This is a genomic window from Photobacterium gaetbulicola, from assembly GCF_003025515.1.
Taxonomy (GTDB): Bacteria; Pseudomonadota; Gammaproteobacteria; order Enterobacterales; family Vibrionaceae; genus Photobacterium; species Photobacterium gaetbulicola.
The window spans coordinates 1-40,861 of sequence record NZ_PYME01000041.1 but is presented as its reverse complement, the minus strand read 5'-3'; the positions used below and the strand labels follow the sequence as shown (position 1 = coordinate 40,861).

Annotated in this window: 39 protein-coding genes, 1 rRNA gene and 1 pseudogene; 30 read left to right on the top strand and 11 right to left on the bottom strand. The window is 51.9% G+C overall.

Annotated features, from left to right (window positions below; all coding sequences use genetic code 11):
• Window positions 1-88: pseudogene (locus C9J03_RS27225) on the top strand (group II intron maturase-specific domain-containing protein); the annotation flags it as partial.
• 249 nt (window positions 89-337) lie between these two features.
• Window positions 338-967, top strand: a complete 630-nt coding sequence (gene motX / locus C9J03_RS24490) for a flagellar protein MotX (RefSeq protein WP_044622047.1) — start codon at window positions 338-340, stop codon at window positions 965-967.
• Between the two features lie 92 nt (window positions 968-1,059).
• On the opposite strand, the gene hmpA is transcribed toward motX, so the two are convergent.
• Entirely contained in the window at window positions 1,060-2,244 is a 1,185-nt protein-coding gene (gene hmpA, locus C9J03_RS24485; protein WP_044622046.1) for an NO-inducible flavohemoprotein, read from the bottom strand.
• A gap of 103 nt (window positions 2,245-2,347) precedes the next feature.
• On the opposite strand from hmpA, the gene nsrR reads away from it, so the two are divergent.
• The 6 genes from nsrR (at window position 2,348) to rplI (ending at window position 7,860) form a co-directional block, all read left to right on the top strand.
• Window positions 2,348-2,779 (top strand): nitric oxide-sensing transcriptional repressor NsrR, encoded by a 432-nt coding sequence (gene nsrR, locus C9J03_RS24480; RefSeq protein WP_039459111.1) that lies wholly within the window; start codon window positions 2,348-2,350, stop codon window positions 2,777-2,779.
• Window positions 2,780-2,896: 117 nt separating this feature from the next.
• A complete protein-coding gene (rnr, locus tag C9J03_RS24475; RefSeq protein WP_044622045.1) occupies window positions 2,897-5,452 on the top strand; it encodes a ribonuclease R in 2,556 nt (851 codons plus the stop codon).
• Window positions 5,453-5,455: 3 nt separating this feature from the next.
• On the top strand, window positions 5,456-6,190 hold the full coding sequence (gene rlmB / locus C9J03_RS24470; RefSeq protein WP_039459114.1) for a 23S rRNA (guanosine(2251)-2'-O)-methyltransferase RlmB: 735 nt from the start codon (window positions 5,456-5,458) through the stop codon (window positions 6,188-6,190).
• 301 nt (window positions 6,191-6,491) lie between these two features.
• The gene (gene rpsF, locus C9J03_RS24465; RefSeq protein ID WP_039466435.1) at window positions 6,492-6,890 is read left to right on the top strand and encodes a 30S ribosomal protein S6; all 399 of its coding nucleotides are present in this window, start codon (window positions 6,492-6,494) and stop codon (window positions 6,888-6,890) included.
• A 252-nt stretch (window positions 6,891-7,142) separates the two neighbouring features.
• Window positions 7,143-7,370, top strand: a complete 228-nt coding sequence (gene rpsR / locus C9J03_RS24460; protein ID WP_002539422.1) for a 30S ribosomal protein S18 — start codon at window positions 7,143-7,145, stop codon at window positions 7,368-7,370.
• 37 nt (window positions 7,371-7,407) lie between these two features.
• A complete protein-coding gene (rplI, locus tag C9J03_RS24455) occupies window positions 7,408-7,860 on the top strand; it encodes a 50S ribosomal protein L9 (protein ID WP_039466447.1) in 453 nt (150 codons plus the stop codon).
• 130 nt (window positions 7,861-7,990) lie between these two features.
• On the opposite strand, the gene C9J03_RS24450 is transcribed toward rplI, so the two are convergent.
• Entirely contained in the window at window positions 7,991-8,746 is a 756-nt protein-coding gene (locus C9J03_RS24450) for a DUF481 domain-containing protein (protein WP_039466449.1), read from the bottom strand.
• Between the two features lie 226 nt (window positions 8,747-8,972).
• On the opposite strand from C9J03_RS24450, the gene C9J03_RS24445 reads away from it, so the two are divergent.
• The 6 genes from C9J03_RS24445 to C9J03_RS24420 all read left to right on the top strand — a co-directional run bounded on the left by C9J03_RS24445 (window position 8,973) and on the right by C9J03_RS24420 (window position 15,301).
• Window positions 8,973-10,370 carry a replicative DNA helicase gene (locus tag C9J03_RS24445; RefSeq protein ID WP_039466451.1) on the top strand — a complete coding sequence of 466 codons (1,398 nt, stop codon included), beginning with the start codon at window positions 8,973-8,975 and terminating at the stop codon, window positions 10,368-10,370.
• A 60-nt stretch (window positions 10,371-10,430) separates the two neighbouring features.
• On the top strand, window positions 10,431-11,522 hold the full coding sequence (gene alr, locus C9J03_RS24440; RefSeq protein ID WP_039466453.1) for an alanine racemase: 1,092 nt from the start codon (window positions 10,431-10,433) through the stop codon (window positions 11,520-11,522).
• 25 nt (window positions 11,523-11,547) lie between these two features.
• Window positions 11,548-12,798: a BamA/TamA family outer membrane protein gene (locus C9J03_RS24435; RefSeq protein WP_044622044.1), complete on the top strand. Its 1,251-nt coding sequence runs from the start codon at window positions 11,548-11,550 to the stop codon at window positions 12,796-12,798.
• Window positions 12,799-12,941: 143 nt separating this feature from the next.
• Window positions 12,942-13,682 carry a hypothetical protein gene (locus tag C9J03_RS24430; protein ID WP_044622043.1) on the top strand — a complete coding sequence of 247 codons (741 nt, stop codon included), beginning with the start codon at window positions 12,942-12,944 and terminating at the stop codon, window positions 13,680-13,682.
• Window positions 13,679-14,557 (top strand): hypothetical protein, encoded by an 879-nt coding sequence (locus C9J03_RS24425; RefSeq protein WP_044622042.1) that lies wholly within the window; start codon window positions 13,679-13,681, stop codon window positions 14,555-14,557. The genes C9J03_RS24430 and C9J03_RS24425 overlap by 4 nt, the downstream gene beginning before the upstream one ends.
• A gap of 57 nt (window positions 14,558-14,614) precedes the next feature.
• Window positions 14,615-15,301, top strand: a complete 687-nt coding sequence (locus tag C9J03_RS24420) for a hypothetical protein (RefSeq protein ID WP_044622041.1) — start codon at window positions 14,615-14,617, stop codon at window positions 15,299-15,301.
• Window positions 15,302-15,341: 40 nt separating this feature from the next.
• Here the strand turns inward: C9J03_RS24420 and C9J03_RS24415 are convergent, their stop codons facing one another.
• Entirely contained in the window at window positions 15,342-15,761 is a 420-nt protein-coding gene (locus C9J03_RS24415) for a secondary thiamine-phosphate synthase enzyme YjbQ (protein WP_044622040.1), read from the bottom strand.
• Window positions 15,762-16,053: 292 nt separating this feature from the next.
• On the opposite strand from C9J03_RS24415, the gene pgi reads away from it, so the two are divergent.
• On the top strand, window positions 16,054-17,706 hold the full coding sequence (pgi, locus tag C9J03_RS24410; RefSeq protein WP_039466465.1) for a glucose-6-phosphate isomerase: 1,653 nt from the start codon (window positions 16,054-16,056) through the stop codon (window positions 17,704-17,706).
• A 72-nt stretch (window positions 17,707-17,778) separates the two neighbouring features.
• On the opposite strand, the gene C9J03_RS24405 is transcribed toward pgi, so the two are convergent.
• The 3 genes from C9J03_RS24405 to zur form a co-directional block, all read right to left on the bottom strand.
• A complete protein-coding gene (locus tag C9J03_RS24405) occupies window positions 17,779-17,988 on the bottom strand; it encodes a cold-shock protein (protein WP_039466466.1) in 210 nt (69 codons plus the stop codon).
• Between the two features lie 264 nt (window positions 17,989-18,252).
• Entirely contained in the window at window positions 18,253-18,717 is a 465-nt protein-coding gene (locus C9J03_RS24400; RefSeq protein WP_039466469.1) for a chemotaxis protein CheX, read from the bottom strand.
• 37 nt (window positions 18,718-18,754) lie between these two features.
• The gene (gene zur / locus C9J03_RS24395; RefSeq protein ID WP_039466471.1) at window positions 18,755-19,198 is read right to left on the bottom strand and encodes a zinc uptake transcriptional repressor Zur; all 444 of its coding nucleotides are present in this window, start codon (window positions 19,196-19,198) and stop codon (window positions 18,755-18,757) included.
• An 868-nt stretch (window positions 19,199-20,066) separates the two neighbouring features.
• Between zur and dusA the strand changes: the two genes are divergently transcribed.
• The 7 genes from dusA to C9J03_RS24360 all read left to right on the top strand — a co-directional run bounded on the left by dusA (window position 20,067) and on the right by C9J03_RS24360 (window position 27,092).
• Window positions 20,067-21,086: a tRNA dihydrouridine(20/20a) synthase DusA gene (dusA, locus tag C9J03_RS24390; protein WP_044624327.1), complete on the top strand. Its 1,020-nt coding sequence runs from the start codon at window positions 20,067-20,069 to the stop codon at window positions 21,084-21,086.
• A gap of 218 nt (window positions 21,087-21,304) precedes the next feature.
• On the top strand, window positions 21,305-21,535 hold the full coding sequence (gene pspG / locus C9J03_RS24385) for an envelope stress response protein PspG (RefSeq protein ID WP_044622039.1): 231 nt from the start codon (window positions 21,305-21,307) through the stop codon (window positions 21,533-21,535).
• Window positions 21,536-21,681: 146 nt separating this feature from the next.
• Entirely contained in the window at window positions 21,682-22,320 is a 639-nt protein-coding gene (locus tag C9J03_RS24380) for a TIGR04219 family outer membrane beta-barrel protein (RefSeq protein ID WP_039466519.1), read from the top strand.
• Between the two features lie 116 nt (window positions 22,321-22,436).
• Window positions 22,437-22,670, top strand: coding sequence for a hypothetical protein (locus C9J03_RS24375; protein ID WP_039466476.1), 234 nt, complete (start codon window positions 22,437-22,439; stop codon window positions 22,668-22,670).
• A gap of 147 nt (window positions 22,671-22,817) precedes the next feature.
• Window positions 22,818-24,647 (top strand): assimilatory sulfite reductase (NADPH) flavoprotein subunit, encoded by a 1,830-nt coding sequence (locus C9J03_RS24370; RefSeq protein WP_044622038.1) that lies wholly within the window; start codon window positions 22,818-22,820, stop codon window positions 24,645-24,647.
• Window positions 24,647-26,338, top strand: coding sequence for an assimilatory sulfite reductase (NADPH) hemoprotein subunit (cysI, locus tag C9J03_RS24365; protein WP_044622037.1), 1,692 nt, complete (start codon window positions 24,647-24,649; stop codon window positions 26,336-26,338). The genes C9J03_RS24370 and cysI overlap by 1 nt, the downstream gene beginning before the upstream one ends.
• Entirely contained in the window at window positions 26,331-27,092 is a 762-nt protein-coding gene (locus C9J03_RS24360) for a phosphoadenylyl-sulfate reductase (protein ID WP_044622036.1), read from the top strand. The genes cysI and C9J03_RS24360 overlap by 8 nt, the downstream gene beginning before the upstream one ends.
• A gap of 126 nt (window positions 27,093-27,218) precedes the next feature.
• On the opposite strand, the gene C9J03_RS24355 is transcribed toward C9J03_RS24360, so the two are convergent.
• Both C9J03_RS24355 and C9J03_RS24350 read right to left on the bottom strand, forming a co-directional pair.
• A complete protein-coding gene (locus C9J03_RS24355) occupies window positions 27,219-27,707 on the bottom strand; it encodes a DUF2780 domain-containing protein (RefSeq protein WP_052829702.1) in 489 nt (162 codons plus the stop codon).
• Window positions 27,708-27,915: 208 nt separating this feature from the next.
• A complete protein-coding gene (locus tag C9J03_RS24350) occupies window positions 27,916-28,536 on the bottom strand; it encodes a BamJ family beta-barrel-assembly machinery protein (RefSeq protein WP_039466490.1) in 621 nt (206 codons plus the stop codon).
• Window positions 28,537-28,658: 122 nt separating this feature from the next.
• On the opposite strand from C9J03_RS24350, the gene C9J03_RS24345 reads away from it, so the two are divergent.
• A complete protein-coding gene (locus C9J03_RS24345) occupies window positions 28,659-29,366 on the top strand; it encodes a LysM-like peptidoglycan-binding domain-containing protein (protein ID WP_044622035.1) in 708 nt (235 codons plus the stop codon).
• Window positions 29,367-29,442: 76 nt separating this feature from the next.
• Here C9J03_RS24345 and C9J03_RS24340 read toward each other — a convergent pair whose 3' ends face one another.
• From C9J03_RS24340 to C9J03_RS24330, 3 genes are all read right to left on the bottom strand, one after another.
• Window positions 29,443-29,892 (bottom strand): GNAT family N-acetyltransferase, encoded by a 450-nt coding sequence (locus C9J03_RS24340; RefSeq protein ID WP_044624325.1) that lies wholly within the window; start codon window positions 29,890-29,892, stop codon window positions 29,443-29,445.
• A 97-nt stretch (window positions 29,893-29,989) separates the two neighbouring features.
• Window positions 29,990-30,559 carry a Crp/Fnr family transcriptional regulator gene (locus C9J03_RS24335; protein WP_044622034.1) on the bottom strand — a complete coding sequence of 190 codons (570 nt, stop codon included), beginning with the start codon at window positions 30,557-30,559 and terminating at the stop codon, window positions 29,990-29,992.
• 104 nt (window positions 30,560-30,663) lie between these two features.
• Window positions 30,664-32,625, bottom strand: coding sequence for a bifunctional 2',3'-cyclic-nucleotide 2'-phosphodiesterase/3'-nucleotidase (locus C9J03_RS24330; protein WP_044622033.1), 1,962 nt, complete (start codon window positions 32,623-32,625; stop codon window positions 30,664-30,666).
• A 411-nt stretch (window positions 32,626-33,036) separates the two neighbouring features.
• Between C9J03_RS24330 and cysG the strand changes: the two genes are divergently transcribed.
• From cysG to C9J03_RS24295, 7 genes are all read left to right on the top strand, one after another.
• The gene (gene cysG / locus C9J03_RS24325) at window positions 33,037-34,461 is read left to right on the top strand and encodes a siroheme synthase CysG (protein WP_044622032.1); all 1,425 of its coding nucleotides are present in this window, start codon (window positions 33,037-33,039) and stop codon (window positions 34,459-34,461) included.
• A 13-nt stretch (window positions 34,462-34,474) separates the two neighbouring features.
• The gene (cysD, locus tag C9J03_RS24320) at window positions 34,475-35,383 is read left to right on the top strand and encodes a sulfate adenylyltransferase subunit CysD (protein WP_044622031.1); all 909 of its coding nucleotides are present in this window, start codon (window positions 34,475-34,477) and stop codon (window positions 35,381-35,383) included.
• A 10-nt stretch (window positions 35,384-35,393) separates the two neighbouring features.
• A complete protein-coding gene (gene cysN / locus C9J03_RS24315) occupies window positions 35,394-36,824 on the top strand; it encodes a sulfate adenylyltransferase subunit CysN (RefSeq protein ID WP_044622030.1) in 1,431 nt (476 codons plus the stop codon).
• A 6-nt stretch (window positions 36,825-36,830) separates the two neighbouring features.
• Window positions 36,831-38,558 carry an SLC13 family permease gene (locus C9J03_RS24310; RefSeq protein WP_044624324.1) on the top strand — a complete coding sequence of 576 codons (1,728 nt, stop codon included), beginning with the start codon at window positions 36,831-36,833 and terminating at the stop codon, window positions 38,556-38,558.
• A gap of 24 nt (window positions 38,559-38,582) precedes the next feature.
• The gene (gene cysC, locus C9J03_RS24305) at window positions 38,583-39,203 is read left to right on the top strand and encodes an adenylyl-sulfate kinase (protein ID WP_044622029.1); all 621 of its coding nucleotides are present in this window, start codon (window positions 38,583-38,585) and stop codon (window positions 39,201-39,203) included.
• Between the two features lie 15 nt (window positions 39,204-39,218).
• On the top strand, window positions 39,219-39,965 hold the full coding sequence (gene cysQ, locus C9J03_RS24300; RefSeq protein WP_107291763.1) for a 3'(2'),5'-bisphosphate nucleotidase CysQ: 747 nt from the start codon (window positions 39,219-39,221) through the stop codon (window positions 39,963-39,965).
• Window positions 39,966-40,654: 689 nt separating this feature from the next.
• A 16S ribosomal RNA gene (locus C9J03_RS24295) occupies window positions 40,655-40,861 on the top strand; the annotation flags it as partial.

Sequence of the window (40,861 nt, the reverse complement as noted above, 5' to 3'; positions counted from 1 at the left end):
GGGCATGTACTCATTGAGAGATGGGTATGAGTCACTGAAAATATATTCGGAACCGCCGTATGCGACCCACGCTTGTACGGTGGTGTGAGAGGACGGAGGCCGTGAGGCCTCCTCCTACTCGATTTTTTTTCGTCAATAGCAGGGAAAGACTATTTAGCCTTATAGCGACACGGCCAAAGTGGGGGTTAGTTCCAAAATTGGCCTGAGAAGATTGCGTCAAAAACCTATTTATATTATGTCATTGAAACGTCGGAAAATTGCCGTTTAGGGTGTTTTTTCCCTAAAGTCTGCTGCTCTGCCGCCGATAACGTTAGCACGTTTAGAAAGAGATCTATCCATGAGCCTACGCCCGTTAATCTTTGCTATTGCCTTGTGCAGCGCAATGCCTGCTTCTGCACTGGAAGAGGTGGGTGATGCTGTGCCTGTGTATAGCGAAAACGAGCTCAACCGGATGTTCGTCTCCAACAGTCATTTGCAGCAGGTCCAGGCCGACGATTGCCAGCTGGTTCAGGATATCGAGGCGCGGGCAATCCGGGTCGAGTCCCCTTCCTACCAGTTTCTCTATGGCGACATGCTGGCTTGGGGCGTATGCGTCGAGCGGGATGTCGAGCTTGGCGTCCACTACATGCAGTCGGCTGCCCAGCAAGGCTCACCGGCAGCGTTGGAGCAGCTCGGGCGTTATTACGCTCGCGGCACCTTGGTCCAACAAGATCGGGAGCGGGCGATCCCCTACTTGCGTGAGGCCGCCGCCATGGGCAATGTCGATGCCCGTATCCAGCTGGCAGAGTTGCTGCTGAGTAATTACGGCAGTCCGCTCGACTTTGAAGATGCCTACCGCTGGCTGTATAACACGGTGACGGCTAGCCAAAGTACCCATAACCAGATTGCCCGCCTGCGCCGCGGCCTGGAAAGCCGGATGCCGGCCAACGTGATTGCCAGAGCCAAGCGACGGGATAGTTTTTGGTAGGTAAAGCTCGCTGGAAGCGGGGTTAGTGCGAGTTTCTAGTCGAGAAGAGAGATACAGAAAGAGAGGCTTGAGCCTCTCTTTTTTTGTTGCAATTAAATCACCTTGTGCGGGCCGAAGCATTCGTAGTGAAGTTGCTCTTCGGTAATGCCCATCGCCAATAGCTGCTTGGCCACATGCTGCATGAAGCCGACCGGGCCACAGAAGTAGTAGTGCATGCCTGGAGTCGCGACCAGTTCTTTAACCTTGTTCAGATCCATCATACCGTCAAACTGGAAGTCTTCGGCCTGGCTGTCTGAAGCCAGCGGCTCACGGTACCAAGTGTGGCTGGTAAAGTGATCATGCTCGGCAACCATGCGCGCGATGGTGTGCTTGAAGGCATGGTGATCGCCGTTCTCGGCAGCGTGTAGCCAGTGCACGCCGGCTTGGTGACTGGTTAAGGTTTCCAGCATCGACAGGGTAGGCGTTAGCCCGACACCGGCAGAAATCAGTGCTACCGGGGTGGTTGCTTCAACATCGAGGAAGAAGTCACCAGCTGGCGGGGCGAGCTGAACGGTGTCACCCACTTGCAGGGCGTCATGCAGATAACTCGAGACCTTGCCGCCCTCTTCGCGCTTGACCGAAATCCGGTATTGATCGGCCTGTGGAGCGGAAGACAGGCTGTATTGGCGGATTTCCTGGAACTCGAACCCTTCTGGTTGGAGGTAGATCCCCAGGTATTGGCCAGGCTGGTAGCCGGCGACTGCGCCGCCGTCCGCCGGTTTGAAGGTGAAGCTGGTGATCACTTCGCTCTCTTGGGTTTTCTCGGTCAAGATAAACTCGCGGGTGCCTCGCCAGCCCCCCGACTTGCCTTCGTTCTCTTGGTAGATCTCTTCTTCTCGTTTGATAAAGATATCAGCAAGCAGGCCGTAGGCGTCAGCCCACGCATCTAAAACTTCTTGGCCCGGGGAGAGCAGATCGTCAATGGTGCCCAGCAGGTGGCCGCCAACAATCGCGTATTGTTCGGCGGTGATCATGAAGCTGGTGTGTTTATGGGCAATTTTCTCCACCGCCGGCAACAGGGCTGGCAGGTTTTCGATATTGTTGGCATAGGCGCAGATGGCATTGAACAGCGCTTCACGCTGGTCACCATTGCGCTGGTTGCTCATATTGAAAATATCTTTCAGCTCAGGGTTGTGGCTGAACATACGCTCGTAGAAATGAGCCGTCAGGGCGGGGCCGGTTTGGGCAATAATCGGGGCGGTCGCCTTCACGATTTCGATTGTTTTGGTGTTGAGCATGACGTTACCTTTAATGATGTATTTATAATATATGTTTTAAGTTCTATCGTATCTGTATCTTTTAGTCAATAACCAGATTAAAATGTCGTCAGGAGGAGTTATTGTGCAACTGACGAGTTTTACCGATTACGGCCTGCGTGCCCTGATATACCTAGCAACCCTGCCACAGGGTGAGCTGGCGAGCATAACTAAAGTGACCGAGATTTACGGCGTGTCGCGTAACCATATGGTGAAAATCATCAATAAGCTGGGGCAGCTGGGTTACGTCGAAACAGTGCGCGGTAAAAATGGCGGGATCCGCTTGGGTATGCCAGCTGATCAAATCGTGCTCGGCGACGTCGTGCGGGCGATTGAGCCTTTGCAAATCGTTAATTGCAGTGAGGAATTTTGCCATATTACTCCAGCCTGCCGACTGAAAGGCATTTTATTCAGTGCACGCCAGGCTTTCCTGGATGAGCTGGACAATCACACCTTGTCAGAAATGATCGAGGACAACCCGCCTCTGCGTGTCCTGTTGGATCAGCCTGCTCAGTGACAGCCAATCAATAACTTCAAAATCTCTCTGGGGAGCTAATTTTTCGACTTGGCTCCCGTCTGTTCACCTAGGGCGCAGATATACTTGAAGTATCTCTTCGCCAACTTGGATCTAATTATGTCAAAAGGTACTACCGATATACCGGTCGATCCTTTTCGCGATCGCGAAGCTTCAAACTACGAAAACCCTATCCCTAGCCGTGAAATGCTGCTGGATGTGATTCGCAGTTACTCAACGCCCGTAAGCCGCGATCAGCTGTTTGAAGAACTCAAACTCGAGGGCGATGAGCAATATGAAGGCCTGCGTCGCCGCCTGCGCGCCATGGAGCGCGATGGCCAGCTGATCTTCACCCGCCGCCAGTGCTATGCCCTGCCGGAGCGTCTCGATTTGATCAAGGGCCATGTGATTGGCCACCGGGACGGGTTTGGCTTCCTGCGCCCGGAAGGGACACATAGCAAGGAAGAAGACTTGTTGTTACCCCACCACCAGATGCGCGGGGTGATCCACGGCGATTATATCTTGGCTCAGGTTGCCGGTACGGATAAGCGGGGCCGCCGCGAAGGCCGTGTGGTCCGTGTGCTGCAGCAGTATGAAGGACAGATTGTCGGCCGCTTCTTTATCGAGGACGGCATGGGCTATGTGGTGCCTGACGATTCCCGTATTGCCCAAGATATCGTGATCCCGAACGACCAGCGCATGGGCGCGCGAATGGGCAACGTGGTGGTGGTCGAGATCAGCCAGCGCGCGACTCGCCAGTACAATGCCGTCGGCAAAGTGGTCGAGGTCCTGGGCGAGAACATGGCGCCGGGAATGGAAATCGAAATCGCCCTGCGAACCCATGATATTCCGCACGAGTGGCCACCGGAAGTCGAGAAGCAAATTCAGGGACTGGGCGAAGAAGTACCTGAAGAGGCCAAGCAGGGTCGTGTCGATCTGCGCCAGCTGCCGTTGGTGACCATTGATGGTGAAGATGCCCGCGACTTCGATGATGCGGTGTACTGCGAGCGCAAGAAATCGGGAGGGTGGCGCCTGTGGGTGGCTATTGCCGATGTGTCCTACTACGTTCGCCCGGACTCGGCACTGGACAAAGAAGCGGTTCGCCGCGGTAACTCGGTGTATTTCCCGTCTCAGGTGATCCCGATGCTGCCGGAAGTGCTGTCGAACGGCCTGTGTTCGCTTAACCCGCAGGTGGACCGCCTATGTATGGTGTGTGAGATGACCATCTCGGCATCGGGCAAGCTGTCTGGCTACAAGCACTACGAAGCGGTGATGAACTCGCATGCGCGCTTGACCTACACTAAAGTCAGTAAGATGCTTGAGGGGGATGAAGAGCTGCGCGAGCGCTATGCACCGCTGGTGCCTCACCTCGAAGAGCTGTACAGCATGTATAAGGTCCTCAAGACGGCGCGTGAAGAACGCGGGGCGATTGAGTTTGAAACGGTTGAAACCCAGTTTATCTTCAATGCCGATCGTAAGATTGATCGCATTGTGCCGGCAGAGCGTAACGATGCCCACAAAATCATTGAAGAATGTATGATTATGGCCAACATTGCGTCGGCTTCCTTGGTGGAAAAAGCCAAAGAGCCAGCGCTTTACCGAGTGCACGATACCCCAGGCGAAGAGCGTCTGACAGGCTTCAGGGATTTCCTTGGCGAGCTGGGGCTGCAGTTGTCTGGTGGCCTGGAGCCGGCACCGAAGGATTACGCGGCACTGGCCGCGATGATCCAGAGCCGTCCGGATCATGAACTGATCCAGACCATGCTGCTGCGATCGATGAAGCAGGCGGTTTACCAGGCGGACAATATCGGCCACTTTGGCTTGGCGCTGAACCGTTATGCCCACTTCACCTCGCCGATCCGCCGTTATCCTGACCTGACGCTGCACCGTGCGATCAAGTATCTGGTGGCCAAGCAGGCAGGGACTAACAAAGATCGCTGGACGCCGACCGGGGGGTACCATTATTCGTTTGATGATATGGATACCCTGGGTGAGCAGTGCTCGATGACCGAGCGCCGTGCCGACGATGCGACCCGTGACGTGGCCGACTGGCTGAAATGTGAATACATGCAAGACCATGTGGGCGATGAGTTTGACGGGGTGATTGCCAATGTCACCGGTTTCGGTTTCTTTGTCCGTCTCAACGAGCTTAATATCGATGGCCTTGTGCATATTTCCAACCTGGCCAATGATTACTACCAGTACGATCCGATCGGCCAGCGCCTGATTGGCGACAGTTCGGGACAGGTTTATCGCCTTGGCGATACGGTCAAGGTCAAAGTGGCCTCGATCAACCTCAACGACCGCCAGATTGACTTCGATATCGTCGGTAGCACCCGCAAGCCGCGCGGGGCTGGTAAAACGGCCAAGAACCGTGATAAAAAGCAGCGCATGCGCAAGGCTGAGGGCATGCAGCGCCAGAGCCTGAAGGTTTACCGGGTCGCGGATGGCGAAGCCCAGCAGGAGCAGCGCTCGAAGTCGAAGAAAGAGCGCAGCTCGGTCCGACAGAAGCTAAAAGCCGGTGCTATCCCCAAGCTAGAGGAAGACAAGGCACCGGAAGGGAAGGCCGGTAATAAGGGTGGCAAGGGTAAGCCGACCGCGAAGAAGAAATCGACCAAGGCCCGTAAGAAGAAACAGCGTGCCGGTAAGAAAGAACGAGCAGCAAAGAAGATTTAATCCATGAGTAATGACATGATTTTCGGCATTCATGCCGTGAAAGCCGTTTTGGCATCAGATCCTTCCCGTTTCATCGAGGTCTTTGTCCTTAAAGGCCGCGAGGATGACCGCTTGCTGCCGCTGCTCAATGAGCTGCAGATGCTTGGGATCACTATCCAGCAGGCTGGCCGCAAGGCGCTGGATGATAAAGCCAAAGGGGCATCACACCAGGGCATTATTGCCCGCGTGCGCCCGGGCAAGCAGTACAACGAAAACGATCTTGACGAGATTTTGGCTGGCAAAGACAACCCGCTGCTGTTGGTGTTGGATGGTGTAACCGATCCGCACAACCTGGGGGCGTGCCTGCGTAATGCCGATGCTGCCGGTGCGGTGGCGGTGGTTGTACCGAAAGATCGCTCTGCCCAGCTGAATGCGACCGCCAGCAAGGTGGCTTGTGGCGCGGCGGAAGTGGTGCCGTTGGTACGTGTGACTAACTTGGCCCGCACCCTGCGAGCCTTGCAGGACAAAGGCGTATGGGTCGTGGGTACTGCCGGTGAGGCAACCCATGATATCTACCAGAGTAAGTTGACCGGCCCGCTGGCGATTGTGATGGGCGCGGAAGGCGAGGGCATGCGTCGCCTGACTCGCGAGACCTGCGATGATTTGATCAAAATCCCGATGGCCGGCTCGGTATCGAGCCTCAACGTTTCTGTTGCAACCGGCATCTGCCTGTTCGAAGCGGTACGCCAAAGGCAGTAAGCTAAACGTTCCTGTGGTGCTATGCTGTGGGGCTATGGTAAAGGAGCGGGGAGGTCTTTGCCCGCTTCCTTAACACTAACCCTGTGATTTAGTGAGTAAGTGAAGGTGCTTGCTTGTCTAGCTCATGGGGTTTGTTATTTTTCTAACCACAGAACCACTTTCATCACAAATTTCTCTTGCGTCAATTGTCCATTCTCTGTACTATTCTGCCTCCAAATTCTCGGTTATTTATTTTAGTTCCTTGCTTCTCTTGGTTAACCGAGCCAATCCGAGAAGCTGATTAATCCGTAAGGAGCAACCCATGCGTCATTACGAAATCGTATTCATGGTGCACCCTGATCAAAGCGAACAGGTTGCTGGCATGATCGAGCGTTACACTGCTGCTATCAAAGATTCTGGCGGTCAAATCCACCGTCTTGAAGATTGGGGCCGTCGTCAACTGGCTTACCCAATCAACAAACTGCACAAAGCACACTACGTTCTACTGAACGTTGAAGCTGAGCAGTCTGTAATTGACGAGCTGGAGTCTAACTTCCGCTTCAACGATGCAGTGATCCGTAACATGATCATGCGTACTAAAGGCGCTATCACTGAGCCATCTCCAATGATGAAGGCTAAAGAAGAGCGTGCCCCACGTCGTGAAGAGCGTGCAGAGCAACCAGCTCCAGCACAATCTGAAGGCGAAGCAGCAGCTGAGTAATTTTTGAGTGGCCAATCGTCTGGTGTTGCTCGGCGTCATTGCCTAAGCCTCCAAGCGAAGCACATTGTTAACAAATAATGCTTTGGCATTCTGGTTAGCAAGCAAGGTCAACAAATACTCACTCAAGTTTTAGCTGTTGGCAGCCACATTAAGGTAGGAGACTTTGTCTCGTACTAAACCGAAGGCAATAGCATCGGTACATTAATGTTCTATGCCAACCACATTGATAAAATTTAGATCAGGAGATAGCCCATGGCACGTTTCTTCCGTCGTCGTAAGTTCTGCCGTTTCACTGCAGAAGGCGTACAAGAGATTGACTACAAAGACGTAGCAACTCTTAAAAACTACATCACTGAAGCTGGTAAAATCGTACCAAGCCGTATCACTGGTACTCGCGCTAAATACCAGCGTCAGCTAGCTCGCGCTATCAAGCGTTCTCGTTACCTAGCACTTCTACCATACACTGACAAGCATCAGTAATCGGTAGCGGTTTAATTAAGTTTAAGAGGACAAGATAATGCAAGTTATTCTACTTGATAAAATCGGTAACCTAGGTGGCCTTGGCGATCAGGTTAACGTTAAAGCGGGTTTTGCTCGTAACTTCCTTATCCCACAGGGCAAGGCAGTAATGGCTACTAAAGCTAACGTTGAAATGTTCGAAGCTCGTCGTGCTGAGCTAGAAGCTAAAGTTGCTGAGCAACTTTCTGCTGCTGAAGCACGCGCTGAGAAAGTTAACGCGCTTGAAGCTGTAGTTATCGCATCTAAAGCTGGTGACGAAGGTAAACTATTCGGTTCTATCGGTACTCGTGACATCGCTGACGCAATCACTGCGGCTGGTGTTGAAGTAGCGAAGAGCGAAGTTCGCCTACCAGAAGGTGCTCTACGTACGACTGGCGAATTCGAGATCAGCGTTCAGCTGCACTCTGACGTATTCGCAACTGTTAACCTAAACGTTGTTGCTGAAGACTAATAACGTTTTGTGTTGATTGCTTAAAACCAGCCTCCGGGCTGGTTTTTTTATGCCTTGGCAACGGTGGTCATCGCTTGAGAGTAGCGGGATTGCCCCGCAATGGGAATGGCTGGGTTATTGTCGAGGCGGGTTACATCTTGAACAGCAGGTTAATCGTCATGGCCGAGTCGCGCTTCTTCAAGCCATCGGGCACCCAGCTGTTGAGCTTTTGGTTGTTGCTGATTTTAATGGCGACAAAGTCACTGATGTCGGTCGTGAGGTTGAATTCGGCTTCCATGGTACTGTTGCTGTTGCCAGCGATACCGGTCAGGCGGACACCAAGTTCGACGGTTTTGGACGGTTTCCAGGTCATTTTGGCATTGCCACGGAGGATCAGCTCATCCACCGTCTCCGGCAGGATGATATCATCGTCATCGATCTCATCGAGGTTGGGCTCCTGGTGGCGGTAACCCGGGCCGGCTTCCACTTCCATCTGAAAGGTTTCCCACCGGACTAACTGGTAACCCAGACCGGTTGCCAGGGTGAAATCGGTAAAATAGGGCCCGTAGCGGTCATCGACGTAGTTGATGTTACCCAGCACATAGGTCCGTTCATTGACTTTCATGTCGCTCTGCAGTTCGACCTGGCCTTTACGCTTGTCTTCCTTACCGTCTTTTTCAGCCAGCAGGAACCGGAACTCACCGGTGTGACGGTACTGGTTCTTGACGTACGTGCCCCCGAGTCGGGTGTTGAGGGTTTGCGAGTCCGAGTTGCCGCCGAGAGATTGGTAACCGAGTTCAAGCTCGGTGCTCAGTGGTGGCGGGATCCGGGTTGGGCGCTCATCAGTGGCGGTGGCATTGGCTTGGGTGCTGGCAAGCAGAATTAAAGCTAACAGGGTTCTTGCCAAGCGGCCTCCTCGTCGGTTGTAACAGTCAATCACCAAACCCCGCAGTGTAACCGATTTATGTCATATTTGGGTCAGGAATTGCGATCAGAATGTACCGAATTGCTCGTAAGGCCCTAATATGGCATTTCAGAAGGGAAATTCGCTATCGGCGCTATATTGATAGATGGACTCGTTCCGAATTAAGGTATAATGCACGGCTTAGTTTCCGGCAATCATTTCAATTCCTATGGCAGAGAATAGCAAACCGAACCAACCCAAAGACTCCAAGATGGACGCGATCAAGATGGCGCCGCACTCGCTAGAGGCTGAGCAGTCGGTTCTCGGCGGCTTGATGCTGGACAACGAGAAATGGGATGTCGTTGCCGAGAAAGTCGTGGCCAAAGACTTCTACAGCCGGCCCCACCGGATTATCTTCGAAGGGGCGGCCGCGCTGCTGGAAGGCGGGGATCCGCTTGATTTGATCACCTTGTCCGAGCACCTTGAAAACGCAGATCAGCTTGAGGATGTCGGTGGTTTTGCCTATCTAGCCGAATTGGCGAAAAATACCCCGTCGGCGGCGAATATCTTGGCCTATGCCGAGATTGTTCGTGAGCGGGCGCTGATCCGTGACATGATCAGCGTGGCCAATGAAATTGCCGATGCCGGTTATGATCCCCAGGGGCGGGACAGTGAAGAGCTGCTGGATATGGCAGAGAGCAAGGTATTTGCCATTGCCGAGCAGCGTACCTCGGAAAATGAAGGCCCGCAGAATGTTGAGGGTATTCTCGAGAAAACCCTCGAGCGTATCGAGCTCCTCTATCAGACCCCGCAGGACGGGGTGACCGGGGTGACGACCGGGTTCTCGGACTTGAACAAAAAGACCGCCGGCCTGCAGGGCTCGGATCTGATTATTGTCGCGGCCCGTCCGTCGATGGGTAAAACGACCTTTGCCATGAACCTGTGTGAGAACGCAGCGATGGCCGAGGAAAAGCCGGTGTTGATTTTTTCGCTGGAGATGCCCTCAGAGCAGATCATGATGCGTATGCTGGCCTCGTTGGCACGGGTGGACCAGACCAAGATCCGTACCGGCCAGCTCGATGACGAAGACTGGGCGCGTGTCTCTTCTGCCATGGGCAAAATGATGGAAAAGAAGAACATGTATATCGACGACAGCTCGGGCCTGACGCCGACGGAAGTACGCTCGCGGGCCAGGCGCATTGCCCGTGACCACGGCGGCCTGAGCATGATCATGATTGACTACCTCCAGCTGATGCGGGTGCCGAGCCTGCAGGACAACCGTACCCTGGAAATTGCGGAGATCTCCCGCTCGCTCAAGGCGTTGGCCAAAGAGCTCAATGTGCCGGTGGTGGCGCTGTCGCAGCTGAACCGCTCGCTGGAGCAACGGGCCGACAAACGCCCGGTGAACTCGGATTTGCGTGAATCGGGTGCCATCGAGCAGGATGCCGACTTGATCATGTTTATCTACCGTGATGAGGTGTACCACGAAGACAGTGCGCTCAAAGGCATTGCTGAAATCATTATCGGTAAGCAGCGTAACGGTCCGATCGGAACGGTGCGACTGACCTTCCAAGGCCAGTTCTCCCGCTTTGATAATTATGCCGGCCCGGCCTTTGATGATGAATAAGGCTGACACAGCCATAGATGTAGTACCGGTTTGCCGGGGCAATAATAAGTAGGAACAGAGATGAAAGCGGCGACAGCGTATATCAATACCGAGGCATTGACTCACAACCTGCAGCTAATCCGCAGCCAGGCACCGAACAGCAAGATCCTGGCGGTGGTGAAGGCCAATGGCTACGGCCATGGGCTGGAGCATGTGGCCAAGAGCCTGCCCGATGTCGATGGCTTCGGGGTTGCCCGGATTGAGGAAGCACTGACCTTGCGGGCTGGCGGTGTCGTCAAGCCGGTGCTGTTGCTGGAAGGGTTCTATGCGCCATCGGATTTGCCGGTGCTGGTAACCAACAATATCCATACAGTCGTTCACTCCATCGAGCAGCTTGAGGCGCTGGAGCAGGCCGAGCTAGACAGTCCGGTGGTGGTGTGGCTGAAAATTGATACCGGCATGCATCGCCTCGGGGTCCGCCCCGAACAATATACCGAGTTTGTTGATCGTCTCCATGCCTGCCCGAATGTTGCCAAGCCGCTGCGCTATATGAGCCATTTCGGCTGTGCCGATGAGCTGTCCAGTGATGTCACGCCACGCCAGATCGAAGCCTTCATGGCCCTGACCGACGGCTGCAGCGGCGAGCGCTCGCTGGCCGCTTCCGCCGGTATCTTGGCCTGGCCCGATAGCCACCTCGAGTGGATCCGTCCCGGCATCATTATGTACGGCGTGTCACCGTTTGCTGAGATTGAGCGGGCGGCGGAGTCATACAATATGAAGCCAGTCATGACGTTGACCTCCAGCCTGATCGCGGTGCGCGAGGTGAAAAAGGGCGAGTCGGTGGGCTACGGTGGGATTTGGACCAGCGAGCGTGATACCAAGGTGGGCGTGATTGCGATTGGCTACGGTGATGGCTATCCGCGTACCGCACCAAACGGTACCCCGGTGTTGGTCAACGGGCGCGTGGTGCCGATGGCCGGCAGGGTATCGATGGACATGCTGACGGTCGATCTCGGACCGGACTCGACCGACAAGGTCGGCGATGAGGCCATCTTGTGGGGCGATGGCTTGCCAGCTGAGATTGTGGCGGCCCATATCGGAACTATTGCCTATGAGCTGGTGACTAAACTGACATCCCGAGTTGCGATGGCTTACCAATTACCGAAGCAATAATAACCGACTGATAAACCCATTTATAATGACAAAGATTATCAAAGCCGCAGCAATGGTTGCGGCTTTTTCATGCTCAACCACCAGTTGGGCCGATAGCTGGCCTTCATGGACGCCCGAAACGGCCTTTGTCCCCTTTGCCTTCTCGACCGATGCCATGGGTGTTTCGGTTGGTGTGGCAGGCTTGCTCAAAGGCGCGGGACAGCCCCAAGCGGCTTTGCTTGGGGCCGGGGTGTACAGTGAAAAGGGCACCTGGCTGACCTACCTCGGGGCCAGTAACTATATTCTCAGCCAGGACAGCCGCTGGCTCTTTGGCGCGGAGCTGTTCGATGCCAGTTACCAACAGTTCGATTATTACCTCGGTGAGGCTGCGAGCAATGACTCCACGGTTGACGACAAGGTTGTGGCCGATGCCAAGGAGTTCCAATACCGCTTATCCATGCGCTATGTGCTGCCATTGGGGGCCGGGAAAACCCAGGGACTCAGGGCGGCGCTGATGCCAACTCGCCGCCTGACTGGCCATACCCCGTGGCAGAGTGGCGTCAGCTCACTGGAATTCAGGCCATTTTACCAGGGGCGGGAATTCGACGAGCTACCGACCTCGCATATTGAGCCGGCCGGTTTCAGTGAGGCCGAAGAAGTGTGGGGGCTGGAAACCCGCCTTGACTGGGATAACCGCAACAACACCCGCAATCCGACCGAAGGGAGCCAAAGTCAGTTCTCGGTGATGGTCGATCCCGGCAGCAGTGATCGTGCCAGCTGGTGGAAGTGGGAGTTTGAGCAGAGTGGGTTCTGGTCGTTCGGTAACCTGGGCGATTTGTTCGACCAGCAGGTACTGGCATTGAACATGTATACGGCGGATATTCCCTGTTGGAACAGCACCGAGCAGGTCAATGGCAGTGATGCGTTCCGTCGTCCACCGGCCTATGCGGGCAACCGCCTGGGCGGCTTGTATCGGCTGCGTAGCTTTTCCGGTGGCCGCTTTGTCGATCGGGCGGCCTTGAGCTATAGCATGGAATACCGGGTGATGCCTGACTGGCAGCCGCTGGACGATTGGCCGGTATTTGAATGGTACAATGTGCCATGGTGGCAGTGGGTGGCTTTTGTCGACGTCGGCCGGGTGGCCGATGAGTACGATCTGGCCGAATTGCACCGTGATATGAAATGGAGCGTCGGTGGTGCCGTGCGTTTCCAGGTCGAAGGGATCGTGGTACGAACCGAAATGGCCTGGGGCAGTGAGGACAGCTTGTTCCGGGTTATGATCAACCAGCCATTCTAGGACGGCCGGGCGGTTGCACAATCGGCTGGGCCGCCCGGTCAAGAAATAAACTGCGCTATACTTGTTCGTACCACTGTCGGTGTTTGTTACAATATTGTCCTCTGTCTCGCCGTTATCCATAATTTTTTCTGGTATAGATACTCATGTCATCGAAATTTCTCGAAAAGGCCTGGAGCCACAAAACCGTTAACCTGGAAGATAAGCTGCTGCTGGTGGCCCTGGCTGAGCTATCGGACCGAGACGGTGCCTTCATTACCAGCATGGTGCAGCTCAAAGAGATGATGTGTGCCTCTGAGAGCATGATCGATAACCTGATAGCCAAGCTGTCGATGGAGCAGGTGATCATCGGGGTGAACAAGGCTTCCGCGAGTTACCGTACCAGCGGCAAGATCAATGGCCGCCTGAACTTTGATACCTATGTTGATCCCGGCGTAGCTGCTGGCAATACGGGGTATGCCCAGTCCCATGGCCAGCAGGATGTTTATAGCAATGCCAAGCGGGTGTCGAGCTTCCATCGCTCCCAAGTTACCCCGGTGAATAAGACGATTTCTGGCAAAGCGATCAATATTCTCGAGCTCTCCCCAAATGTTATCGAGCCCTGGGCCGAAGCGGTGATGTTCAAGAGCGGCTACGGCAGCCAAACCCAGGTATGGGCATCGTTTGTCGAGCGTGTTCGAGAAGTCCCAAGCAAGCAGCTGTATTCGCTCGATGAGCTCAGGAGCCGCCTGCATTCCCACCTTCATAGTGAGAAAAGCTACAAGCAGGGATACAGCCGTCCGGCCGCGAGACCCCAGTCGGTGAAGCGGGGTGCGATTGATATCTTGGAAGAAAAGATTGCTAACTTTAACTTTAAGAGTGATGACGAAGGGGATGACCTACTATGAGTTCGCCAAAGAACATCAGTGAAACTCATGCCGAGTACTGGAAGCGAGTGAAGAACGAGCTAAAAGCTCATCAACAGCCCGATAAAAGTGCCCCCCCGGCCTCCTCTGTCCCGGCTCAGCCTTCTGCCCCGGCCGTCAGGAGTAGTGCTCCCGCCCTGGCTCCGCAACCCGACGATACCGGCACTGTCGGCTTTGCGGCAGACAGCCAGGGAGCATCGGGTTTTTCCCCGAAGACACAGGTGATGCTGGATAAGTACACCGGGACCGAGCAAAAGAAAATCATGCAGTTTTGGTATGATATGAACATGAACTTCGGGCAGAGCAAAGTGCGCCAGGAGTTCGGTGATGAGCCGGGCGAAAGGCTGATGCAGTTTGCTGCCTCGTTGGATCGCAACAGTTACCGCCGTCTCAAAGATAACCTGGACGAGCGCTTGAAGAAAGGCCAAGAGTGGCCACCTTCTTTTGCGGTCTTTAAGGCGCTGAAAGATACCCCGACAGATCGCGAGATCCTCGAAGCCCGGACCAATATTCTGACCCTGAAAAAGCCGGTTAGCCGGGTTGAAATCTATATCAGCAAGCGTAAATCGGCCAAGCTCAGAACGCTGTCAGAAAAGTACATCGCGGAAGAGTTTCGTACGCTCTACCTCGAGGCGTTTGAGGAAGTGGAGATTTATGACCGTGATATCACACTGGACGAGCGGGAATCGGCGATCAGCGAGGTCACCAACAACATCCCGAAGTCAGAGATGGATAAAAACATCGATGATATGGTGGCACATGGCTACAAGCTGCCGGGCAAGCTCGGGGAAACTTTCGACAGGATCCAATCCCTGAGGGCAAATAACACTCATGTGGTCATCGACGAGATTGACTAACCTGATGCCCCATTCGCAAGATACTGCGGTTCCGTTATTTTGAGGTTATTGAGGTAGATGCAAGAATTTACTGTGCTAGAGCGCAAGGAGTCCTATTTCCTGTGCACCAAAGGGTCTGGTCACTGCCGTATCATTATTGATGACAATAGCCAAACGTTGCCGCTGGGCACCTTTATGCTCCATGTCGAAGAGATCTCCGACCGCTATGCCCACCATGCCAACGATGCGGTATTCCGGCTACTGATGCCCTTCGAGGAGCAGGGCAATATCGATATTTGTACGTTGGCCACCGGGCGCAAGAACCACTTTGTGTACAAGCGGTGTTTGCAGTTAGGCGGCAAGTGGGAACCGGTGCTCAACGAGTGGGTTTTCTCCGCGGCCATCAAACACGAAGTTGACAAGTTAGCCGAGCAGATAAACTCCGAGCTGGTCTATATCGAGGCGACCTTCAACGAGACCATCAAGCTCACCACCGAGCCTCTGACCCTGTTTGGCTATCCGCTGGTCAAGTCCGTCGCTAACAGCGGCAAAGTGAGCTTGAATTACGGGATGAAGCTCACGGCCGGTGAAATCGTGTGTATGCCGCTGGACACGCTGCAAACGATTATCCTGGCTGACTCGAAAGTGCGGCTGTATGTCCCCAAGGCCCTCTTGGCGCTGCCGCAGTTTCACGAAGACTTCCTGTGTGTGGTAGAGGTCGAGAAAAAGCGCAAGCCTCGCAAGAAAACGCCTTTTCCATGGTAGCTAGCCCGCTGTTCACTCCTTTCAAGCCGCCCGGCAGCCATTATTCGCCCTGTAGGGTGATCACCACTCGGCGGCTACCACCTTGGTCACGGTGTTCGCCAAGGTAAATTCCCTGCCAGGTGCCCAGAGCCAGCCGCCCTTGGCTGATCGGGATACTGACACTGGCGCCCAGCATTGACGCCTTGATATGGGCAGGCATATTGTCATCGCCCTCATAGGTGTGCTGGTAGTAGGGAGCGCGCTCAGGCGCGACGTGGTTGAAGTGGGCCTCCATATCACTGCGCACGGTCGGATCGGCATTTTCGTTGAGGGTCAGACTGGCCGAGGTATGCTGGACAAAGAGGTGGGCGAGACCGACATGAAGCCGGGCGATCTCTGGGATTTGTTGTTCAATTTCATCGGTGATCAGGTGGAAACCACGCCCTCGAGGGCGAAGCTGGATTGTTTTTTGGTACCACATCGTTATCATCCTTCTTAATACTGGCGCTAGAAACGTGACGCCTAGTGAATATTTGACGGTTCCTTGGCTTGCAACTTACTCTCGAGTTTCGTGACCTGACGCAATGAAGGTAGGTATGCCTTCACGTCATAATTATTCATAAGTTGTAAAATTACAAAAATTTAGCTGACCTGATAAGTTGAGCTACACTAGGGTCAACGCTACCAGCAAGATTTACTAAGATCGGGGATCCATTACTTGGGTTTTGCTGACAAGACTAATGGATTAACAATTAAAAATCAGGAATTTCATCATGTTGAAAAACATCAATCCAACCCAAACTGAAGCGTGGAAAGCGCTAACGGCACACTTTGAAGATGCACAGGACCTGCAGCTAAGCGAGCTTTTTGCCAGTGACAGCGAACGTTTTAACACGTTTTCGGCCAACTTCGGCGACGACATCCTACTGGATTTCTCCAAGAACCTGATCACTGAAGAAACCATGGGTAAATTGTTTGCTCTGGCTGAGCAGACAGAAGTCAAAGCCGCGATTGCCGACCTGTTCAGCGGTGAGAAAATCAATAAGACTGAAAACCGTGCGGTGCTGCACTCGGCCCTTCGTAACCGCAGCAATACGCCAATCATGGTTGATGGCGAAGACGTGATGCCAAACGTCAATGCGGTATTGGAAAAGATGAAAGCTTTCACTGCGCGCATTGTTGATGGTGAGTGGAAAGGGTATACGGGCAAAGAAATCACCGATGTAGTGAACATTGGTATCGGTGGCTCTGACCTTGGCCCGTACATGGTGACAGAGGCCCTGGCGCCATACAAAACCCGCCTTAGCATGCACTTCGTGTCTAACGTTGATGGCACCCACATTGCCGAGACACTGAAGGGGCTTAACCCAGAAACCACGCTGTTCCTGATTGCTTCCAAGACTTTCACCACCCAGGAAACCATGACCAATGCCCACTCGGCACGTGATTGGTTCTTGGCTTCGGCGGGCGATCAGGCTCACGTTGCCAAGCACTTTGCTGCACTATCGACCAACGCCCAGTCTGTGGCTGACTTCGGGATCGACACCGACAACATGTTCGAATTCTGGGACTGGGTGGGTGGCCGTTACTCACTATGCTCGGCTATCGGCTTGTCTATCAGCCTAGCAATCGGCTTCGATAACTTCGTTGCGTTGCTTGACGGTGCTCACGCAATGGATAAGCACTTTGCTGAAGCGCCGCTTGAGCAAAACCTGCCAGTGATCCTTGCCCTGATCGGTATTTGGTACAACAACTTCCATGGTGCTGAGTCTGAGGCTATCCTGCCTTACGATCAGTACCTGCACCGCTTTGCGGCGTATTTCCAGCAGGGCAACATGGAATCAAATGGCAAGTGTGTTGACCGTGGCGGTAACCCTATCGATTACCAAACGGGCCCAATTATCTGGGGTGAGCCAGGTACCAATGGCCAGCACGCGTTCTACCAGTTGATCCACCAGGGAACTAAGCTGATCCCATGTGACTTCATTGCGCCAGCTATCAGCCACAACCCACTGAGCGACCATCATCCAAAACTGATGGCCAACTTCTTTGCCCAGACTGAAGCATTGGCCTTTGGCAAAACCAAAGAGCAGGTTGAAGCGGAATTCCTGGCTGCCGGCAAAACGCTGGAAGAGGTTGCTGAACTGGTACCATTCAAGGTATTTGACGGTAACCGCCCGACTAACTCCATCTTGGTTAAGCAGGTAACGCCATCGGTATTGGGTTCCCTGATCGCGCTGTATGAGCACAAAATCTTTACTCAAGGTGTGATTTGGAATATTTACAGCTTCGATCAGTGGGGTGTTGAGCTGGGTAAACAGCTAGCGAACAAGATCCTACCTGAGCTGGGCGGTGATGAGGCTATCGCGAGCCACGATAGTTCGACGAATGGTTTGATTAACGCATTCAAACAGTGGCGCCAGTAATTGCCAACTGTATCGAAATGATAAAAAACGCCGCTTAGCGGCGTTTTTTTTATGAAGAGTTTTTCAGCGGCATTAAGACAGCGCAACAACTTCGCTAGCCTGTGGACCTTTCTGACCATCTGTCACGATAAACTCAACACTTTGACCTTCATGTAGGGTGCGACGGCCCTGAGCCTGAATAGCACTGAAGTGGACGAATACATCTTTGCCATCAGCACCAGAGATAAAGCCAAAGCCCTTTTCATCGTTGAACCATTTAACGGTTCCAGTCAGTTTGTTCATGTTACGATCTTTCCTTTGAATGAGGGTATTTCCTTGCTTAGCCCCTACGGGTAAGCAAAATGACGCGCAGGGGGACATCAAACTAATAAGTGACTTGATGCCTATCCAGCATATCGAGTCTAGATCGAATATATGGCAGTTGGTAGTCTTTTATCTGAGATTTGTGGCAACTTCACATAAAAATCAAAGTGATAAGTTTGATGGTAGCGGCGGGAATGGCTTCCAGCCAGCCAAGCTAGCTGAAAGCAAAAGGGCAGGAAGTGGCTAGCCGTCAAAGCATATTTCGATGAAGGCTTTACCGTATTCAGAGTCGAACGGCATGATAATGATAGCGCCATCACACTTGTGAGTAATGGTATGGCCGCGGCCGGAAACGACGGCAGGGGTTGCCATATCGAATTCATAGCCTTTTTCGGCCAAGATGCGCTTGGCACCTCCGGTCACCATATTAGTGATTTCACCCACCATATCAGTGACTTCTTCATTAATACTATGTGGGCGCTCGCCCAGCATTCTCTGCATTATTTCCAGCGCGAGTCCCTCATCAAAGGTGATTGACATCGATCCTCTGGTTTTCGGGCCGACCATACCTATTAAGCCGGAAACATCGCCTCTGGCGACCTCATCTTTTTTAAGACGGGGTTTCTGTGGAGCCAGCTCCATTGACGCCATGGTTTTGAGAACATTCAAAAGTGACGCCAAGAAAGGGTTTACGAATTCTGCGCGCATAATCTAATAACGACTGTCTCTGTCTGAATAAAATAACTTACTTGTTTTTACAATGCTGGCAAACACCATGGCTTTCTACGACATGGTTAGTGACCTCAAAGCCTCGTTGCTCGGCTCGCTGGCGAAGGAGTTTGGCGAGCTCCTCGTCATGGCACTCCTCGACGTTACCGCATTGGCTGCAAATGAGAAGCTGGGAGCAGTGATCAGCATGGCCCAGCAAGCAACAGGCAATATAGCTGTTGGTCGACTCGACTTTGTGTACAAAGCCTTGGGCAAGAAGAAAGTCCAGCGCTCGGTAGACCGTCGGAGGTTTGGCTTGTGGTTCGCTTTCTCGCAGCAAATCCAATAGCTCATAGGCACTGATTGAACTGTGGTGCTCAATGATCAGGGCTAGAACTTTCAGTCTTTGAGGCGTCAGTCTTACTCCTCGTTGCTCACAGAGCTGCTGGGCGGTTGCCAGCAACTGACCTTTATTTGCCATATAACCTCAAAATACAAGCGATAAGTACTCCATCTTACCATAATCGTGCCTAAAGTGATGTTAGTTATGGTGATTCCGTTACGCCAGCCGGAAAACAACGGTTGTTGATCCTGTTTTGATCCTGGCTTGGAATGCGCCTGGTATGTTGATCTTGTTTTTGGTTGATGAGCAGTTGAAAGCTGTACGGTTTTGGATTGTAAGTGTCTGCATTTCTTAGGTTGCTGAATTTAAACGGATTTTATGCATGTGCAGCTTTTTATGGAATTTTACAGGTGAGCCCTCTAGGTAATTGGCCTGTCAGTGTGAAAATGCATTTTTCCTAAAAATCAACAGCTTGTGTTTTTTAATGAAATGCGCTCACTCTATTTTGGCCTATCATGTTCTTTTTACTCTGAGTATTTGTCCTATCATGATCAAATTGAAGTAACTTGCTGGCTTGCCATGATCTTTTTGCACATGAACTTTTTGTAAACGGTGCGAGCCCCTGCTCGATGTACAGTAAAAGTGTATATTTTCATCTTTAAGCTGATCTGTTTTTCTTGTGATGGGTGGGGTGTTTTTATTACTTTTTATTTTCAGTGTCTTATGTTGATGTTAAGCTTTTGTTGCTTTTTTCTCGGTGTGCTAGTGACTTAATGCGAATGTGCCTGCTGAGGCAAATTGGCAGGTTTTTTGTCGCTCTTTACAGTACCGAGCATCTGATCTTTTAGGCTCAATACGATGTGATTTGGGATAGAGGCCGTAATAGGGTAGAATCCGCCTCCTTGCAACGTTGTGAGATCCTTGGTGTTGGTTCTTTTCCCAGCGTCAGGAACGATAGATTTAGCGGTCGATAATGAGGTTTCCGATGACAGATACTGCTGTTGTAATGAACGAACAGTCAAACAATGAGCAAACACAGCTGGGCCAGTACCCGGACTGTCGTTTATCTATTGCCCCAATGCTCGATTGGACTGACCGTCATTGCCGTTACTTCCATCGCCTGATCAGTGAGCGTACCCAGCTTTATACCGAAATGGTGACCACCGGTGCCATTATCCACGGTAAGGGCGATTACCTTGCTTATAACGAAGAAGAGCACCCATTGGTACTGCAGTTGGGTGGCTCGAACCCGGCAGAGCTAGCGCAGTGCGCTAAGCTAGCGGCAGAGCGAGGCTATGATGAGATCAACCTTAATGTCGGGTGTCCGTCTGATCGTGTCCAGAATGGTCGCTTTGGGGCTTGCCTAATGGGGGAGGCCGATTTGGTGGCACAGTGTGTGTCGGCGATGCGAGAAGTGGTGGATATCCCGGTATCGGTGAAAACGCGCATTGGTATTGATGACCAAGATTCGTACGAGTTTCTAACCGACTTTATTCGCATTGTGAGTGAGAAAGGTGGCTGTGAGGATTTCACTATCCATGCTCGCAAGGCATGGTTGAGCGGTTTGAGCCCCAAAGAAAACCGAGAGATCCCGCCGCTGGATTATCCGCGTGTCTACCAGCTAAAACAAGACTTTCCGCACCTGACCATGGGCATCAACGGTGGGGTGAAGACCATGGCAGAAATTGAGGCGCACCTGCAGCATATGGACGGCGTTATGGTTGGTCGCGAAGCCTACCAAAACCCATACCTGCTAGCCGAAGTGGATCAACGCCTGTATGGCTTAGACAAGCCGGTGAAAAAGCGCCGTGAGATTGTGGAGGCCATGTTCCCGTATATCGAGCGTGAATTGGCCAAAGGGACTTACCTGAACCATATCAGCCGCCACATGCTGGGTTTGTTCCAGAATATGCCGGGGGCCCGTCAGTGGCGCCGGCATATCAGTGAAAATGCTCACAAGCCGGGCTCGGGTATCGAGGTCTTGGAGCAGGCGATGGCGAAGATCCCGGCTCACCTTGATGTTTAAGCCTGCCGGCTCTCAATGGTGAAAAAAGCCAAATAGTTGGCGAAATAGACCAGACCAAAAATTATAAAGGCATACCGTTTTGCGGTATGCCTTTTTTAGTGGCTTGATATATATGGATAAATGTAATTTCAACAACGTGGTCTATTTTGTGCAGTATCCAATTCATACCAGGTAATGATATTGCCAACGGTGCTTACGGGATATCAAAGGAGAAAGTGATGATCGAGTTTTTATTTTTGCTGGTGTTTGCCGCGGTACTGGTCTGTACCGGTGTGAGTATTTTGGGGATGGCGCTGGCGGTTGTCGCCGGATTTGTGGTGATGGCAGTTGCAGGCATGATTGGGGTGGTGTTTAAGTTACTGCCTTGGTTGTTGCTGATTGCGGTCGTGGTATGGTTTTACCGCGAACACAAAGCCGAGCAAGCCCACAGGAAACGTTACTACCGTTGAGTAAGCTTGGTCCTTGGCTAAAGCTTGAATGTAAAAATCTGAAAAGAAAGTAGATGATTGACATTGACGGTGCAGTTTTCTTAACCGGCATCTGCTATAGTCTGGCCGTTTTTTATCTTAAAACTAATAAAGAGCGGAGACTCAACATGAATAAATTAGCGCTTTCTGCGGTAGCCGCTGCTGTCGCACTGTCTGCGGCAGTACCTGCCCATGCCGCAACGCTTTTTGGGGTAAAAGTCGGTGCTGATGCTTGGTTCAACGACGCCAAGGTTAACGATAGCCGTAGCGAGTCGGATAGCAATACGTCGGGCTCTTACTATGTGGCATTTGAGCACTTCGTTCCTTTGGTACCGAACTTCCGTCTGCGTTACACCGATGTTGACAATGGCATTGTGTCGTTCGGCCAAACGGAATACACCGCCTACTATGAAATTCTGGATAACGATGCTGTCGCGTTCGATATCGGTGTGACCATGTCCAAGTTTAACTCCGGTAAGTTCGACGGACAGAGCTTTAGTGAGTGGCAGCCAAACCTCTACGGTAATGTTGAGCTGGGTATCCCAATGACACCGTTATCACTGTTTGGTGATCTCAACTTCGGTAACTACGACAGCACCAGCACGGTAGATGGCCAGGCAGGCGTGAAGTGGAGCATTCCACTGGTTGCGGCGGATCTGAACCTACGAGCGGGCTACCGTGTGATGGACTACGACTTTGATTTTATCAAAGGCGACGGTGAGTTCTTTGCCGATGGTTGGTTTATCGGTGCCGAGATCGACATCTAAGCAATTAATTTTGTGAACCTATTGCAAAGCCACGAGAAATCGTGGCTTTTTTGTTGCCTGTTTTCTCGGTTTTGTACCATTTTTATAAAAGGTGAAACGGGAAGGGGCTCGGGTTTATGACGTTAACAGAATTGCAGAACCTCTATGCCAACAGCGAGATCGTGGAAGCAGTGATTGAACCTTCCATTCAGGCGAATGGGTGGATTGTCGAGTTCCGCCATCGCCGGGGCGGTTTTGTCCCCCTCACGGATGGGGCTGGTAGCGAAAAATGCTATCGCGATATTGATACGGCCACTGAGAGGGCATTCGAAGTCGGTTTTCACCAGGTGAGGATAGCCGATACCTTTTGAATTACTGAGAAAAACTGCAGCTGAGTCTGCAGTTTTTTTTGCTCATTACCCTTACAAATCGTTATAAAACATTCTTATCTATTCTTTCTTGTTATTTCTCTGAGTAGCTAATCTAACCCATACGCAATGTATAGGGATCGTCGTGTCATGTTACTTAAGGAACTTTCAGCTCTGGCCAGCCCGCTTAATGATCAGCAAATAGGTCAACTTCAGCAGGCTGCCGCCGAGCTATCGCCACAACAGCTGGCGTGGATTAGTGGTTATTTTTGGGGGCTTAGCCAAACACAGGGGGCCGGGCAAGTGCAGCCTGCTCAGGCGCCTGCATTGGCAACTCGCAGTCAGCCTGCTGGTAAGCTAACGATTATTTATGCCTCTCAGACCGGCAATGCCAAGGGGGTTGCCGAGCAACTCAAACAAGAGGCCGATGCCAAGGGGATTAAGGCGGAGCTTTATGCCGCAGGGGATTACAAGGGGAAAAACCTGACCAAGGAGACTCATGTCATTATCGTGGCTTCCACCCATGGTGAAGGGGAAGCCCCCGATGACGCGATCGAGTTGCATGAATTCCTGCAGTCGAAAAAGGCGCCGAAGCTGCCTGATCTTCAGTACGCGGTGGTGGGCCTGGGCGACTCCAGTTATGAGTTCTTCTGTCAGACAGCCAAAGACTTTGATGCGTTCCTCAGCAAGCAAGGTGCGACCGCTTTCCTTCCTCGTCTGGATTGCGATGTGGATTACGAGTCTGCGGCGACAGCGTGGCGTGCCAAGGCGCTGGACAAGGTTGAGGAAGCCCTGAAATCTGAACAGGGCTCCGGAGAGGCCGATGTGGTTCAGTTGCCGCTGGGCCAGGCCCCGGCGACTGTATCGGCTTACAGTAAGAAGAACCCGTTTCCGGCAGCTCTGTTGACCAGCCAGAAAATTACCGGCCGACAGTCAGGCAAAGATGTTCGTCATGTGGAAATTGACCTTGAAGGCTCGGGGCTGACCTACCAGCCGGGTGATGCTCTGGGGGTGTGGTATGACAATGATCCCGTCCTTGCCGAAGCAATTTTGGCCAAAGTCGGTCTCGCCGCGGATGAGCAGGTTGAGGTCGATGGTGAGTCGGTGGCGCTGCGCGAGGCCCTGATCAAACACTATGAGATCACGCTGTCTAACCCACAGCTAGTGACCAAATACGCCGCACTCTCTGGTAGCAAGAAACTGGCTAAGCTGGTCGAGGATAAAGACAAGCTACGGGAATATGCGGCCAATACCCAGGTGGTTGATGTGCTGGGTGAGAAAAAAGCGGCCCTCAGTGCTGATCAACTGCTTGGCTTGCTGCGCCGCTTGACCCCGCGTTTGTATTCGATTGCCTCGAGCCAGGAAGAAGTCGGTGAGGAAGTCCATCTGACCGTTGGGCTGGTGGAGTACCAGAAAGGGGAGGATATCCGTCAGGGTGGGGCTTCCGGTTACCTAGCCCAGCGCCTGGAAGAAGGCGACAGTGTCAGGGTATTTGTTGAGCCTAACAATCACTTCAAGTTGCCGGAAGATGGTGCGACACCGGTGATCATGGTCGGTCCGGGCACAGGTATTGCGCCGTTTCGAGCTTTTGTCCAGGAGCGAGATAATTGCGGTGCGGAGGGTAAGAACTGGTTGTTCTTTGGTGACCGCACCTTTACCGAAGATTTTTTGTACCAGGTGGAGTGGCAGAAGTACTTGAAATCCGGAGTGGTGGATAGGATCGATGTGGCCTTTAGCCGCGATCAGGCCGAGAAGGTTTACGTTCAGCACCGCCTGCTTGAGCATGCTGCCGAGGTGTGGCAGTGGCTGCAAGAAGGTGCCCATTTGTATGTGTGTGGAGACGCTACCCGTATGGCCAAAGATGTCCACGATGCGCTGCTCACCATTGTCGAACAGCAGGGTAAGCAGAGCCGTGATCAGGCCGAGCAATATTTGAGTGAACTACGCAAGAGCAAGCGTTATCAAAAGGATGTGTACTAATGAGTGAGCAAAAACTGTCGGATAACGAACGCCTCAAGCGTGAAAGTAACTTCCTGCGTGGCACGATTGTTGAAGATTTGAATGATCGGATCACCGGTGGTTTCACCGCAGATAACTTCCAGCTGATCCGTTTCCACGGCATGTACCAGCAAGACGATCGCGATATTCGTGCCGAACGTGCCAAACAGAAGTTGGAGCCGCTGCACAATGTGATGTTGCGGGCCCGGATGCCGGGTGGTGTGATCACCCCCAAGCAGTGGTTGGCGATTGACAAATTTGCTGAGGAGCACTCGCTGTATGGCAGCATCCGCCTGACTACCCGTCAGACGTTCCAGTTTCATGGTGTGCTCAAGCCGGATATCAAGTTGATGCACCAGACCCTGAACAAAATCGGGATTGATTCGATTGCTACTGCCGGTGATGTCAACCGCAATGTGCTGTGCACGACCAACCCGGTAGAGTCCGAGTTGCATCAGCAAGCCTATGATTGGGCGAAGAAAATCAGTGAGCACCTGCTGCCGAAAACCCGTGCTTATGCCGAGATTTGGCTCGATGGTGAAAAGCTGGAGAGTACGGATGAAGAGCCTATTCTGGGTAGCACTTACCTGCCGAGAAAGTTCAAGACCACTGTGGTGATCCCGCCGCAAAACGATGTCGATGTCCATGCCAATGATCTGAATTTCGTCGCGATTGCCGAAGAAGGCCAGTTGGTCGGCTTCAATGTACTGGTGGGCGGCGGTTTGGCCATGACCCATGGTGATAAGAGCACCTATCCGCGTAAGGCGGATGATTTCGGCTTTGTGCCGCTGGACAAAACCCTGGATGTGGCGGCGGCGGTGGTCACCACCCAGCGAGATTGGGGCAACCGCTCTAACCGTAAGAATGCCAAGACCAAGTACACCTTGGATCGGGTCGGTGTCGATGTGTTCAAGGCCGAGGTCGAGAAACGGGCCGGGCTTACTTTTTCCCCTAGCCGTCCTTATGAGTTTACCGAGCGCGGTGATCGCATCGGCTGGGTGGAAGGGATTGATGGCAATCACCACCTGACGCTGTTCATCGAAAATGGCCGCTTGCTCGACTTTCCGGGTAAACCGTTGAAAACCGGTGCTGCGGAGATTGCGAAAATTCACAAAGGCGATTTTCGCATGACCGCCAACCAGAATTTGATTGTTGCCGGTGTGCCGGCCAGTGATAAGGATAAGATCGAAAAGATCGCGCGCGATCACGGCCTGATCGATGATGGGGTGTCCGAGCAGCGGAAAAATGCCATGGCGTGTGTCTCGTTGCCAACCTGCCCGTTGGCAATGGCCGAGGCAGAGCGTTTCCTGCCGGAGTTTGTCACCGACATCGAGCAGTTGCTGGAAAAGCACGGCCTGTCAAAGGATGACAATATCATCTTGCGTGTCACCGGCTGTCCGAATGGCTGTGGCCGTGCCATGTTGGCCGAAGTCGGGTTGGTCGGTAAGGCGCCGGGGCGCTACAACTTGCATCTTGGCGGCAATCGCAATGGTACCCGTATCCCGAAAATGTATCGTGAAAATATTACGGTAGAGCAAATTCTCTCCGAGCTGGACTGTCTGGTTGGCCGTTGGGCCAAGGAGCGACAAGCTGGGGAAGATTTTGGCGATTTCACCATCCGCGTCGGAGTTATCGAGCCGGTGCGGGTTTCAAAGAGGGATTTCTATGCCTGATAGCCAATATGCCTCGCTGCTGCAGGCCAGCAAGGTGGAGCAGATACTGAAATTGGCCGAGGTCAATGCCGAGCTTGAAGCGATGTCTGCACAGCAACGTATCCGTTGGGCCCTGGATAACTTGCCGGGGCACTTTGGTTTGGCATCGAGTTTTGGTATCCAGTCGGCTGTGATGCTGCATATGGTAACCCGGATCAAGCCAGATATCCCTGTGATACTGACTGATACCGGCTATCTTTTCCCGGAAACCTACCAGTTTGTCGATGAATTGACCGAGCGGTTGCACCTGAATCTGCATGTCTACCGTGCAGAGCTGAGCCCGAACTGGCAGGAGGCTCGTTTTGGCAAGCTATGGGAGCAGGGACTTGACGGGATCAAGCAGTATAATCGCCTCAACAAAGTAGAGCCGATGCGTCGCGCCTTGGATGAACTTGGCATATCTGCTTGGTTTGCCGGCCTGCGCCGCGAGCAATCGCAGAGCCGTGCAACCTTGCCGGTGCTGGCGGTGCAAAACGGTCTGTTCAAGTTCCTGCCGCTGATTGACTGGAGTGATCGTGATATTGAGCAGTACTTGGCTGCACACCAGTTGCCCTATCACCCGCTCAAAGATGCGGGGTATCTGTCGGTTGGAGATACCCATACCAGCCAAAAATGGCAACCGGGAATGAAGGAAGAAGATACCCGCTTCTTTGGCCTCAAGCGAGAGTGTGGCTTGCATGAGGATGATGGCGAAGCCGACGGCTCTGGCATCTAGTGGCTGCAGAGTAATAGGTCGCGGGAGATAAAAGCCTTATCCATTGCTGGGTAAGGCTTTTTTACATCATGCTGACAGAAGGTTGTGACATGCACGGTATCTTTGCGCGCGTTTTTTAGTGGCGGATCAGCCCGCGGTCTGCCAGATACTGCCGAGGCTATCGAGCAGGCCTGCACTGGCTCCCTGATCGCCAAGGAACTGCAGCACCACCGGAATGAATTGGCTCACCATACTGGCATCCATGCCAAGGGCGCTGAAGACTTGGTTGATGGTATCCATATTGCCAAGCAATGCACTGGTGCCGGGGGGGAGGCTGTCGGTCAAGGCGTCGAGTCCGGGGATCATTTTAGTCAGTTCAGTGGCCTGTTCGCCGCCAAGCTGGCTGGCTGCTATCGACAGAAGGGCGCCGGCCCCTCCTGCGGCTTGCTCGTTAGAAATATTGAGCTGGCTGCTGATGAGATCCGTCAATGGGTTGTTGACTGTCGAAGCCGCTTCGTCATCTCCGCCGCCGAATAAGTCAGAAAGACTAAAGCCGTGGCTGGTAGTTGGCAACAGTAAGCTGCCAATGAGCAGCAGCAGCCAGGTTGTGGTACGGGTTGGGGTCAATAGGCGCATCTCTCGCAATCCTCCATGCAGACGTCGATGTTGGTAATCCCAGTTAAGATTAGTCAGGAATGCGGGTGAGGTACCAAAATCTATGGCAAAAAATGGATTAAGGAACAAAAAAAGACAATTTTTGGGTAGGATGGTCGTTAAGAAAAGGGATGGCCAGAAGCAAAAAACGGTGCCTGAAGCACCGTTTTTGTCATGAATCGCCGGGCGATTACAGGATGTCTAGTAGTTCCACTTCGAACACTAGTGCTGCATATGGAGGGATCGCTGCACCTGCGCCGCGCTCGCCGTATGCAAGGTTCTGTGGGATGTAGAGTTTCCACTTAGAACCAACAGGCATCATCTGCAGGGCTTCAACCCAACCTGCGATTACGCCAGTGACTGGGAACTCTGCAGGCTGACCGCGAGAAACAGAGCTGTCGAAAACAGTGCCGTCAGTTAGTTGACCGTGGTAGTGAACACGAACTTGCTTGTCTGAAGTTGGAATTTCACCGTTACCTTCAACAAGAACTTCGTACTGAAGACCAGACTCAGTCACTGTAACTTCTGAACGTAGTGCGTTATCTTTTAGGAACGCTTCGCCTTCAGCTGCAGCAGCTTTAGCTTGCTCCTGACGAACAGCTTCTGCACGAGTGTGAAGTTCACGTAGTGCGTTGTTGATGTCGTCAACTTCGATTTCTGGCATATCGCCAGTTAGAGAAGTCGCGATACCTTTGGCGATAGCAGCAACATTCAGGCCCTCTAGACCACTTTGTGCTAGCTGCTGGCCCATTTGAAGACCGATACCGTAGCTTGCTTTAGTTTCAACTGTATCTAGTTTAACGTCAGACATGGTGTCATCTCTTTAGTAGAGTGAATAAAGCAGGCAGGATAACAGTTTCTCCCCCTAGGGGTAAACCATTGTAACAAGCTGTCGATGGATAGCGTGAATTAGATAGCGCTGGAGTGTTGTATATGGGACAGGCCAAACGCCGTTCGAATAAAAAGAGAGAGTTTTCGTGGCCGCGCATTACCTTCGATAAGGCGGCGTTGAAACAAGGAGCCGCGGCTATCCGTGGCAAGCTTGCTCCGTTGGAAAGCCGATGGTACCAGCTGCCAAAACTGCACCGCCGTGCTTTGATGGTGCTAGTGCCGGTGGTCGGCGTGTTGCTGTTGCTGCCTGCTGGAGAGCCGACGACACAGCCTGCTTCTTCCGAGCCGGTCCGCCGAGAATTGTCCCTGAACCTGGAGAGCCAGCAGCCGCAACGCATAACTGTCGGAGAGCGGGAGGAGCCGGTATCGCCAGCTCGTCCTTCCCGTATTACGCCGCTGGAACCGGTCGAAAGCCCGCCTGTTGCTGCTAAGCCCGCAGTTAAACCGTCCGAAAAGACCAGCACTTCAACGCAGTCGGACAGTGCCGACTGGCAGCGCTACCAGGTGAAAAGCGGCGAAACCTTAGCCAATATTTTCCGTCAGCATAACCTGCCGCTGAACGATCTGTATGCGGTCGCAGCCATTGAAGGGGATGATAAGCCATTGAGCCGGATCAAGGCCGGTCAATGGCTGCGTTACCGCCAGACGGCCCAGGGCGGCTTGGATGCGTTGCAGATCGAAGGGCGCAATGGCGAGCCGGTCTTGTTCTTCCGCCGTTCGGATGGCAGTTTTGTCCGTCGTACCCAGTAAGCTAACGGTGTAACCCAAAAAGCCACTTCGGTGGCTTTTTTGTTGCCTGCTACGCTGGAAACCGTTGTTATTTGGGTTATTTGGTCAGGCGCATATCGATATGTGGGATTCCGTCTTCCAGGTATTCTTCGGAATATGCCTCGAAGCCATACCGCTGGTAGTAATGCTGCAGATGCGACTGGGCACCGATCTCAATAGTCTCACCCGGCCACAGTTGTTCGGTCATCGCGATGCCTTGCTCAAGCAGTTGGTTGCCAATTCCCTTGCCGCGGGCAACTGGGGCAGTGACGACCCGGCCAATGCTCACTGCGTCATAGGTTGTCCCTGCAGGAAGCAGGCGTAGATAGGCAACGAGGGTATTGCCTTGGTAGCCCAGTAAGTGGTGGGTACCAGCCTGCCTGTCATGGTCGTCCAGCTCCGGGTAGGCACAGTCTTGCTCGACCACAAAAACATCACAGCGCAGTTTGAGCAGGTCATAAAGCTGGTGGGTGGTTAGTTGGTCAAAGCTGAGGCACTGCCATTGCATGTCTTTCTCCTGATGGTACATATTATTCACTCTTCCTTGAGGATAAATTAACTCAAAGGTGTTGGCATTAACTTAAGGCAAGTTGGTTCTTGCCGGATTAACTTTCTTCACTGAGCCTGGCGCGGATTCGACTCAAACTGGTGGCGGTAATGCCCAGGTAAGAGGCTATCTGGTAGTCGGCAAGTTGTGTCTGTAGCTCTGGGAAGTGGCCGCAGAACAGGGTATAGCGCTCTTCGGGGGTATGGATGAGCATGAAGCGCTCTTTGTGTTCTTTGAACAACAGTTGCCTTTCGAGCAATGCCATATAGAGGCCAGGGCAGCTGGCTTTCCATTGCTCGATTACAGCCAAGGGCAGGGCAAGTATTTGGCTGGCAGAAAGAGTTTCCAGCAAGTATTCGGAAGGCTGCTTGGTCAGCAGGCTTTCAAAACCCAGGATCAGCTCTTGCTCCCAGTAGAACTCTTTGCTGAACTGGCGTCCTTCGGGGGTCAGGTAGCAGGCATGGCAGATCCCATCGACCAAAAAGAAGGCATGGTTCGATTGCACGCCTTGGTTGAGCAAGATATGGCGGGTTGGGAGTTCCATCGGCTCGGCTAGCGCAAGGGCATTGTTGATGGTCTCGTCATCGGCACCATGGTCTCGAAGGTATTGGGCTAGGGCAGTTTTCATTGTTTGCTCACAGGGTTGGGTATCACATTGACCGTGGTTTCATCTTAACAAAAAAATACCGCAGCCGAGGCTGCGGTATGGTTAAGGATAATCAGCTAATCGACTTACTTTTGAAGGTCGATACGGTAAATCGCAAAGCCGATTTCGTCAGTACCGGTTTTCTCCATTGGGTACTGCGCTTTCTCCTTGATGAAGCTTGCCGCTTTGTCACCCGGCGACGTTTCGAAAGTGATGTTGAGTTCTTGCTCGCTCTTTAGCGGGGTGAAGTGCCAGTTGTTGTCTGCACTTGGGGTAACTTCACCCTGCTCTTTGCTGACGCGGGTGATGTAGTCCGCCACAATGGTGCGGTTTTCATCTGGCGAAGCAAAAGCAATGAAGTCTTCACCGGTACCGGCAAATTTGCCGCTGTAGGCGCGGTAGTTGTTGGTAGCGATGATAAATGGCTGCGCTGGATCAACCGGCTTGCCGTTGAAAGTCAGGTTCTGAATACGCTCAGCTTTGTCATTGATCAGCTTGCAGTCACCGTCGTAACGGGCTGGCTGCGATACATCGATGCTGTAGTTCACACCGTCGATAACATCGAAGTTATAGGTACGGAAACCGTCCCAGTTGATCAGACCTTGCTGCTTGTCGCTGTTAAGGTCGATTTGGTTGAACTGACCAGCAGAGCACTCCAGCCACTCTTTTACTTCTTTACCGGTGACTTTCAATGCCACTAGGGTGTTCGGGTACAGGTAGAGATCTGCCGCGTTACGGAAGGTCAGCTGGCCGGATTCGACTTCGGTAAAGTTTGTCGGATCGTTGCCGCGGCCACCTGCCTTGAACGGAGCAGCTGCAGAGAGCACAGGAATGCCGTCTAGATCCGGGTCGCCCTGGATAAAGCGCTCAACATAATCCTGCTGGGCTAGGCTGACGATTTGAACCGTCGGATCATCCTGCACTAGAGCCAGGAAGCTGTACATCACATCGTTGGCTTTACCGATAGGTTGGTTAACGAACTCACGGGTACCGTCGTGCTCGGCCTTGATTGCTTCAACCATCTTCTCGTCGGCTTCTACGATAGCTTCGCCTTTGATCTTATCGAAGATAGGGCGGGCTTCGGTCTGCGCACTGGTTACAGTCCAGCTGTCGCCTTTCTGTTTCAGGACTAGGTCAATCACACCCAGGTGATCACCCCAGCGGCCAGGCATTACAGAAGGTACGCCGTTGATAGTGCCTTTTTCCACATCGGTATTTGGCAGGTTAGCAAAAGCTTTGCTTGGGAACACCGCGTGTGAGTGGCCAAAGGCGATTGCATCGATGCCTTCCACTTCTGTGAGGTAGTACACCGAGTTTTCTGCCATTACCTTGTAAGGATCAGCAGAGACGCCAGAGTGCGGGATAGCCACAATGATATCGGCGCCTTCCGCCTTCATTTGCGGTACAAACTTCTCGGCAGATTGTTTGATATCTTCAGCCTTGACCTTGCCTTCCAGATGACGCTTGTCCCATACCATAATTTGCGGTGGGACAAAGCCGATGTAACCGATCTTCACTTCGTGCTCGGCACCATCGGTATCTTTGAAGGTGTGCGACTTAATCACATAGGGAGTGAACAGGTTTTTGCCGGTTTTCAGGTCATAGACATTGGCGTTGACGTAAGGGAAGTTGGCGCCTGCGATAGCCTTATCGAGGAAGTCCAAGCCGTAATTGAACTCGTGGTTACCAATATTACCTACTTCGTAGTTGAGCTGGTTCATTGCTTTGTAAACGGGATGGACGTCGCCGGCACCAAGTCCCTTGGCCGCCATGTAGTCACCCATTGGGCTTCCTTGGATCAAATCACCGTTATCAACCAACACGCTGTTGGTGACTTCAGACTGCGCTTGCTTTACCAATGTTGCGGTACGGACCAGGCCGGTTTTCTTGGTCGGCTTGTCTTTGTAGTAGTCATAGTCCATGACATTGGTATGGATATCCGTAGTTTCCAGGATGCGAAGCTTGATGGTGTCTGCTGTAGCCGGTCCTGCCATAGCCAGCATGCCGCCCAAAATCGCAACCGATAAGGGTTTGGCTGATAACTTCATAATTTTCTCCATGAGTGTCGGTATAGGAAAGCGTGCATAAGGTAACAAAAACACGTCTAGAATTGCGTATCAGAATAGCGGATATGTGCCGTTAATCGCTTTTTTATGCGTACTTTTTTGTCTTATGAAAAACGGTTGCGTCATAAAACAGCATTTTGGTTACGCCTAAGTCTAGGTCAAAAAGCGACTACTTATTAGTAGGTTGGATGCATCATCTGAGTGAATGGTTTCTTTTCTTGTAAAAAGCGACATTTTGCTAATTGGACGAACTTATCTATGTTTTAACAAGGGAGAAAAGAGAAAAATGTTGAGATAAACATTTTGGAATAAAAAATGAAATTTAAGAATTTCAGGTAATAAAACATCATAACTATAGTGATCCTATCAATGGATACTTAGGGGCATTCTCACATGGACTATCTGCCAATTTTTGCTGATCTCAAGCGCCGGCCATGCTTGGTTGTTGGAGGGAATGATGTTGCTTGGCGAAAGGCGAAGATGCTGCTCAAGGCAGGGGCCGATGTAAAGGTTATCAGTCCGGAGCTGTCTCCTCTTTTTCAACAGGCTGTTACCAACGGTCAGATTACCTATTTAGGCGAAGATTTTTCGCCTGAGCATCTGGATGGCATTTTCCTGGCTATCGCCGCCACTGAACGCAAGGCTGTGAATGCACTGGTTTACCAATCGGCTAACCAACGGCAGGTACTCGTTAACGTGGTGGATGATACTCAGCGTTGTAGTTTCATTGTGCCATCAGTCGTCGACCGCTCGCCAATCATCGTGGCGGTATCGTCATCAGGCCAAGCGCCGGTATTGGCAAGGCTGATCCGTGAAAAACTCGAAGCGCTACTGCCACAGCACTTAGGCAAGATGGCAACGATTGCAGGTCGATTCCGTTCTCGCTTGGCTCAAACCGTGACTTCTTTCTCTGCCCGGCGCCAGTTCTGGGAGCAAGCCTTCAATGGACGCTTTGCATCTTTGGTCGCGGCAGGCCAGGTTGAATTGGCCGGGCAGGAGCTGGAGCAGCTTAGCCAAGGCCAAGCCAAGCGTGGTGAAGTGGCCTTGATCGGTGCCGGACCGGGTGATGCCGGTTTGCTGACCCTCAGAGCGTTGCAGTTATTGCAACAAGCCGATGTGGTGCTGTTTGATTATTTAGTCTCGGAAGAGGTGATGGACTTGGTTCGCCGCGATGCCGAGCGGGTGTGTGTGGGTAAGAAGGCTGGATTTCACAGTGTACCTCAGACCGAGACTAACCGACTGCTGGTGGAATATGCCTCGCAGGGTAAGCGTGTGGTCCGACTTAAGGGCGGGGACCCTTTTGTCTTCGGTCGCGGTGGTGAGGAGCTGGAAGTGTTGTTCGACCACAATATTCCGTTTGAGGTGGTCCCCGGGGTCACGGCCGCTGCCGGTGCGACTGCTTATGCCGGTATTCCTCTGACTCACAGGGATCATGCTCAGACCGCGATGTTCGTCACTGGGCATCTCAAGGCTGGCAGTGACCAACTGGACTGGCAAACTTTGGCGAGGGGGAACCAGACTCTGGTGATTTATATGGGACTAATGAATGCCTCTGACATCATGCAGCAGCTTATCGAGCACGGCCGCGCAGCCACGACCGCGGTAGCCATTATTGAGCGCGGCACTCAGCCAGCCCAAAAGATTTACAAAGGCCAGCTCCAAGAGCTGGACGAGTTAGCTCAGCAGGCGGCTTCCCCGGCACTCATTGTGGTCGGTGAAGTGGTCAATCTATCAGAAAAACTACATTGGTTCGGAAAGCAACCACAACCAGCTTATCCCAATATGGATCTGCAAGGTGCCGTGGTGAAACTGGCTTAGCATGGAGAGAGTAATGGACCCGAAACGATTTACCCATTTAAAGCAACTGGAAGCGGAGAGTATCCATATTATCCGTGAAGTTGCTGCCGAGTTTGATAACCCTGTCATGATGTACTCCATCGGTAAGGACTCCTCGGTCATGCTGCACCTTGCGCGCAAGGCTTTCTATCCGGGGAAGATCCCCTTTCCGTTGCTGCATGTCGACACTGACTGGAAGTTCCGGGAAATGATTGAGTTCCGTGACCGGACCGCCAAGAAGTATGGCTTTGAGCTGTTGGTACATAAAAACCCTGAAGGGTTGGCGATGGGGGTTAATCCTTTTACTCATGGCTCATCCAAGCATACCGATATCATGAAAACTCAAGCCCTTAAGCAGGCGCTGAACAAATATGGCTTTGATGCCGCCTTTGGTGGCGCGCGCCGGGATGAAGAAAAGTCGCGTGCCAAGGAGCGGGTTTACTCCTTCCGGGACAAAAACCACACCTGGGATCCGAAAAACCAGCGTCCGGAGTTATGGAGAACCTACAACGGCCAAATCAACAAGGGGGAAAGTATTCGGGTGTTCCCGCTATCCAACTGGACGGAATTGGATATCTGGCAATACATCTATCTTGAAGGCATCGAGATTGTACCTTTGTACCTATCGGCAGTGCGTCCTGTTGTCGAGCGTGACGGCATGCTGATCATGGTCGATGACGATCGGATGAAACTTCAGCCGGGAGAAAAGATTGAGCAAAAGAGTGTACGGTTCAGAACCTTGGGGTGCTATCCACTGACCGGGGCCATTGAGTCGGAGGCTGATACGCTGCCCGGCATTATTGAAGAAATGCTGGTCGCTACCTCCAGTGAGCGTCAAGGGCGGGCAATAGATCATGATCAGTCCGGCTCGATGGAGCTCAAGAAACGCCAGGGATACTTCTAAGGAGAGAATAATGAACAGTGCAATAGAACAACAAGTGGCTGAGCTGGGGATTGAGGCCTATCTCGATCAGCATCAAAACAAATCCTTGCTGCGTTTTTTGACCTGTGGCTCGGTGGATGATGGCAAGAGTACCTTGATTGGCCGCCTGCTCCACGACTCCCAGCAGATTTATGAAGATCAGCTTGCCGCGATCCATGCCGACAGTCAGAAAGTGGGAACTACTGGTGATAAGCCGGATTTAGCCCTGTTGGTGGATGGCCTGCAGGCCGAGCGCGAGCAGGGAATCACCATTGATGTGGCTTACCGCTATTTCTCGACCAAGAAGCGCAAGTTCATTATTGCGGATACACCAGGGCATGAGCAGTATACCCGCAATATGGCGACGGGTGCTTCGACCTGTGATGTAGCGGTGATTTTGATTGATGCCCGCAAGGGGGTGCTGGATCAGACTCGCCGTCACTCCTATATTGCCAGCTTGCTTGGGATCCGGCATTTCATTGTGGCCATCAATAAAATGGATCTGGTGGGCTTTGAGCAGTCGCGCTTTGAGTCTATCCGTGACGAATACCTGGCATTTGCCGAACAGCTCAACCCGCAATTGGATATCAAACTAGTGCCTTTATCGGCGTTGGAAGGGGATAACGTGGTTGATCTCAGTGAGCAAACACCATGGTATCAAGGCGAGTCGCTACTGGAGATGCTTGAGTCGGTCGATATCAATGTCGATCGCCAGTCAGGTGACTTCCGCTTACCCGTCCAATATGTCAATCGGCCTAACCTGGACTTCCGTGGCTTTGCCGGCACGGTTGCCTCGGGCACGGTCAAAGTGGGTGATGCCATTAAAGTCTTGCCATCGGGTAAGCAGTCGCATGTTGAGCGTATCGTAACCTTCGACGGTGATTTGCCTGAAGCCTTTTCGGGACAGGCTGTTACGCTAACGCTGGCTGATGAGATTGATATCAGCCGGGGTGATACCCTAGTCGCTGCAGATAGCGAGATCTCTCTGGGCAACCATCTTCTGGCTGACATTGTCTGGATGGCAGAAGTACCGCTTGAAGTGGGGCGGCTATACGACATAAAAGTAGCGGGTAAAAAAACGGTGGGGAGTATTTCTGCCATCCGCCACCAAGTGGACATCAATAACCTTGGCAAGTTTGAGACCGATAGTCTGCCGTTAAATGGTATTGGCCTGTGTGAAGTTACGCTGACAGAATCCATTGCGGTTGACCCTTACCTTCACAGTCCGGATACCGGTGGCTTCATTGTTGTTGATCGCTTGACCAATGTTACCGTCGGGGCAGGTATGGTGCGTGAGGCACTGTCTGCTGTACAAGATATCGCATCAACTTCAGTATCTGCATTTGAAGTTGAACTCAATACCCTGATCCGCAAGCACTTCCCTCATTGGCAGGCGAAGGACATTGGTAAGTTACTGGGGTAATTGATGATGCAATGGGAACAAGGAATGGTTCTCGCCATGTTAATGGTGATAGTAACCTGCCTGCTGACGACAAGGATCAAGCCAGCATATTTGTTTGCTGGGGCGGCCTTTATCGGTTTTCAGGCTGGGATGATTGACTTGCCAACCTTGGCTGGCAATTTTACCAATTCATCACTATTGACTTTGGTGTTGCTGATCCTTGTTTCAATTGGGTTGGAGAAAACCCGTTTGATCAGTTGGGTTGGTAAGCAAATATCGAGTGGAGGCCAATCGACAGTTGTAGCTAAACTGGGGTTGTCGACAGCCTTTCTTTCCTCCTTTACTAACAATACTGCAGTAGTGGTCTCTTTGATCGGTGCGATAAAGCGGAATCAGCGCCATGCCCCATCGCGTTTGCTGATCCCTCTGTCCTATACCGCCATCCTTGGTGGGACGCTGACGCTAATTGGCACCTCGACAAACTTGATCATTAATAGTTTTGTCGAAGATGCGGGTTTGCCCAGTTTAGGATTTTTTGCACCCACGACTATTGGTTTGGCGGTACTGGTGATTGGTCTGTTGATTCTGATCCCGCTAAGTTACCTCCTTCCTATATATGACGAGAACTCGCAAGACGACTTGCCCTATTTTTTGGAAGCCAAAGTTGTTGGTGGCTCTCCTCTGGTGGGGAAAACCGTGGCCGAAAATGGGTTGAGGGCACTGCGCCGGTTGTTCTTGGCGGAAATTATCCGAGATGGAGAGACGCTGGCACCTGTTTGCCCTGATACACAACTCAAAGCGGGTGACACTTTGTTATTTTGTGGTGATGTGGAAAGTGTAACAACCCTGCAGGAAATCAATGGCCTTCAGCTTTTTGGCCAGCACCACCTTAATGGCCAGTCCATGTTAGAAGTCATTGTCAGCCACTCGGCCGGGATCCGCGGCAAGACATTAAAGAGTGTTCAGTTCCGTGAGCGTTTTGATGCGGTGGTGGTGGCAATTCGCCGTGGCCATGAAAGACTAGCGGGTGGGCTCGGTAATATTGAGCTTCATGCCGGGGATACCTTGGTGGTTGTGCCGGGAAAAACCTTCAACAGTAAAAAGCAGCAACTCAATCGCGAGTTTGTCTTAGTTAATGGGTTAGATTCGAGTGCTAGGCTCGATAGCCAAAAGAGCCTGACGGTATTGTTCGGTTTTATGATGGTGATTGCTGCTGCGTTATTGAATGTCCTTCCTATTATAAAGGGGCTGGCGGCGTATCTGGTATTGCTGATTGCTTCAGGTGTTGTGACTTTTGCGGAACTGAGGCGCCGTTTCCCCATTGATATTGTGGTGATTGTTGGCTCGGCGCTATCACTGGCGCAGCTGATGCTTTCCAGCGGACTCTCGGAGCGGATGGGGGAGATGCTGATGATGGGATTTGCTGACTGGGGAATGTATGGTGCGTTGGTTGCCGTTTACTTACTGACTTTGGTGTTGACTGAGTTAGTCACGAACAATGCGGCGGCGGCACTGGCCTTTCCCGTTGCATATAGCCTTTCAGTCAGCTATGGCGTTGACCCTATGCCTTTCATTATGGCGATTTTGTTCGGTGCTAGCGCCAGTTTTATCTCTCCTTATGGCTATCAAACTAACCTGCTGGTTTATAGCGTGGGAAATTATCAGCTGAAAGATTATTTGCGTGTCGGACTTCCTATTTCATTGGTGTATTCGGCAGTTGTTCTGGTCTTAATACCACGACTTTTTCCTTTTTGACGACAAATGAAAATGGAGTTAGCTATGACGTCGGCTATTCGTTCGACAAGTAATGACAATATTGTTTGGCATACACACCAAGTTGACAAAGCTTACAGGGCAAAGCAAAAAAGCCAGCAGCCGTCAGTCTTATGGTTTACAGGACTCAGTGGTGCCGGTAAGTCGACGGTTGCTGGAGCATTGGAGCAGCGTTTGGCAGAGTTGGGTTACCACACTTATTTATTGGATGGCGATAATGTCCGTCATGGCCTTTGCCAGGATCTTGGGTTTTCCACCGAAGACCGCCGCGAGAATATTCGTCGCATAGGAGAAGTGGCAAAACTGATGGCAGATGCCGGGTTGATAGTGCTGAGTGCGTTCATTTCTCCGCATCGTCATGAACGCCAGTTGGTGCGTGATATGCTGCCATCGGGTGAGTTTCTGGAGGTGTTTGTTGATACCCCACTGGAAGAGTGTGAAAAGAGGGATCCCAAAGGGCTGTATAAAAAAGCACGAGCCGGTGAGCTCAAGCAGTTCACTGGTATTGATTCAGAATATGAGCAGCCACTGAATGCCGAAATTCACTTAGCTGCTGGCAGTCATGATGTGCAACAGCTTGTTGAACTGTGTGTTGATGCGCTGAGATCTCGCAATATTATTGAATGACATAAGGAGTGATGTGTGGGAAAACAGCTTGAGTCGTTGTACCAAATTGCATTGGAGGCTGGTGAGGCCATCATGGCGCTTTACCATTCTCATGTCGAAGTATCGGAAAAAGACGATCGCAGTCCAGTGACCGCTGCTGATCTAGCTGCAAATGCCATTATCTTAGATAAGCTGGCAGAGTTAACACCAGATATCCCTATCGTCTCTGAAGAATCAGCACATATCCCTTGGTCTGAACGAAGGAACTGGCAGCGGTTTTGGTTAGTTGATCCGTTAGATGGCACTAAAGAGTATTTGCGCAAGAATGGTGAATTCACGGTTAATATTGCTTTGATTGAGCAAGGGAGTCCTGTTATGGCCGTTGTCCATGCACCAGCTCTCGGCAAAACGTGGTTAGGCGATGGCCATCAAGCTTGGCTCGTGAGTAAAAACAAGCGAGAAGAAATAAAAGCGAAGTCTGCAGACAAACCGGTCGTCGTGGGCAGCCGCTCTCATCCTAGTCCTATGATGGAAGAGTTCTTGTCAAAGCTGCCGGTATACCAATTAGTCGCGGTGGGCTCGTCGTTGAAGTTTTGCTTAGTTGCAGAAGGAGGGGCTCAATACTACCCAAGGTTAGGTCCGACGATGATGTGGGATACGGCTGCCGGTCAATGTATAGCTGAAAGTGCAGGGGCAAAAGTTAAAGCTCTTGATGGCATGCCCCTGCGATATGATCGAGAAGAACTGTTAAACCCCCATTTTATTGTTAGCCTACCAAGCTGAGCCATAGGATAAGGCAAATCGGCCTTCTTTTTTGAAGGTTCTACCACATAGATTACAGATCTTGTCTACGCTTAACGTTGCGCTCCAAGAAACAAGGTTTCTGGAGCGTGATTTGGCTGTTTTTTGTGTTTTTTCTTTATTTGCGTTTCTTTTGCCATCAATTGGCAAAAAAAGTCAAAAAAAGCATTGCCATTATTTATCGTGTTCCTATAATGCCGCCTCACCAACGGGGTAGCGGCTTCTTAGTAAGCTATTCACAAATTGTGGATAACTTGTTGGTGACTGGCAGGATAAGTTTTTATGTGTTTTTTGAGCTTGACTCTGAGGTATAAATAACTAGAATTGCCTGCCTTGCTTGTTAAAGCTGGTGAGTTCTTCAAAATAAGAACCTATCTGTTAACAAGGCTTGTCAGTAAAGAGTTTCGAAAAAAGTTTTTTGAAATTAACTATTGACACCGAGGGTTGCGCTGGTAAGATACGCAGCCTCAGTCGGCACGCAGTGTCGAGTGAATGTTCTTTAATAATTTGACCATGCAATCTGTGTGGGCACTCGTGAAATGATAGTCAAAAAAGAATTATCAATGAAACTGAGTGACCAATACAAATTTTAAGTTTACTTATTATTTGGCACAGTCAATTCAATCATTACTTCGGTAATGGTTTAACAGTATTTCATTGAGCCAAAACTTTAATTGAAGAGTTTGATCATGGCTCAGATTGAACGCTGGCGGCAGGCCTAACACATGCAAGTCGAGCGGCAGCGACATATACAATCCTTCGGGTGCGTTTATGGGCGGCGAGCGGCGGACGGGTGAGTAATGCCTGGGAATATGCCCTGATGTGGGGGATAACCATTGGAAACGATGGCTAATACCGCATAATCTCTTCGGAGCAAA

What these genes read in the sequence shown, in the direction of transcription:
- motX (WP_044622047.1), top strand. Translation starts at nt 338, where the DNA reads ATGAGCCTACGCCCGTTAATCTTTGCTATTGCCTTGTGCAGCGCAATG.
- hmpA (WP_044622046.1), bottom strand. Translation starts at nt 2,244, where the DNA reads ATGCTCAACACCAAAACAATCGAAATCGTGAAGGCGACCGCCCCGATT.
- rnr (WP_044622045.1), top strand. Translation starts at nt 2,897, where the DNA reads ATGTCAAAAGGTACTACCGATATACCGGTCGATCCTTTTCGCGATCGC.
- rlmB (WP_039459114.1), top strand. Translation starts at nt 5,456, where the DNA reads ATGAGTAATGACATGATTTTCGGCATTCATGCCGTGAAAGCCGTTTTG.
- rpsF (WP_039466435.1), top strand. Translation starts at nt 6,492, where the DNA reads ATGCGTCATTACGAAATCGTATTCATGGTGCACCCTGATCAAAGCGAA.
- rpsR (WP_002539422.1), top strand. Translation starts at nt 7,143, where the DNA reads ATGGCACGTTTCTTCCGTCGTCGTAAGTTCTGCCGTTTCACTGCAGAA.
- rplI (WP_039466447.1), top strand. Translation starts at nt 7,408, where the DNA reads ATGCAAGTTATTCTACTTGATAAAATCGGTAACCTAGGTGGCCTTGGC.
- C9J03_RS24445 (WP_039466451.1), top strand. Translation starts at nt 8,973, where the DNA reads ATGGCAGAGAATAGCAAACCGAACCAACCCAAAGACTCCAAGATGGAC.
- alr (WP_039466453.1), top strand. Translation starts at nt 10,431, where the DNA reads ATGAAAGCGGCGACAGCGTATATCAATACCGAGGCATTGACTCACAAC.
- C9J03_RS24435 (WP_044622044.1), top strand. Translation starts at nt 11,548, where the DNA reads ATGACAAAGATTATCAAAGCCGCAGCAATGGTTGCGGCTTTTTCATGC.
- C9J03_RS24430 (WP_044622043.1), top strand. Translation starts at nt 12,942, where the DNA reads ATGTCATCGAAATTTCTCGAAAAGGCCTGGAGCCACAAAACCGTTAAC.
- C9J03_RS24425 (WP_044622042.1), top strand. Translation starts at nt 13,679, where the DNA reads ATGAGTTCGCCAAAGAACATCAGTGAAACTCATGCCGAGTACTGGAAG.
- C9J03_RS24420 (WP_044622041.1), top strand. Translation starts at nt 14,615, where the DNA reads ATGCAAGAATTTACTGTGCTAGAGCGCAAGGAGTCCTATTTCCTGTGC.
- C9J03_RS24415 (WP_044622040.1), bottom strand. Translation starts at nt 15,761, where the DNA reads ATGTGGTACCAAAAAACAATCCAGCTTCGCCCTCGAGGGCGTGGTTTC.
- pgi (WP_039466465.1), top strand. Translation starts at nt 16,054, where the DNA reads ATGTTGAAAAACATCAATCCAACCCAAACTGAAGCGTGGAAAGCGCTA.
- C9J03_RS24405 (WP_039466466.1), bottom strand. Translation starts at nt 17,988, where the DNA reads ATGAACAAACTGACTGGAACCGTTAAATGGTTCAACGATGAAAAGGGC.
- C9J03_RS24400 (WP_039466469.1), bottom strand. Translation starts at nt 18,717, where the DNA reads ATGCGCGCAGAATTCGTAAACCCTTTCTTGGCGTCACTTTTGAATGTT.
- zur (WP_039466471.1), bottom strand. Translation starts at nt 19,198, where the DNA reads ATGGCAAATAAAGGTCAGTTGCTGGCAACCGCCCAGCAGCTCTGTGAG.
- dusA (WP_044624327.1), top strand. Translation starts at nt 20,067, where the DNA reads ATGAACGAACAGTCAAACAATGAGCAAACACAGCTGGGCCAGTACCCG.
- pspG (WP_044622039.1), top strand. Translation starts at nt 21,305, where the DNA reads ATGATCGAGTTTTTATTTTTGCTGGTGTTTGCCGCGGTACTGGTCTGT.
- C9J03_RS24380 (WP_039466519.1), top strand. Translation starts at nt 21,682, where the DNA reads ATGAATAAATTAGCGCTTTCTGCGGTAGCCGCTGCTGTCGCACTGTCT.
- C9J03_RS24375 (WP_039466476.1), top strand. Translation starts at nt 22,437, where the DNA reads ATGACGTTAACAGAATTGCAGAACCTCTATGCCAACAGCGAGATCGTG.
- C9J03_RS24370 (WP_044622038.1), top strand. Translation starts at nt 22,818, where the DNA reads ATGTTACTTAAGGAACTTTCAGCTCTGGCCAGCCCGCTTAATGATCAG.
- cysI (WP_044622037.1), top strand. Translation starts at nt 24,647, where the DNA reads ATGAGTGAGCAAAAACTGTCGGATAACGAACGCCTCAAGCGTGAAAGT.
- C9J03_RS24360 (WP_044622036.1), top strand. Translation starts at nt 26,331, where the DNA reads ATGCCTGATAGCCAATATGCCTCGCTGCTGCAGGCCAGCAAGGTGGAG.
- C9J03_RS24355 (WP_052829702.1), bottom strand. Translation starts at nt 27,707, where the DNA reads ATGCGCCTATTGACCCCAACCCGTACCACAACCTGGCTGCTGCTGCTC.
- C9J03_RS24350 (WP_039466490.1), bottom strand. Translation starts at nt 28,536, where the DNA reads ATGTCTGACGTTAAACTAGATACAGTTGAAACTAAAGCAAGCTACGGT.
- C9J03_RS24345 (WP_044622035.1), top strand. Translation starts at nt 28,659, where the DNA reads ATGGGACAGGCCAAACGCCGTTCGAATAAAAAGAGAGAGTTTTCGTGG.
- C9J03_RS24340 (WP_044624325.1), bottom strand. Translation starts at nt 29,892, where the DNA reads ATGCAATGGCAGTGCCTCAGCTTTGACCAACTAACCACCCACCAGCTT.
- C9J03_RS24335 (WP_044622034.1), bottom strand. Translation starts at nt 30,559, where the DNA reads ATGAAAACTGCCCTAGCCCAATACCTTCGAGACCATGGTGCCGATGAC.
- C9J03_RS24330 (WP_044622033.1), bottom strand. Translation starts at nt 32,625, where the DNA reads ATGAAGTTATCAGCCAAACCCTTATCGGTTGCGATTTTGGGCGGCATG.
- cysG (WP_044622032.1), top strand. Translation starts at nt 33,037, where the DNA reads ATGGACTATCTGCCAATTTTTGCTGATCTCAAGCGCCGGCCATGCTTG.
- cysD (WP_044622031.1), top strand. Translation starts at nt 34,475, where the DNA reads ATGGACCCGAAACGATTTACCCATTTAAAGCAACTGGAAGCGGAGAGT.
- cysN (WP_044622030.1), top strand. Translation starts at nt 35,394, where the DNA reads ATGAACAGTGCAATAGAACAACAAGTGGCTGAGCTGGGGATTGAGGCC.
- C9J03_RS24310 (WP_044624324.1), top strand. Translation starts at nt 36,831, where the DNA reads ATGCAATGGGAACAAGGAATGGTTCTCGCCATGTTAATGGTGATAGTA.
- cysC (WP_044622029.1), top strand. Translation starts at nt 38,583, where the DNA reads ATGACGTCGGCTATTCGTTCGACAAGTAATGACAATATTGTTTGGCAT.